Below are 47,386 nucleotides of genomic sequence, written 5' to 3'. Positions count from 1 at the left end.
TACCTCATAGTTTTTTTGATATTATTATATCTAAAATTTAAATCTTTTGCACTAATTAGTTTTCAGACACACCCTAAATAAAAAGATAATGCCGTTTTAAATTTTAATATATTATTAAAACAACATCATCTCCTAATTAATTTTTTATCCTAAAATCTTTTCAAGAATAAATCTAGTTTATTATGAGTAATTTAAACTTTCTACATGGGTATTTCTATAGACAGGAAGTGTTATAACGAACTCACTCCCCTCTCCAACTTTGCTAATTAGTTCTATATCACCCTCATGTAACAAAATTAATTGTCTTGTAACCGTAAGCCCCAGTCCACTTCCACCATATTCTTCTGTAGACTTTTTATAAGCTTGTGAAAATCTATTAAATATTACATCATGATATTTACAATCAATACCTATTCCCGTATCTTTTACCGATATTTTCACCTGCTGTCCTAAATCAAACAATTTAACCTCTATTTTTCCACCTTTATCTGTAAACTTAACTGCATTTCCTATTAAATTTATAATGCACCTTTCTATTTCTACTGGTGCACATTCTATCATTTTCTCCTCCATTTCAGGATCTATTATAAGTTCTATTCCTTTATTCTCTATTAAATCCTTCATTGAAAGAGCAACTTCTTCAACTAAATAAACAATATCCACATTTTCAAATTTTACTTCGTACGTTCCTGATTCAATTTTGGACGTATCTATTATATTATTTATAAGCTTTAATAATCTATTAGAATTTTTATTCATAACCTTTACATAATATACTATTTTTTCCTTTGGAATACAACTTTTTTCTTCATTCAATTTATCTATAAGTTGAAGACTACTTAGAATAACATTTAGTGGAGTTCTAAGTTCATGTGATAAATTAACAAAATAATTATTTTTATTTTTTTCTTGCTTAATAATTTTTTTATATAAATTTTCATTTTCATGTAACTCTTTATTTAATTCACTAGTCTTTTGTTTTACTAAGGACTCTAAAACTTTAAACTCATTCCACAAAAATAATATAATCATAGATACTATAATAATATAAATTAAATAGGCAAAAGGTGTTCTCCATGGTGGCGTTTGAATATTAATATTTACTTTCTTAGGACTACTCCACTGACCAATACAATTTTGTGAACATATTTCAAAAGTATAATCACCTGGCGGAATCTGGGTATAACTTATATTATTCAAGTTTAATCCAAAATTCCATTCCTTATCTAATCCTTTTAGTCTATATGAAAATGCTCTATTTCCTAAATTTCTATAATCAGGAAGAAAGAAATTTATACTAAAACTATTTTCATAATGTTTTAAACTTAAGTCCTCATAATCAACTATTTCTTTATCATTAATAGATATATCTTTTATAACTACGTCTGTACTAATATCTTCTTCTTTAAATTTACTAGGACTGAATACATTAAATCCATTATTACCACCAAAAAACATTTCTCCATTTTTATTTTTAAAATAAGATAATAAATTAAACTCTTTTCCTTGTAATCCATCAAAAATATCAAATATAATTATTGATTGATTATCAATCTCTAACTTACATATTCCTTGATTAGTACTTATCCAAGGATTATCTTTTTCATCTACTAATATTCCATATACATAATTGCTTGGTAATCCAGAACTTTCATCACCTTGAGTAAATTTTTCTGTTTTAGGATCTAACATATTAATTCCATAATCACTGCCAATTAATATAGTACCTTTACTATCACTATTAATACAGCTTATTCTATTACTTATTAACCCATCACAAGTATTTTCTTCATGATAATAATTTTTTATTTTATTAGTTTCTTTATTATATCTTACAATACCAATATTTCCACCAAACCACATTTCTCCATTTTTATCTTGATGTATTGTTAAAATAACTTTATCTAATTTTCCAATAGTACTTTCTAGAATGAATTTATAATCTATGACCTCACCATCTGGAGATATAGCTATTAATTCATTTCTACCACCAATCCAAAGATAACCTTCTTTATCAAAATATAATATTCTTGGAGAAAATATAGGTAAATCCAAAGTAGTACTCGTTCCATTACTTTTATCAAATTTTTTTATATAATGAGATGTATTCCAGTATATTTCATCATTCTCATTACCAACTACAGACCATACATACTCATTTTTATCTTCTTTATATATAACTTGATTTCTATTTTTTCTATCAATACAATTAATTCCATTATCTCTAGTTCCTACCCAAAGCAATTCATCATTATCTTCATAAATTCCACTTATTATATTGCTGCTTATAGAATTTTCATCTCCAGTCTTTTTATATTGTTTAAAAAAACTTTTTGAATTATATAAATTTATTCCATCTGCAGTTCCAATCCATATAAGTCCTGTTCTGTCTTGATATATATCTATAACTACATTACTTGATAAACTTTTTAAATCACATGTGCTATTTTTACATTCTATAATTTTTTCAGTTTTTAAATCATATATATTTAATCCATTATGAGTGCCAATAAACATTTTATTTTCTTCATTACAATTTACTATTTTTAATTTTGTAATAGTATTACTTAATATTTCCTTTTTTTCATTGTTATAAATAATATTTTCTTTTGTTTTTAAATTTAGTTTATTAATTCCACCTTTTAACGTTCCCACCCATAGATTGTCATTTTCCACGCACAAACTTGTAATGCTATTATCTGTTAAATTGTATGAATTTCCTCCCTGAAAATAAGTATCTATATTACTCAAATCTTTGTTAATACAATTTAATCCATCCTTTGTTCCCACCCATATATTCCCTTTATTATCTTCTTCTATAGCAGTAATTCTATTATCTGTTAACTTTATATCAGAATTGCTTTTACAAAGCCTTAAAAAATTATCTTCATCATAATTATATATATTTAATCCATATTCAGTTCCTACCCATAATCTATTTTTAGAATCTACCATTAATGCTCTTATACTATTATTAGATATACTATTTTCATCACAATCATTAGATTTATATATTTGAACCTTATTGGTTTTAGTATCGAATCTATTAAGTCCATTTTTTGTTCCTATCCAAATATTTTCTTTATTATCTTGTGTGATACACAAAATATTAGAAGATGATAAACCTTTATCTTTAAATTTATTATATTTAACAATTTCAAATTTATTGCCATCATATATGTTTAACCCTTCATTAGTCCCTATCCACATATATCCTTTTTTATCCTGTATAATTGATCTTATAGTATTTTGCGACAATCCATCTTCATTAGTAATTCTTTCAAAATTTAGCTGATTTCCTACAGCTAATGCATTAGATGTTAAATAAGTACAAAATAAAACAGAAATAATTAAAAATTTAATATAAAATTCATTTTTTTTCAAATAATAACTTATCATATAATATCCCCTCATATAATAACTTCAAACTTTATCTTTTTATACAATAATATAACAATTTTTATATTATTTCTATATTTTTTCATTTAATACATTATATTGTAAGTTGAAATATTTGGAATTTTATGATATTATTACTTAAATTCAAATTCCGTAAATTTTCAACTTTAAAATAAGGAGGATATTATGCATAATTCTACATTAAATTCAATATTTAACAGAACTTCTTTGCGAAAATATAAAAATGTCGAAATTGAAGAAAATCATTTAAACTTAATTTTGGAAAGCGCTATGCGAGCTCCTACTGCTGGGAATATGATGATGTATTCTATAATAGTAGTCAAAGATGCTAAAACAAAAGAATTGTTAAGTAAAACTTGTGATAATCAACCTTTTATAGCTACTGCACCAGTAATATTAATATTCTTAGCCGATATGCATAGACTTTATAAATACTTTGAAAATTGTAATATCAAAGATTATTGCAATAAAGCCAATGTAAAATTTAAAACTCCTAATTTATCAAGTTTATTTTTAGCTGCTGGTGATGCTTTTATAGCTGCTCAGAACACAGTTGTTGCTGCAGAATCCTTAAATATAGGCTCTTGCTATATAGGTGATATAATTGAAAATTATGAAATCCATAAAAAACATTTTAACTTGCCTGATTGGACATTTCCTATCTCAATGCTTTGTCTTGGCTACTATCCAGATGATTATCCTAAAAAAGTTACACCTCGATTTGATAAAAAATACATTATTCACTCTGAACATTATCAAGATTTAAATAAAGATGATTTTAAGACTATGTATGAACTTTATGAAAATAAAATTTCTAAACCTAATAAATACAATGCTGAAAATTTTGGTCAATTTTTATATGGTAGAAAGTTTGGTCAAGAATTTTCTAGTGAAATGGAGAGAAGTATAAATGTAATATTAAAGCACTGGCTAAAAAAATAATTTCATATAAAAAAACTGTATGAAAGTAGAATTTAAATTCTACTTTCATACAGTTTCTCCTAACTTTTTATCAAGTCCTCTGTTTTTGCATTTATAGTTTCTATTAAATTTTTAGGTGATATTTCTATCTGAACACCAATTTTACCACCACTAACTATAACATTTTCCAATGTTTCTACAGTAATATTTATAAATGTCTTATATAATTTTTTCATACCGATTGGAGAGCATCCCCCTCTTATGTATCCAGTATATTTATTAATATCTGTAACTTTTATCATCTCAATCTTTTTTTCACCACAAATTTTTGATGCTTTTTTCAAATCCAATTCTTCTTTTACTGGTATAACAAAAACATATAATTCCTTACTAACCCCTTGAGCTACTAATGTTTTATATACCATGTCTTCTGACTTTCCTATTTTAGCAGCAACTGACAATCCATCTATTTTTCCATCTTTATTTTCATAGGTTATAATATTATAATTTATATTTTTTTTATCTAAAATTCTCATCGCATTTGTCTTTACCTGTGCCATTTTTTCTCCTTTACTAATCTAATTATAAATTTATTTAATCTTTTATTTATTGTATCAAATTTTGATTTAAAGACCAAATTATAGTACATATAGGGTTTCAAATTTTAATTTATACTTTTATAAAGTGACAATTTTTTAGCTTGATAAAGATATGAATTTAAACTCTATGTTGACGCCTTATCTTAGGCAACAATTTGACCTTATAAAATACCTTCTGAATTTTTTTTATTATATTGGATATACTAATTAACGATGTTTTCATACATCTAAACTAAAATTCATTTATTATATTTATAAATTAAGGTATAAATTATACCTTATATTTCAAGAAAGTATTCCCTATAATACTCCCCAAATATTATAAATACTTTCTTCATTTTCCTCCATTTATAAAGGTTGTGGTTATACTTTTATAAATATAACTCATAAAAAGAAGGTGTATTAAATTGGATTGTCACCAATGTAATACACCTTTTTACTATTAGGATAATCAAATTTAATAATAAGTCAGTATTCTCGCATATTTGACCTCTTATTTCTTATCATATGCCTTACTCAACTTCTTCACTTTTATCTATGGAAAACAAATATAGATATTTTTTTATAACTTTTTTCCCCGTTCCTTGTTCTAAAGCCCTACTATAATAGTCTAATTGCATTTTATATTTTTCTTTTATAGACTGAACTACATTTTCATTATCCCTTGATATATAATCTGTTTTATAATCAAATAAAATAATTTGATTATTTTTTTCAATGTACCCGTCTATTATTCCTTGTATTTTTATAAATTCATTATCATATACATCTTCTTGTAATTCTTTATAAACTTCTTTAGCTCTTACTTCTATACTAAAAGGCACTTCCCTATTTAAAGTTCCGTCTTTATAAGCTTTTATTATCTCTTTTCCTAAATCATCATTAAAAAAGTTAATTATTTTACTTATTTTAATAACTTTTTCTTGTTCTTCAGTTATTAATTCTTTTTCAACCATATTTGCTATCTGCATTTTTATGCCATTCTCACTACAATCATGTGAAAAATCTAATCTTTGCATAACAGCATGAATAGCAGTACCCTTTTCTGCTGGTGTTAAAACTTTTTTTTCTTCTAAAAATTTAGGTCTTTTAACTATTGATGGAACATACTTTCCTGTATACTCCCTTTCCTGTTCTTCATTATTTTGCCTCTTTAATTCAGATACAGTAAAATTAGTTTCCATATTGGTAGCTTTCTCATATTTGTATCTATAATCTAATCTATTAAAAACTTCATTGTGTATTGTATCATCATGAATTTCATAAATTCTATTTAATATTTCTTCTATATCCTTATTACTAACTATTTTATCTTCATATTTTATAAGATCTTTATAACTCATAAGTTTAACATTCCACTTAGAATTATCGTTAATTATAGGAATTTTATTATCTTTTAATAACCCAACTCCATCCTCATGTCTAATTATACAAGGCATAATCCAATCTAAATAATTATTAGCTCTTATTAAATAACTTTGCAGAATTTTTCCCTCACTATTTTTAGCTATACTACGCCATTTGTCTATAGATTTTTCAAAAGATTTAATACTTCCTGAAATTATTAATTTTTCTTTAGCTCTTGTAAACGCAACATAAAGTATTCTCATTTCTTCTGATAAATTTTCTTTCTTTATTTTATTTTTAATTATATCCTTGATTATAGGACTATATGAAATTCTTCTTTTAAAATCTATAACCTCAGGACCAAAACCTAACTCATGATGAAATAATACTTTTTTCTTTATATCCATAGTATTAAATTGTTTTCCCATAGCACTTAAAAACACAACTGGGAATTCAAGCCCTTTGCTCTTATGAATACTCATTATTCTTACTACATTTTCATTTTCACCTATAGTTTTAGCTGATCCTAAATCACCACTAGTACTTTTAACTTTATCTATAAATTTTATAAAGTTAAATAAACCTTTATAACTTGTTTTATCATATTGTTTTGCCCTTTGAAATAGCATTCTTAAATTTGCCTGTCTTTTTTCCCCAGTAGGCATTGCCCCTACATAACCATAATAACCCGTTTCCATATATAAATTCCAAATTAATTCGTCAATAGGAACTATAAGTGATTTTTTTCTCCATATATCCAATTTCATTAAAAATCCAGATATTTTTTTTGTTAATTTTGTATGTTCTAATTCAATATAATTTTTTAGTGCATCATAAATATCTGTTTCTGGACTATTTAATCTAACATTTACTATATCTTCTGACGAAAAACCACCTATTGGCGAACGTAAAACAGCTAATAGGGGAATATCCTGTTTAGGATTATCTATAATTTCAAGCAAACTTATCATTGTTTTTATTTCTAAAGTATTAAAGTAACCATCATTTGCATCAGTATAAACAGGTATACCTATTTTTTTAAGTTCTTCTGAAAATATAGGTGCATAACTTGAGGTAGCTCTTAGTAAAACAACTATATCCTTATACTGTGGAATTCTATATTCTTTTAAATTTTTATCAAAAATTTTAAAGTCATTTTTACATTCTATAAATTCCTTTATTCTCTGTCCTACAGCTCTTGCTTCCAATTCTATAGTAGATATTGCTTCTTCTTCAACATCTTCATTATCTTCTATGATGCATTCATTTTCAAAAAGCATAACTTCTACCGGTCCACCACAAACACCATCTTCTAATTCTTTATAATCTGCACCTAAATTTAAGGACTCCTCTTCTGTGTAATCTAATTCACCTAAATGCTCACTCATTATATTTTTAAATATATAATTTACAGCATTTATTACTTCTTCTCTACTCCTAAAATTTTTATACAGTTTTACTAATCGTTCTTTTGATCCTTCTGACTCACTATAAGTGTTTTTCTTCTTAAGAAATAGTTCTGGTTTTGCCATTCTAAACCTATAAATACTTTGTTTTACATCACCAACCATGAATATATTATTTTCACCAATGTCTCCTTTAGAAATCATAGTAAGTATATACTCTTGCACATAATTTGAATCTTGATATTCATCAATTAAAATTTCGTCATACTTCTCTCTTAATTCCATAGCTATCTTAGATGGTTTTATATTATTTTCTTCATCTAGCTGTGTTAAAATTTCTAATGCAAAATGTTCAAAATCATTAAAGTCTATTATTCCCTTTTCTTTCTTTTTTTCTTGATATGTTTGAGATAAATTAATTACCAACTCACAAAGTTTTTTCATAAGTGGATATAAATATTTAATATCTTCCTTGCAATAATTAGAAGTTGCTTTATTTATAATAGATGTTAATTCTAAAATTTTCTTCTTATTTGTTTCCCTTATGTTTTTTACTTCTTCTTGAGAGACTTTATTCTCACAGTTTTTAATGGAAGGCATCCTTACAAATTTTATATTATTTATTATGTTTTTTAAGCTTTCTAAGGAATCCCTATTTTTATATAATTCTCTAAAGTATGAATACTCATCACTTATAACTTTATAATACTTTTCTAAAGAGTTATCTTCTTCTATTATCTTTTTTGCTATTTTCATAGATTTAGTTAAACTCTCTAATTCAATTGCTATATCATTAATTAACGCTTTACCTATAGATGAATCTTCTATTTTAAAAGCTTCTTCTATATTAAACATTTCACTTTTTTCCTTTAGCCACTGCTTTGGATATGGTGTACTCATAGAAAATCTATATAAATCCAAAACCATATTAAATAGACTTAAGTCATTTTTATTATTGCAATAACATTCTATAAGCTCTAAAAATTTTTCATCATTGTCTTCATACATTTTTTCAAAAACTTCTTCTAATGATTCTTGCTTTAAAAGTTCTGTTTCTGTCTCATCTGCAACTCTAAAACTTGGGTCTAAATCTATCATATGAAAATTTCTTTTAATTATTTCAAGACAAAAGGAGTGTATAGTCATAATACTAGCTTTATTTAAAAGTGTTAATTGTCTTTGAAGATGCTTTGATGTAGGTTTACTGGCAATTTCTTTTGAAATGGCGTCACCTATTCTTTCTCTCATCTCTGATGCTGCTGCATTAGTAAATGTAACTACTAATAGTTTATCTATATCAATTGAATTTTCCCTATCTGTTATCATATTTATTATTCGTTGAACTAAAACTGCTGTTTTTCCTGAGCCTGCAGCTGCTGCAACAAGTAAGTTAGCATTTCTTGTATCTATTGCCCATTGTTGCTCCTTTGTAAATTTAACTTTATTATCACTCATTTACTTCTTCACCACATTCCAATATTTTTAATATTTCCTTATCCTTTTTCCCCTTAATATTTCTATATTTATTTTCCTCAAAGGATAAATCAAATTGACATATAGCTGATAACTCACAATATTCACAAGGATCATCATCTTCAACTTTACATGGATTAATACTAATATCACCACTTAACATATCTTCACAAAAGTTTTTTAACTCTTTACGAACATGCTTTCTAAGTACGTTAAACCCATCATAAGATATTACACTAGAATCAGATGTAAATTCACCATCTTTTTTTAATCCAACAGGTATTATACTAGACTTATTTCCGTTTTCTAATCTTTCATCCATTTCTCTTAAAACTTCTACATCTCTAATTAAAAGTCCCTTCATCTTCAGCTCTTTTAATATACTACTTTCTATTTCCTCATCAGACATATTTTCATCTACACTTATTATTGGATCATCTATCTTAAAATATAAAACTCCTGCTGGGTTAGACTTTTCTCCTATGTTTAATTTCCTATTTAAAATTGCATCCAAATAAGTTAATAACTGAACCTGTAATCCATAATATACATCACTTAGTCTAAATTTTTTTGATCCTGATTTATAATCTATAATTCTATAATATACTTGATTACCAGATATTAATTTATCTATTCTATCTATTCTTCCTATTAGTTTTACAACTTCTCCATTTGAAAGCTCTATTTCTATTGGTGGATATTCACTATTCGCTGTGCCAAAACCAATTTCATATCCTTCTGGTTCAAATTCTCCTAAATTAATTTGATTCATGATAGTTATAACTGCTCTTACTAAGACTCTTTTTAGTCTTTCACTTATATATTTATATCTAAAAGAACTATTTAATATAAAACTTCTATCTTCACTCATTATAATATTTACTATTGACTCCACTTTACGTTCACAATATTCAATGTCAATATCTTGCCACTTCAGTCCTTCTTTTCTCATATCTTTAGAAAAACTATCTAAAACATTATGCATAAAACTTCCCAAATCCGGTGCTGAAAACCCATAAACTTTTCTTTCTTTTGCTTTTAAACCATATTGTATAAAATAAGCAAAAGGACATCTAGCATATTTTTCTATTTTAGATACAGTAAAATAATTTCCACCATCATAAAGTTCTTTTGCTTTTTCATTACTTATGGCATCTATAACATTTTTATATGAGAACCCCTTAAAAATAGTTTTGGCCTTTTCGCTATAATCCTCATTTTCTATAAAATATTTATATACCTCGCCCCATATTGGTGATATTTCTTCTGTTTCTATATAATGTCTTATTTGCATAATAAGATTATTAAAAGTTGGAATATGTGAATTAACATAATCTAATTCATCCATATTCATATCTTTTACTATGTCACTTTCTTCTTTCACTTCTTTAAGAATACCCTTTATTCTAGATATTATTATAGATTGTCTAAGAGCCTTTCCTTCAAAATCTGCAACGGGATAACTTAAAGTAAGTTTTTCACTTGGAAGTGTTAGCGCAGTATATATCAAAAATTGTTCCTCAAACATTAAGGTTTGCGTATCACTTGATAATTTCATACCATTAGTTTGAAAAACTTTTTTATCTAAATCATTAAATATTCCATCTTCTATTTTAGCTTTTGGAAAAACTCCATCATTAACACCAACAATGTAAAGTGCTTTAATATCTTGAGCTCTTATACGTTGTATATCTCCTATTGTAACTTGATCTAGTGCTGGTGGAATTATCCCTATCTCGTGATATGAAATAGCCATATTAAATAAAGATACAAATTGCTTTACTGTTATTTTTTCTTCTCCTAAAACCTTAACTAATTCATCTAAAATTTCCATAAGTAAATTCCATATAGAACTATACTCCCTTGCATCATTTAACTGTTCTTTTTCTTTTAACTCTTCGATTTTTGTGCTTATCTTATGTCCTAAATTCAATTCTTCTAAAAATACAAACAATGCTTTACACATACTTGCAATTTTATTTTCTTTTTTTAAACTTTTTTTCAAATTAAGAATTGGTCCTAAAAATTTATCTTTTATATTTTTAGGTTTTTCTTCTTTCCAATAATATTCATCTAAATATTTTTTTTCACCTTTTACACCATAAGCTATAACATAATTTTCCAAAACATCTACATCTTCCATATCAATATCAACAAACCCACTTTTTAAATATCTGAAAACACTTTCATACGAAAAGTTCTTTAATATAATTTCTAGTGCGGATTTAACCATAATTACTATAGGATTACTCTCTACATCTTTTTTCATATCTAAAAAATATGGAATTTTATACTCTGAGAAAATAGCTTTTATTATATCCTCATAACTATCTAAATTACGAGCAATAACTGCTATATCTTTAAATCTATAATTTTTCTCTCTACATAGTCTTAATATTTCTTTTGCTACATATTGTATTTCTGAATAAGTATTTAATCCTTTAAATATTTTTATATCATTTATTTCTTTTGCATATGGTTTAGTAGCAATATTAAAATAATTTTTTTCTATATAGCTTAATTCATCACTATTCATAAATCTATAATTATTTTCATTTTTAGGATTCCCTTTTAATATAATTGGTTTTTCATAAGATATGTTATTTTCTGCTGCTATTTTTAATATTTTATTTTCAGTATAAAAAACAGGATAAAATGCATCTGTTATATCAAATTCCTCTTCCTTTTTTAAAACATTGCTTCCCGTATATGGCAATGTTATATTTACTCTCTTACATATTTTAAAAAGTTTTTCTATAATATTATATTGTTGAGGCGTAAAACCATAAAACTCATCAATCCAAATCTCTGCACCACTTAAAAATTTACTCTTTAAAATTTTCTCATTTAAAAAATCTAAAGTATCTGCTGGATCAAAAGTATCTTTTCCTAAAGCTGAATTATACTTTTCATATATTAATGATGTATCAAATATTTTGTCTGATAAAAGTGAGCTTTCATCTATAACATTTTTCATTTCATTAATATTTTCAACAGTTACATTGTAAGTCTTAAATTCATTAATCATTGATATAATATTATCTACAAAACCACTCTGCTTTGCTGATAATGAAAATACTTTAAGCTCATCCTTTGACTCTTGAAGTATCTTATCAACTATTATTGCTTTTCCCGTATTACTTAAATTTTTATGTGTAATTCCTCCTACTTCATTAAAAATGGTATGAGCTAGCCTTTTAAAACTAAAACTATATACATTATTAACGCCTAAACAACCTAATCTTTCTAATAACATTTTCTCTGATTTAAAAGATAATTGCTCGGGAATTAACAGTATTAAAGGATTCATTTCACCTTTTTTCTTTTTATTTATAATTTCTTCTATACATCTATAACTTTTTCCACTACCTGAACCACCAAATATAAATCTTAATGTCATATCTATATATTATTGCATTTATATAATTTTAGATTTTAATAAAATAAATTATATATACAATAAAAAACTCACCACCTTTAAATTAAATAACTCTTAATTCTTTGTACTTATCATATTTAAATTATATACTATTTGCTCTAAAGTAGTCAGATGTTAGCGATTAAAGTTAATAATTAAACTTTTATTATATGTTTCTATTTTAGATTTAATATTATTAAAAAACATATAAAATCTCATCTCGTTAAAAATTAAAGTTTATACATAAGTAAAATTTTATTTAAATTTTATCCGCTATTTTCAATATAATTTTTATTTTTTAATAATTTTATGATTTTTTTTAAAATAAAAGAAGGATTTTCTATTTTTGTGTAGAATATTCTTTATAGTAAGGCAATTAAAAATATTTGGAGGTATATGTTATGAACAAAATTGTTACTATTGAAGAAGCTATCTCTCATATTAAAGATGGCATGACTGTTATGATCGGTGGTTTCTTAGCAGCTGGAACTCCAGAAAAATTAGTAGATAAATTAGTTGAAAAAGGGGTTAAAGATTTAACTATAATTGCTAATGATACTGGATACCCAGATAAAGGTATTGGAAAGTTAATAGTTAATAAACAGGCGAAAAAAACTATTGCCTCTCATATAGGTACTAATCCGGAAACTGGAAGACAAATGAATGAAAATGAAATGGACGTTCAACTTGTTCCTCAAGGAACACTTGCTGAAAGAATTAGATGTGGCGGCGCTGGTCTTGGAGGATTCCTAACTGAAACTGGAATTGGAACTATCATAGAAGAAGGCAAAGAAAAAATTACTGTTAATGGTAAAGAGTATTTACTTGAACTTCCTTTAAAAGCTGATGTAGCATTATTATTTGGATCAAAAGTAGATAAAAAAGGTAACATCTATTATCATGAAGCTACTAGAAACTTTAATCCATTAATAGCAATGGCAGCTGATATTGTAATCGTTGAAGCTGAAGAACTTGTAGAAGCTGGTGAATTAGATCCTAACATAGTTGTTACACCATCAGTTTTTGTTGATTACATTGTAAAGGGGGACAAGTAATTATGGATAGAAGTATGATGAGAGAAGTTATAGCAAAAAGAGTTGCACAAGAACTTAAAGACGGAGATGTTGTAAATCTTGGTATAGGACTACCAACACTTGTTGCTAATTACATTCCTGAAGGAATAGATATAACACTACAATCTGAAAACGGTTTTGTAGGAATAGGTTCTTCACCTAAAGAAGGAGAAGAAGATAAAGATTTAATAAATGCAGGTGGACAATACGTTACTGTGGTACCTGGTGCTGCATTTTTTGATAGCTCAATGTCATTCTCTATAATAAGAGGTGGACATGTTGATGCAACTATACTTGGTGCACTTGAAGTTGACCAAGAAGGAAATCTTGCTAACTGGATGATTCCTGGTAAAAAAGTACCTGGAATGGGCGGAGCTATGGATCTTGTAGTTGGAGCTAAGAAAGTTATAGTTTCAATGGAACATACTGCAAAAGGAAACCCTAAAATATTGAAAAAATGTACATTACCATTAACAGCTGCTCACCAAGTTAACTTAATAATAACTGAAATGGCTGTTATGGAAGTTACTAAAGAAGGTCTTGTTTTAAGAGAATTAGGACCAGAAGCTACAGTAGCTGATGTTAAAGCTTCAACTCTAGCTGATTTAATAATTCCTGACAATATAAAAAGAATGAATATATAACATAATTATTTACAATAAAAAATGAACTGAATTTTATCAGTTCATTTTTTTATTACTTCAACAACTGCTTATATAGCAATTCTATATATAGTAGTTGTTATAAAACATACTATAAATGCTACTACTGTAGGCATAACTAAAGAAAATAAAGCCCATTTCCTACTTCCTGTCTCTTTCTTTATTGTAAGTATTGTCGTTGCACATGGAAAATGCAACAAGGAAAATATCATCGTATTTAATAATGTTAAATAGGTCCAACCATTATTTATCAAAATATTTTTAAGCATGTCTAAACTAGTATAATCTACCATCGTACCATTTGCTAAATATCCCATTAAAAGTATTGGAAGAACTATTTCATTAGCTGGTAGCCCTAATAAAAATGCCATTAATATAAATCCATCTAATCCTATTAAACTTGCTATAGGATCTAAAAAATTAGCAATATGCCCAATTATACTCATATCTCCTATAATAATATTACTAAATATATATATAAGAACCCCTGCTGGAGCTGCTACCTTAATAGCTCTAACTAATACAAATATAGTCCTATCAATTATAGAAGTATATATAACCCTCATTATTTGTGGTCTTCTATATGGTGGTAATTCTAATGTGAAAGAAGAAGGCATACCTTTTAATATAGTTTTTGACATTATTAATGAGCTCAATAACGTTATTATAACACCTAAAATCACTAAGCCCACAACTATCAATGCAGCTAATATTGAATTTGCTGTATTAGATGCAAAAGTACCGCCTACAAAAATCATTGATAATGCTATTAATGTTGGAAATCTTCCATTGCAAGGTACAAAACAATTCGTAAGTATTGCAATTAATTTTTCTCTTGGCGAGTCAATTATTCTACAAGCTATAACCCCAGCTGCATTACATCCAAATCCCATACACATTGTTAAAACTTGTTTACCATGACAACATGCCTTTTTAAATGCTTTATCTAAATTAAAACAAATTCTTGGTAAATACCCACAATCCTCAAGTATAGTAAATATAGGAAAAAATATAGCCATAGGTGGTAACATTACTGCAACTACCCATGCAACAGTCTTATACATTCCTAAAACTAAAATATTTGTAAGCCAAATAGGACTATTTATACTTTTAAAAAAGTTTAATAAATGTGGTTCTAAATTGTTAAACATGTCAGCTAATAACTGTGATGGATAATTAGCACCCTGTATTGTTATCCATAAAATCACAGTCAGAAGTATAAGCATTACTGGTATTCCAAATTTTTTTGATGTTAGAATATCATCTACTTTTTGTTGTTTTAAAATTTGATTTTCATCTTTTTTTACTGTCTCTTCTGCAATATAGGAGCAGTTTTCATATATTTTTAAAGCAATTACATCTCTAATAGAAGTTGCTTCCTCTATAATTTCTTTAATTTTTTTAGTATCTTCATCATCATATAATAAAAAATTTTCATCCACATATTTGCGTATAGACTTTATAATAGTTTCATCTCCATCTAACAATCTTAATGAAACCCATCTATAGTTCATATCATTATATCTTTTATATAATAACTTAGATATAAAATTAACCTTCATTTCTATATCTTCACCGTAATCTATCTTAAATAGCTTTTCTCTTTTATATTCTTTAGTGTATACTTCTAAATTTTCCTTTAAATCCTTGATTCCTTCACCATTCCTCGCAGAAGTTACAACAACAGGAACTCCTAATAATTTTTTTAATTTTTCAATATTTATTTCTATATTTTTCTTTTTAGCCTCATCAATCAAATTCAAACAAACTAAAACCTTAGGATTAAGTTCTAAAATTTGAATTAATAAATTTAAATTTCTTTCTAAGCAAGTTGCATCTACAACTACAACATTTAAATCTGCCTGTCCAAAGCATATATAATCTCTAGCAACTTCTTCTTCTGATGATGTTGCTAACAATGAATACGTTCCTGGTAAATCTACCAAAATGTACTCATTATTTTTATAATTAAAAGTTCCTTGAGAATTTACTACTGTTTTTCCTGGCCAATTTCCTGTGTGTTGGTGTAATCCAGTTAGTTCATTAAAAACAGTACTTTTACCTGTATTAGGATTTCCCGCTAACGCTATTATATATTGATTGTTTTTATTTTTTTCAACAATCTTAATGTCTTTTAAATTTTCTTTTTTTGTTGAATTAAAAGTTAAACCCATCTTTCACCTCTAAAAAAATTGTTTAATAAAATAAATCTATTTTTATTACCTTTATATAAATAAACTAGAATTTCAAATTATATATTAGTATAAAATTTTTATAAAATACTTTTCTTCACCAAAATATTTTCACTTTCTTCTTGTCTAAGCGCTATGCATGTTTCTCTTACAAGATAAGCTACTGGCTCCCCAAAAGGTGATTCTCTTAATATATAAATTTTAGTACTAGGCACAAATCCTAAGTCTAATAATCTTTGTTTGCTTAATCCTGTAGATAAAACTGATTTAATCTCTACAGTCTCACCTACTTCACATTCACTAAGTTTAAATATTTTATCCTCCATAAACCATTCCCTACCTTTTGTTAATTGATTTTAACATTTGTAACCTCATTACATATTATGTAATTTAATATACATTGGTTCTTAATATATATATTTATATAAAATATGCTATTTAAATGAAATCCGGTATCATTTTTATTATTTTTTTTGGATTTTTACCCACATTTTGATACACATAATATTGCTTATATTGCTCACAATATTACTGTAATGATTAAAGATTATAAAATTTCTTTAATCAATAAATTTAGAGGAGGTAATTAATAATGAAACAAAATGAATCAATTGGATGCACTGTAGAACAATGCGAACACCATGCTAAAGACAATAACTATTGTACATTAAACAAAATAGAAGTAGGTACTCATGAAACTAATCCTACTATGCCTGAATGTACTGATTGTAATAGCTTTAAAAAATGTAATCACTAATTAAACTATTTTATAAAATTTTAAAATATAAAATAGCATTTTTAGTATACATTTTTTAATAATTAGTATTTATTACTAATATATTAGTAATATTGATGTTAATTATTAAAATTGTAAAATGAAAATAAAATCTAAAGATTACCTTTAAAGATATTTATATGAGCTCATATTATACAAATTATAAATTGTTAAAATTTAAAATAATTTTTTATTAAATATTTTTGTTTAATAACTAAATAAGATATTTAATAAATCTAATTTATAGCTGTATAATTCAGTTGTTAACAACTTTTTTTAGAAAAGTAGAAGATTTTCTTCTACTTTTCTATAAATAAAATTATTATTTAAAACAAATATTTGTCTCTAAAATATTTTTGTAACATTTTTGTAAAAACAAAAGTAAAATATAGGTTTATAATTTAATTTGTAGTGTTATGGAAAAATATTTATTTAAAAGGAGACATAAAGATGAATATTTCATATAAAAATACATCTAAATTAAAGAAAAAACAAAAACGCTCTATTTTAATTTTTACTTTAGTAATATTTGTATCTTTTATATCAATTTTTTATTGCAATCATAAATTAAATCAATATAAAGATGAAAATACAAATTTAAAATCTAAAATAAATTCTTTAGATACAGATATAAGTGATTTAAAAAGTAAAAATTCTAAGTTATTAGAACAAAAAAAGGATTTAGAGTCTAAAATTAATTCATTATCAAAGCAATAAAACAATGTATTTAATGGTTGTAGGGGGGTAATCTAATGAAAAACAGGACAAGCGCTTTATTTATAAAAATTCTACTTATTTTTACAATATTTATTCTTATTTTTACTTTATTTGTAAATTCAAAGGCTATATTGGCAAAATCTGATACTAGAACTTTATCAGAAACAATTGAAGATAAAGTTGCTGAAAAAGATAAGCTAGCTAAGGAAAATATTACCTTAGAGCAAAGTATAAAAGAAAAGAAATCTCAATATAGTGAAGTTTTATCAAATACTAAAATTGCATATTTAACTTTTGATGATGGTCCATCAAATCATACTTTGAAAATTTTAGATATTTTAGATAAATATAATGTAAAAGCTACTTTCTTTGTTAACTATAAACCGGGAATGGAAAGTATATACAAAGAAATATCTGATAGAGGACATACTTTAGCTAATCATACTGCTTCTCATAGCTATAATAAAATTTATGCTAATAATGAAAGTTTTTTAGGGGATATACAATCTTTAGATGAAAAACTAAAATCTATAACTGGTAAAGAACCATCTAAAATTTTTAGATTTCCTGGTGGTTCTAATAATAGAGTAAATGGTCATACTGATGCTAACTTTATGCCTGGATTATCACAATACATGACTGATCTTGGTTATACTTTTTTCGATTGGAATATAGATTCTATGGACGCCGCTACTTTTAAACAAGATAAAAATGTAATAATCCATAGTATCCTTGATAATACTCCATATGTTAAACAAGCAAATATATTAATGCATGATTTAAATCCTAAAACAACTACTGTAGATGCATTATCTAACGTTATTGAGGGATTAAGAGCTCAAGGTTTTATTATTGAACCTTTAACCCATGATTCAGCAAAAATACAATTTACTCCTGTTAATGAGTAATAATTATAAAAAGTTATAGCCACCAATAAAATTGGTGGCTATAACTTTTTGTAGTACTCTATTTAAATTATTAATGATTATTGCTATTTTTTATATTTTTCCTTTAAAAATTTATCTACTCTCTCATTATTTACAGATACTATTTTATTAAATATATAATCATATCCATTTTTTGAATGTGGTATCATACAATTAGTACAATCCTTTATTCCATTACTCATTACATTATTTCCACCACAATCTTCAAGAAAGTATAATGGACAGTAGCAAAATAAGCAATTGAAATCTTCCTCTTTATTTACCTTGTGACAAGGAAAAAATTCGCAATTTTTGTGTTGAAAAAACTTATAATTCTCACTCATGATATTATCTCCAATCCCATAATTAATATTTAAAATTTACTTTTATTTTAACATTTTATTTCAAATTTATCTAACATTCAAATAATTTTCCAAACGCTTACTGATTATATAGCAGACTTTAAAAAGCCTTTTCCCTGAACTTCCATCGCGTCTGAAACAGAAACTAATGCTCTTTTATCTATACTTTCTATCAATTTTTGTGCATTATTAAGTTCCTTTTCTGAAACCACAGAATAAATAATTTTTCTTTTAACACCAGTATAAGCGCCTTCTCCATAAAAAAACGTAGTACCTCTTCCTAAACTGTCCATAATTGCATTAGATACTTCATTTTCTTTTTCAGTTACTATTATTAATATTTTCTTTTGATTAAAAGCATTTATTATTTTATCTATAACTTTAGATTTTACATACATAAGCATCATTGTGTATAGTGTTAACTCTATATTTGTTATGAAAATTCCTAAAGCCACTATTATTCCATTTAATGCGAAATATAATGAAGATATTTTAATTCCTCTATTTCTTCTTATTATTATTGCTATAATATCTGTTCCACCTTGTGATGCTCCTTGTCTAAATATTATTCCCATACCAATTCCACTTAAAATAGCTCCAAAAAATGTAGCTATAACTACATCATTTACAACAAATCCTTTAAGTAATTTGTCTGTTATAACTAATGCTACTGACATAGATACCATTCCAATAATACTCAAAAAAATAAATTCCCTATCTTTTAAAAATTTATATCCTATAATAAATACCGGTAAATTTATTATAAATACCCAGTATCCTGAAGGAATGTCAAGAATATATTGAAGTATAAGAGAAATTCCAGCTATACCTCCACTTAAAAGTCTATTTGGTGAAATAAAAATATTTATTGCTATAGCATAAAGTATACTTCCAAAAATAATTTTAATTATCTTTAAATATATATTGTTATATTTTAAATTCATATTAACATCTCCTAATGAATAACTAAATTTTATATTATTTGTATAATTTTTAGCTACCCTTTTCATGTAATCAAATAACAATATACATATGTCATATTAATTTTAATCAATTTTTGACTTCTCCTTCCCTCCGAAAGATTATCATAAGATTGTAGGCAGGTTTCCTGACTTTGTAATCATCCTCATTTAGTCCTTCCCAGTTTTAACCAGTGGATATTCTAAACTTGTCCTACTTACAGTAGCGGGGGCTGTAGTGGATTTTAACCACTTTCCCTTTTACCCTTAAATTAAGGCACCTATAAACCCTATATTTTTTCTTTATTTTTTTCTTTTAAATTAAACATAGGAGAGAATAAAACATCTCTCCTATAGCTTAAGTGTGTAAATTTAATAAAAGTTAATTTTCTACATATAAGACTTCAGTTAGCTATGTGTCTAAACTAATTTTAAATATAAGCAAATTCTTCACAATTATTATTTTTTAGGTATCTAAAATTTAAACTCTAATGGCAATTAACTGAAACTTATCAAATAGAAATAATTTAAAGTTTATAAAAAATATCTTCGTAAAACAAAGATATAATATAGCATAATCTAAGTAATTGTAACTTATATACATTACTTTTTCCTTTGTAATTCCAAATTATTATTTTATTTTATAAGAACATGTTATCAATTTTTCAATAGTTTATCAAGTCTACTTAAATTTTTATTAAAACTTCAGTAGATAAAGAGTATTTTTTAATATTTAACCTCTATCTACTAAAGTCAGGTAAATAAAAGTAATTTAAGTTATTGGAAATATATAAAAAACCTTCGTAAACTTTACGAAGGTTTATATAACAAATATTAAATAATATATTTAAATTGAATTAAATATACGAATTCAAAGATTGTTACAAATTCTTCCCTCCGAAGTTTTATAAAACAAAGTTCTAGGCAGGTCTCCTGGCTCACGCATCATCCTACACCATCCTTCCCAAAATAATTCAGTGGATACTGGTTCGTCTGCGTTACAGTAGCGGGGGCTGCAGTGGATTTCAACCACTTTCCCTTTTAACTCTTTTTAGAGCACCTATTACACAATATTTACTTTATATTTATAATTATACCACGAAAAAATATTTTTTCAATAGTTAAAAATTTTTTTATTTACTTATTCTTTTACTTTTTTAAGAAAGTTTAAATCCAAATTTAACAGGGTCTGTATCATCAATAACAAAATGATTAAATCCAGTTATATATGCACTCGCAGTTATTTCTGGTATTATACCATTAAAATTATCAACCTTTGTTGTTCCTAATATTCTTCCTTTAAACATAGTTCCTAAAATACTTTCATAGATAAATTCTTCACCCTCTTTTAATAAACCTTTAGCATGAAGCGCTGCCATTTTTGCACTTGTCCCTGTTCCGCAAGGTGACCTGTCTATTTGTCCATCTCCAAATACAACAACATTCTGAAGTGTAGCATTTATGTTTTTTGCTGGTCCATATATTTCTACTAAATCTACAGTTTTTATATGTTTTAACGTAGGATGTTCTATTTTTATAGTTTTGTTTACTATATCTCTAATTTGCAAACCAATGTTTGTAATCTTGGCAGAATTTTTAGGATCTATCTCAATTCCTAAATCAGATGCTTTAACTAAAACAAAAAAACTTCCCCCAAAGGATATATCAACTAATATTTTTCCTATTTCCGGCAATTCTATTTTTATATTTTCTTTATATAAAAATGCTGGTACATTTTCAATAGATGTTTCTATAGCTTTTCCATCTTTAACTTTTACAGTTGCTTTTATTAATCCTGCTGGAGCTTCTAATGTTATATTTGTATATGGTTCCTTGACTTCTACCATACCGGTTTCAACTGCTACTGTGGCAGCACCAATAGAACCATGTCCACACATATTAAGATATCCACCACCATCCATAAATATAATGCCTAAATCAGCTTCTTCTTTAGTTGGCTGAGTTATTATTGATCCAAACATATCTTTATGACCTCTTGGTTCTAACATTATAGCTGTTCTTAAACTATCCATATGTTCTTCTAAATAAGATTTTTTTTCCGGCATAGTTTTTCCTGGTATTTGTGGTACTCCTCCTACTACTATTCTTGTTGGTTCCCCCATTGTATGTGAATCTATAGCTTGAATAGATTTTACTACTTTCATTTTTATTCCTCCATTTTTCTCATTTTCAATTTTAAAAATGCTAATGCTTTTTTAGCATCTAAAGTTGTAACTGTGTTCTCACCTACAACTTCTGTTTCTATACCCTGCTTATTTTTATTGAAATCAACTATTGTATCCATATATTTATTTTTAACCACAAATTGAGCTTGTGTCCCTACAAAACTTAACCCAACAACCGGAATTCCTCTTTTACCTATTTCTTCAACAGTATTGGCAAAGTCTACATGGCTATTTCCCCACCCATCTAAGGATAAAATAACACCATCTACCCTCATAGCTTCTGCCCAAGTTGCAGCCCTCTTTCCAACAAAAAATTTATCTTTGTTACTTTGAGGTGTTCCTACTATCATAATTCCTAACAAATCTATATCTTTATCATCCGAAACTAACTCCACCAAAGGATCCTTAAAATGATGCTTTGTTGTTTCCTTTGTAGACGGCCCTATTCCCATATTAAAATCACCTCCATAATATAGCTTGTATAAGTTTTAAATTTCACCTTAAACATAAATATATTTTTAGTGCATTGCTCTTAAAGCTCCATCCCTATATTCATTCGGTGTTAATATTATTGGAATGTTTCCCATATCAATTATAGATTTAGCTCCTATAGAACTACATGGTTCATTGCCTAATAAAGCTGTATCATACATGGCCCCTTGTCCTGCAACTTGCTTTATTATCACTATTTTTTTCCCCGCTTTATTTACTTTATCGTAATATTCATGTTTTTCATCACAATATCTACCATTAATATTTTTAAGTAATTCTCTTATATTTTGAATTACTTTATCACAACATTTATGTATTTCTAAAATTGTTTCTCTTTCACTAGCTCTCCCCTTATTTACTACCACATCAAATTGAATAATTATATCATCTATGTCTGGAGTGCCTGCCTTACCAAATACAACTTGTTCATTTAAAATTCCTTCTGAACTTCCAAACTCACCTATTTGAATTCCGTTGTCATCTACCCCATTTATCATAACAGTTACCCCTGTTATAACATGAGTTATTCCTTCTCCTAATTCTCCTAAAACCTTAGTTGCTATAGGATAAAAGTCCATTATAGAATTTACCAATATATTTCTTTCATTCTTATAAATAATATTTAAATCTATGGATTTTATAATTTCCCTATCAAATTCTATATCTTCCATAATATTTTTTCTTATGTATAAAGTTTTATTGTCTATAAATGTTTTGTCATAAAATTTAACTTCTTCAATATGAAAAGCCCTAATTACAAGTTTTCTTAAATTTTTAAATTTATACATAGACATACCTCATAATAATTTTGTTTTTGTTAAAAAATATACACATAAATGTTCAAAAAATTTCATTTTTATAATTTCTTGTAGTATTTTTATATGTGAGAATTCCGATTTTCTATTAATAGAAAATCGGAATTACTATTATAATTTTATTTATTAAACTTTTGCTATATATTCATATGGAAGTGATACTATTTTTCCTGGAGTATCTATTTCAATTAACTTTCTTAAAGTATCTTTTAATATATTTATCTGCATTTCTCTGTTATTTGGTTCACCAGCATTAGCTCCCATTGGAACAAGTGGTGCTACAGCCCTTGGTGTACCAGTTTGTCTTACAACTGGTGGTAATGCAGCTATACAAATCGTAGGAATCCCTGATTCCTCTATCGCTCTCTGTACTAATACAGCTGAACGATGACAAGTTCCTCATCCTGCTGTTAATACTACAGCATCTACCCCTTCTTCTTTTAAGATTTTAGCTATTGCTGGTCCTGTTTCATGAGTAAATTTTTCTTGGTTTCCACCACCACCCATAAAACCTATATGCGTTGGGGCTATTTCCTTTATAAATCCTTCTTCTTTTAACTCCCTTAATCTGTCTATTGGAAACATACAATTTATATCCTTATTTACATCTCCATTATCATATCCACCGTGAGACACCATTAAATCTTCTGTTTTAACATCTCCTGGTACTAATCTATAAGTAAAATCTCCTGCTAGATTGAATCTTTTATCACTTTTTAAATGAACTCCAGCAGCAGTTGCAAAAGCTATCTTCATATCTTTTAGTTCTTTTGTAACTGGTGTCCATACTGGTGTTGGTGTTATTGGCACAAATATTTCTGATTGTAAATTATTCACAACAGTACTAACCATTTTGTGTTCCATCCTTTCTTTCTCTCTTCATTAAATTGCTTACATATTTATCATTTGGTTCTTCTTTTAAAACTTCTGGAAAACTCATTTTAAATCCTACTTCTTGGCCTAATTTTAGAGGATAATCAGTTATAAGCATTCTCATTGGAATTTTCATATATCCGAGTCTACCTTTTAAATCCATTGCAACACATCCATCATGTATTTCAACTATTATGCCTTGCATTTCTATAATCTTATCATCATACTTCATTTGCACTCCTCTTTTCATAAGGCATATGAAAAGAAATAAGAAACCAAAGATTCAAAGCATATTTGGTCTATTATTTATTTGATTATGCCTAAATAGAATTTAATTACTTTGTTGAATATTTTTCTAATCTTTTTTGACTCATAGGAATAGCTGTTTCATTTTCTACTCTAACTATGCTTTTGCTATATATTTTTTCTATTTCTTCCAAATTATTTTCTTTTACATTTGAGTTCCATTTTCTTTCAGCTGCTTTTACATCTTTCCCCGCCATAGCTGATTTAACCATTTCTAATGCCCTTATTGCATCTTCTTTACATAAAGTATTGCATCCTAGAACTTCATTTTCAATTCCTGCTTCTGATTTATTATTATCTACCATATACTTCATGTATTTGTTTCCAACAACTAATGCTCCTTGAACTGCACAGAATGACATTCCCACACATGGAACATCTCTCATTCCAATTTGCTCAATATGAGAAGCAAAATCTATATGATTATTTCCAAATCCTTCTGTTGTAACTATAGCGCCATCAACATCCATAGCTTCAACCATCATCCCAAGTCTTTCTGAAACATAGAACTTTTCAGCATTTATTTGTGGTGAACCTACAAATATAACTCCTGCTAAATCTATATTCTCATCATTCATAGCTTCAATTACTAATGGCTCTCTCCAATAATGTCTTGAACATTCTTTAGATGCTGGTCCTATACAAGTTAAAGCATGTATACCACCGTCTAAAACTTCAAGTGGTGATAACATAACCGGTACATTACCAAGGTCAACGTTAGGTTTTCCCCCTAAAACACCTACTGGCTCTTGAGGTAATATTAAGTTATCATGCATAGCTCCTTGTCCCATTATTTCTTTAACTAAAATAACTTTTTTCTTTCCTGGTCTTCTATATTGAACTAACTCTTCTGTTGAAACAACTAAACTTTCATCTAATTCTTTAAGCGCAGTTCTTATTTCCTGTGTTATAAAATCCGTTGCTTTATGAGCAGCTAATGGTCCTGGTCTTTCCATGTTTGTTCCTCTAGCTATAACAACTTCTGATTTTATAAATATATCACCTTTATCTGGAGCACCTGGTCTATTCCACATAATATTTTCATCTAATATACCTTCTGATGAACCAAATTCTCCTATTTGAACTCCATCCTCATCAGTTCCAGTAACCATAACTATTACACCATCAAGTACTTTAGTTACACCTGTACCTACTTTAGACTCACCTTCTTTAGTAGCTATTGGCTGAACATCCATTATAGTTTCAGAGTAAGTATGATATTTATCCGGTGTTATTATGTCTATTTTTATAGATTTTACTAACTCACTTTCATTTTGAGCTTGATTACAAATATCTTCTCTTATGTATAATGTTGTTCCTTCTATTTTTGTTTCTGGTCCAAACTCAACTTTATCTATTTTAAAATGTTTTTTAGTTAAATTTCTAACTTTTTTAGGTTCTAAAAGAATTTCATTTTTCGCAGTCTCTTCTTTTTTTAATGATTTATTCTCAACAGCTCCAGAAACTTTTTTTATTAAATTTTCTTTTTTATCTTCAACTGTCATAGGAAATGAATTTAAAGGTACTTCTATATCTATTCCTTTTCCCTCTTCAATTTTAATTTTTAAAATTCCACCATTTATACAAGATGTTATTCCCTGATTTTCTTTTACAACTTCTTTATATCCTTCTAATAACTCTGCTGTTATAGGAGTTAATGCTACAGTATCTACAGATAACACTTTTCCTAAAACTTCTTTTACTGTTAAAACTCTCTCGCCTAAATTAACAAGTAGTGAATCCTCTAATTGTTCAAAATACATAGGATTTTCTAAATCGCTTTCATTTATAATTTCACCACATTTTTTATTTATCTTTAAAACAGCTTTTGCATCTTCATCTATTTTAAATTCTTCTTTTTTAGTCTTGTCATTATTACCTTCTAATTCTTTAACACCTTCTAATACATCTTTAGTTAATGGTGTTAATGAATCTATTGTTTTTAAAAGTTTTGCACCAATAACTTCTCCAACCTTTAAACAATCACTTGGAATGTTTAAAAGTCCTGAGTCAACCATATCTGGGAATATATCTGGATCTTCTAAATTATCTGCTGAAATTATAGTTCCAGCTTCTGTTCTACAACAAACTACAGCAACTTCATTTTTCAAAGCTTCTGCATGCTCTTTAGTCATTGACATAATAAATTCCTCCTAATCTATTTTCAATCTTCTAGTTAATTTATGATTAACTGTTCTAAATACATGGTCTGTATGATGATACACAGCTAATCCTAATTTAGGTGCAGAATTCATAACAGTATTAGAACAATCACTACAATTGGCTATTATTATTCTTTCTGCTCCATCTTTTTTAAATTTCATTACAACAGCTGCTTGGCCTGGGCAATCTCCTGGTGTTTTGCATTTGTTAGCACCTTTTATTTTGACTATATTTTTGCAATCCATTACAGAAACCACATTAGCCTTCATTTTACTTGCAATATCTCTAAGTCTTTCTTCATTGGCACCACAAGCACATACTAATAAACCTACATTACCTTTATACTCTGGAAACGTCATAGTAACTATTGCTCCACCTGAAGTTTTTGTTACAATTGAATTATTAAGCTCCCCTGCTTTTCCTGTATATGGTCCACCTATAACGATTTCTCCATATTCTCCATCAATGCCCCCACATTCATCTATTAAAGAACTTATTTTCGTTCCTATTGGCACTTGTAAAAATACTTTTTCTTCTAAATCTTTTAGTTTTCCTGCAACTGTAATATCTTTATCTATAACAGGTTTTCTATCTTCCACTGCTCTTTTTATATTTACAAGAGTTTCAGCATTTAAAACCACAACATCAGCCTCCACTGGAAGTTGTGTAGGTTCTAGCCAAACACCTAATACTTCGTGTATTAACGCTCTTTCTTCTCCTGCTGGATATATATCCTTAAGCTCTTTAACTTCTATATTTTCTTCATTTGCTATTGCTTTTTTTATTTTTTCAATAGCCTTTTCATTCTTACCTTTAATTCCTATATAAGCTTTTGGTGCTTTTGTGACTTCCATAGCATATTTAATACCTTTAATAACATCCATGGGGTTTTCTTCTAAAACTTTTATATTATGTTTTAATAATGGTTCACACTCAACACAGTTAGCTATTATACAGCCATCTGGAATTTCAACATTTAATTTCACATGAGTGGGAAAACCAGCTCCACCTGAACCAACAATTCCAGCTTCAAAAATATATTCTTTAACTGTAGTACACTCTTTTATCGGTACATAGTCATTAGTTTGACTATCATCTTTCAATATTTTTATTTCATTTTCAGTGATTTCTTTTACTTCACCTGAAATACTAGCATGTATCTTAGCACCTAGTCCCTTATTAGATTCTCCTATGCACTGACCTCTTTTTACTTTTTCTCCAACCTTAACTATTGGCTCACAATTAGCACCTATATGCATTTTTAATGGTATTTTAACTATATTGTCCATTTTTTTACCTCACACATTTCAATATTTTTTATGTAAACCTCGTCAATATATGTAGTCATAGTTATATTTAGCAATTTATATGCCAACTTTTGTATTATTTGTAAAACAAATAACAAATACCATTGAAATAGCCACTGTGAATAAAATAATATTCACAGTGGCTATCTTGTTCTTATTTTAAATATGTCATTTTTTTGACACTTAAATTTATAATTTTATTGTTTTTTTATGAGAACCTATTGATTTATCTTCCTTTATTGAATGTGACTTATTTTTGACATATCTGTCATTTTTCTGACATTGTTAGTATAATTAATTAACTTGAATATTTTTTGTAAATAACATTAACTTTTTTAATTTATTTGATTTAATTTATAATATAAAGTACTTCTTTTTATTTTAAGCATTTCTGCTGCTTTTACTTTATTTCCATTACATATATTCATAACTTCTTTTATTAAATTACTTTCTAACTGTTTTACTCTTTTTTCCAAATCATACTTATCAATAATGGCATTATTTAATCCCATTATTTGTGATTTATTATATTCTAAAATATAATGTGGTATATTTTTTATACTAATTTTTTTATCAGTTGATAATACTACCATCCTCTGAACTACATTTTTTAACTCTCTTATATTTCCTTCCCATTTATAACTAGATAAAATTTCATATATTTCTTCATCAACAGAAACAATATCTATTTTTTCTTTTTGAGATATTTTTTTAATAAATAAATCTATAACGTTCTTTATATCCCCTCTTCTTTCTCTTAACGGTGGAAGTTCTATTTGAACTATTGCTAATCTATAAAACAAATCACATCTAAAAGATTTTTCTTTTATAGCCTTATTTAAATCTTTATTAGTTGCTGCTATTATCCTAGTGTTCGTATTAATAAATTTTTCGCTTCCTAATCTATTCACAACACCATCTTGTAAAACTCTTAATAATTTACTTTGCATACCTATAGGCATGTCCCCTATTTCATCTAAAAATAATGTACCATTATTAGCAAATTCAAACATACCCATTTTTCCCTTTTTAGTTGCTCCTGTAAAAGCACCTTCTACATATCCAAAAAGCTCACTTTCTAATAAATTTTCTGGTATCGCACTACAGTTCACTGCTACAAATTCGCCTTTTCTCCCACTGGCTTCATGTATTGATCGTGCAAAAACTTCTTTTCCAGTACCACTTTCTCCTGTAATTAATACTGAAGTTGATGTTGGCGCTACTTTCTGAGCTAAAGAAATTGCCTCTATTATTTTTTTACTTTTCCCTACTATATTTAAAAATGTATAATTATTAGAAAATTCTTTGCTATACGCTTTACTTAAAGCCTCTACTTGTGCATTAGCATTTTCTAATTTTTCAGACAAACATACAACCTCTGTAATATCTCTATCTGTAGAAACTACCGCTATCATATCATTTTTTTGATTAAATATAGGTATTACGCTTAATATAACTGATTTTCCAGTCATTGGCTCATGATGAATATTTTCTAATGGCTTTCCTTCCTTCAAAACTTTCGGTATTATTGGATTGTTAAAATGTTTTTTCACATTTTCTCCAACAATATCACAAGCTTTTAACTTATATAATTTCTCCGCACTTTTATTCCAATATATTACCTTTCCATCCACATCACAAATACATATAGCTTCATGTATATTATTAAGTATATTATTTTGCAAACTAAACATTTCATCAATTTTTATGTAAAAACTATCTCTTAAATTATTACTAGTGAGAACCCCTATAACCTTCCCCTTTTTTACAACTGGAACTCTACCAATATTCTTTTTAATCATCATATCTCTGACATCTCTTGCAAAATCATGTGGAGAAACTGTAAAAACATTTTTAATCCCATGGTTTATAATTGAATCTTCGAAAATATTAATTTCAGGATATTTTGAATTAATATTTTCAACTTTAGCTAAATCATTTCTTGTAAAAATCCCCTCTAATCTATCTAATTCATTTATAATTATTACTTCATCTAAATTATTTTTAATCATTGCTTCTGTTGCATATTTTACAGTATCATGGCTAAAAACTTTTACAAAATTTTTATTCATAATGTCTTCTGCTTTGTATATTAATTCTTCTAAATTCATAAAATCTTCCTTCTCATACCATTTTTATATTATTAATTTTTGTATATCTCATAAATTTTTATAATAGCTATTTTATTTGTTATATATAATTATATATATTGTAGATAATGTTATCTACAGTTTCCTGATATATTAAAATAAACTATAGGATTCCAAATTAAATTTTAAGATTATTGAATAAATTTAAATTAGAGCTTGCTTCTCTATAAAATTTCAATTTAATAAAAAACACTAAGAATATATAAATACAATTGCATTCTATACTCTTAGCGTACTATTTATTTACATTTTTTATTTATACCTTCAAATAAGTATTCTAGATAATCTGTATCTACATTCTTCTCTTTTAAAATTTCAATTCTACATTTTGCTCCCTCTAATGCTTCTCTACCATTGAGATAATCCCTAGCTTTAACACAATTACTTGCATACTCTATTAAATAATCAATTTTTAAAACCATATTAGCAAAATCATCGTCTCCATTATTAACTAACTTTAATAATAAGTCATATACTTTTGGTGAAGTAGTATCTCTTACACTATTTAACAAATCATTGTTTTTACTTGTTTTCTTAGGCATTTTAATCTCCTTATTTAAATTATTTTTTTCAATTACATATTTCTCATTTTCTATTATAACAAAAATAAGGCCATGTATACTTTTCGTTCTATACATAACCTTATTTTTGCTAATTAAATATTAATAACTTTGAGATATTTAATGGTGACCCATAGGGGAATCGAACCCCTGTTACCACCGTGAGAGGGTGGTGTCTTAACCGCTTGACCAATGAGCCTCAATACAAGTCTAATTATATTCCTAATGTTTAAAATATTCAATATTTTTCTTTTAAATTCCTTATTTCTTATTTCTATAGTTACTTATCCTCTATTTAAATTATAAATACTATGTCTTTCTATTTTATTACTATATCAAAGTATTTTAATAGCATAGCTGCATCAGGAACTGTAAATATTGCTTTTTTTAATTTATTTGCCTGTGGATTAATATCATATTCTTTAGCATATGAAAAATCTGCTTTTGATAAATTACAATCTAAAAAAACAGATTTAGTTAAAGTTGTATATGTAAAATCACACTCTTGTAAATTTACCTCTATAAAATCGCATTCTTTAATTATACTTCCCTTAAAAGAAGTCTTTTTTAATGAAAGTCTAGAAAAATTACAACTATTTATTAAACTTTCAAAAAATTTTACATCTAATATGAAATTGTCACATTTAGTAAAGTTTATACCCACTATTTTACATCCCTCAAATGTTACATTTCTAAATTTTGTATCATCCACATTTATTAATGCTAAATTACATTCCTTAAATATACAATCTTCAAAAGTTGAACATGAAAAGTCTCCTTGTAAAAAATCACAATTTAGAAACTCACATTGTTCAAAGTTTTTTTCAATAAGAAATTTACTTTTTTTAATATTACTAAATTTTTTTCTATAATAATCATTGTCTAAAAATTCCATATTACACCTCTTGTTAAATACTTTTTTATTGAATTTTATAACTTTTTATCTACTGGTTTTATATTTTTCACTAATATATTAAATAGTAGACTACCTATAACTTTACCAATTACCCCTACCTTTTTAGGCCTATAATATATTTTATTTATCCAACATTTTTCTTTCCAATAATTTTTATCAACTTCAAAAATATTATTAGCTAACGCTCTTTGAACTTGATAAGTTGTTATTTGTTTCATAGTAACACTGTATGACATCCCATCAGTATTTAAATGTTTTATAAATGGTAAAATTTCTTTTTTTTCAATTTCTTTATCTAAATTCGATATGGTTCGCCCTACTTCACTAACTATATCAACACCCCATTGAACTAAACCTTCCTCTAATGATCTAAAGGTATTTTTTAGTCCTGAGCCTGCTGTTGTAGCTACTAAAATTACTGGTTTACCTTCAAGTACAGGTCTATGAAACCACCTACAAGTCCTATCTAAAAATGTTTTTAAATTTCCACTCATATTGTTGATATAAACTGGTGTTCCTATAACAATCCCATCACACTCTTCTAATTTTTTCATTAAAAATTCCATATCATCATCTATATTACATTTATTTTTGTAAATACAATATTCACATCCATAACATGGTGAAACTTTGTAATCTTTTAAATTTATAACTTCAATATCATACCCATGATTAAATAATATTTTTTTAATATTTTGTAGAACAGTAAAAGTATTCTTTTTTCTATAGCTAGAATTTATAATTAATATTTTTTTCAATAAAATCACCACCAACTATCAGCTAATATATTACTAATTATACAATATAGATAAAGAAATCACTATCAGCACTTATAACATATAACGCTTAATAGTGATTTACCTATGTATTTATTAAATTACTTCTTTGTTAATTGAATTTTCATGGCGCTTGATTGTGGTGGAATTGACTTAGTCATAGCTGGGCTTAACTCAACGTATACAGTATCACCTTTATCAAAGACAATTTTATTTAGTTCTTTTTCACATGGTTTTAATATTTTTGTATCTTCGCTTACTATAACTACTACTGTTTCTTTATAGACTTCACAGCCCTTCAGATATCCTTCAACTAATAATCTTGTATAACTTCCTTCTTGTTTAACTTCCTGTACTTCACCTATTAAAATAGTTTTAGGAACTTTTCCGCTTACTGGAACTGTTATTAATAACATCATCATAGTAAATAATAAAACTTTTTTTATTTTCATTTTTTTACCCTCCTATAAATTCTTTTATTAATAACTTTTGTTTTTTATAAGAAATTATACTAATATAATTATTTTTCATATATAACTACATTTTTTCCACTATTTTTCCCTTTATATAACAATTCATCAGCTAGTAATATTGTATCCGTGACACTTTTTTTTCCATCATATTTAGCAGCCCCTATTGTAACTGTTATCTCAACATTTTCTTTCCAGCTATATTCTTCTATTTCTTTTCTTATTTTTTCTAATGGACTTATATCCATTAAATTTTTCTTTTCTACTATTATTAAAAACTCTTCTCCACCATATCTCACTAAAATATCTTTTTTGTTTAATATTTTTTTTATAACCTTCACCAATTCAATTAAAATGTAATCTCCAAATAAATGTCCATAAGAATCATTTATTTTTTTATAATCATCTATATCTAAAATAGCTATAATACATTGTTTTTTATTTTCATCATAAGTACTTACTATATTATTAAAATATTCTCTATTATAAGCTCCCGTTAAAGGATCTTTATTTATTTTTTCTTTTAAAATTAAATTTACCTTTTCCCTTTTTTTATTTCTACTATATAGTACAGATATTAATAATGTGAGTATTAGTATTATTGTAGTTAATATAAAAAATATTAACCCTACCTGTAAATTATATATAAATTTTTTATTATTATTTATTTCTCTATATTTATCCTTATGAATTTTTTCTATAATTTCAATTACAATACCATTTTCATTATCATTACTATTTTCATCTAAAAGTTCACCATTACGACGCCAATAAAGCTCTTGTTCTTTTTCCCCTTTAATTTCATATATTTTTATAAGTCTATTTACTATATCTTTTGACATTTTTAAAACAGATTTTTCTTTCAAGTTATTATAAGCCTTATAATAATAATTTAATGCTTTGTCATAATCACTTTTATTATAATATAAATTTCCATAAGCGTTGTTTATTTTTCCTACCTCAATTAAATCTATAGAATCATTCAGACTATTTTCTATAATCTTTAAATTTTTTTCTGCTTCATCAAATTTTTTTAATTCTATTTGGGAATATACTAAATTTAATAATAGTTGATTTCTAAAATCAACATCATATTCATTTTTTAATTCTAGGTATTTATCATAAGCTTTAGCGAAGTACTTTTCAGCTTCTTGAAAATTTTTATTATAATAATTATAAAAGGCTAAACTTGTATATATGTCATACCTATCTATTTTGTTTTCCTTTTCTAATTCTTGTCCTACATTATAATATTCTTTAGCATGTTCTGGCGCGTTTAATTGTTGTATTAGCGTAGCCATAAGATAATTTACAGCTACCCTATCCTCTTTATATTTTTCCCTTTTATCTTTTAATTGTATTTTATTTAATACTTCTAAAGATTCATAAGCATAATAACTAGACATTTTAAATTCTTCTTTTGCTGAAGTCATATTAGAGGCCATACCATATAAATCTACTAATTCTTCATAATATTTTTCTTGTATTAAATAATATTTTGCAATATCAACATATTTTAATGCATCATCATAATTTAATTCTAATCTATTTAAATAAACAAGACTAAAATAAATCTTTGCTTGAAGCTTATCATTTTTTTTTGTAGATTTTTCATCTAACATTTTTTCACAATAATCAATCATTTTAGCAACATCATAATTATTTGTTTTTCCAATTTGATCAATAAAATTTTCTACATTTTCCATAGCTATTACATTAATTTTTTTTAAAAATATTACTAAAAGAAAACTTATAAAGAAAACTTTTAACCTTCGAAATTTCATACTATCTCCTCATATAGTTTCTTATCCATTGTATATATTCATCTTCTTTTAATGGTTTTGAAAAATAATATCCTTGTATTAAATTAAATCCTAAATCTTTAAACAATTTGTATTGATACTCAGTCTCTACCCCTTCAATTACTGTATCTGTTTTTAAAAGCTTTGCCATAAATATTACAGACTCTAATACTTTTAATTGACGGTCACTATATATTATATCTATAAAGTCTTTGGGAATTTTTAATTCATTAAATGGAACTTGTGCTATTCTATTTAATGATGAATATTCTGTTCCAAAATCATCTATTGAAATTTTGAACCCTAATTTTTTTAATTGATTAATATTATCTAATACCAATTTGTTATGATTTAAATCTATATTTTCTAATATTTCTATTATTATATTTTCTTTTTTTACACCGGTCTCTATTATGATATCATTTACTATATTAACTATGTCTTCTTCTTGTAATGTTTTTACTGAAAAATTTACAGAACAGGTATTATATATATTCAATCCTTCTAATTTTTTTTCAAATTCACAGGCTTTTTTCAAAATACATAAATCTACTTTGTGTATTTTACCGCTTTCTTCAGCTAATTTTATAAATATATTAGGAAATATTAATCCTTTATGTTTATGATTCCATCTAGCTAAAGCTTCAAATCCTTTAACATTTTCTGTTATAGCACAGATTTTGGGTTGAAATACAACTGCAATTTCACCATTTTCTATAGCATTATCTAAATCTTTTTCTAAATCTTTAATATTGGAGTATTTTTCCTTTAACTCTTGCGAATACTCTACAGGATTATTTAGTTTATTTTCTTTTCCATAATACATAGCTAGTTCGCTATTATTTATTATAGTCTCAAAATCTTCATCTTCATTTATTGCATATCCTACATTTAATTCAAAAATTAACTCAATTTTTTCATCATTACAACAAACACTTTTATTCAAACATAATTCATCTAATACATTTTTTATATAATTACTGTCTGTTGTATCAATAGCATATAAAAATTTATCACTATTATATCTACAATACGCTTTTTTTACATTTTCATATGTATTTAATTTTTTTAATGAATTAGCAACCTGTATTAAAATCTCATTTCCTACTCCATGTCCGTAAACATCATTTATATCTTTTAATTTTTTTACATTTATAAAAAATATAGTGTAAGGCTTATTCCATGAAAAAATTATTTTTTCAAAAACATTAAAATTATATATATTAGTTAAATTGTCTTTTTTATAAATTAAATCTAACTTCTTAGAAAGCAGTTTGTTTTTTTTTCTTATATGAAAGTTTCTTGAAATGATAAAAAAAATTATAATAGTACTAACGTATATATTTAGATTTAGATATTTTGTATAAAATTTACTTAAAATAAGATATATTATTGAAAATAACGCAAACCTTACAGTTGAAAGTATTATTAAAAGCTTATTATTTTTATATGTATTCTTTTTATTTATATTATTTTCATGACAACAATATAAATATATTATAAAAAGTAATATTACATAAGATATATATTGAATTGTTTTTATGTGAAAAGTTTTTAAAGTTGCATTAGAATCTCCACATATATTATATAAATTTAGATATGTTAAACACCTAGTTAAAAACATAATGAAAAGTAAAGCAATTATTTTAATATACTTCTTTTGATTTCTCACATCTACTTACTCCCTCATTTTTAAAACTTCTTAATATTTTATATTTCGCCATTTTTATTAGATTACTTTATATGATTCACACAATTTTAAAATTCTGCCATAATCAAAAAACCTAAGCTGCCATTTCATAAGGCAGCTTTTTTTATATATTGTTTATTATATTTTAAAATTTATTACAGCTATGACATCTTCACATTCTGACAATATAATTTTAGGTTCTATATTATTAACCCCTAAAGAAACTATAATATGAAAAATAGCTGTTCCTATATCCATTCTTTTTCCTCTTATAAGTTTTTTAGATTTCACAATATCTCTATCCCTTTTAATCTTTATACCATTTTCTAATATTTCGAATCTCCAAGGTTGTCTATTTAATAATGATGGCGCTAGTCTTGCTGCATTTATTGCATCAAGAACTTGTCTTGATTTTATTTCACTTAATTTTTTATTTATTATTAAAGTTTCTAGAGAATTTCTTTCTCTTTTACTTGTATTTTCTTTTTTATTCTCATATCCAAATAAAATTATTGAATATATATTTTCACTTTTTTTTATACTACAATTTTCAACTACACTAGTTCTTTTAAAATTACCGCTAATCCAGCAAGTTCCTATACCTTTTGAAGTGCAATTTAAGATTATATATTCACCTAAATACCCTATATAATCTTCTATGAAATTTTTATGTTTATCTCCTATTAATGTAAAATACCCGTTACAATTTTTAATTTTCCCATATGCTCCAATTATATCATTACAAATATCTCTATTTCTATTTTTCTCAAAAACCACTTCTACCTTTATTCCACAACTTAAACTATTTATATAATTCTCCAAATATAAAATAAATTTTTCATCCTCATAATCTAATTTTAAATCCTCATAAATTCTTATAGATTTTCTATTATAAATAGCATTGTTAAATTTTTCATAGTCAATATCTAAATCTAACATATCCCTCACCTCCCCCTGTACTCTTTAATATTTCTATTAACTCTAATAATGTATATATTTAAAATTCTTACAAAACAAGAAAAAATATCATCTATTCACTAATCAGATAGATTCAATATTTAAAATATTCCTTTTATTATATATTATTTACTATTTTGAAATTTGTTCTTAATACACAGTCTCCTGAATTTTTTATTTTTGCAATATATTTTTATTTTCAATTAAATTTTAAATTTTCATATTATAAAAAGCCACTGATTATTATTTAGCCAGTGACTTTAAATTAATATATTAAAATATTTTTATAGGTTATAAGAACTATAACTGCACTTAAAATTCCAATTATCATTCCAACAAAAACATCTGTTGGATAATGTACATATAGATATATTCTTGAAAACCCTATCATAAAAGCTAATAAAAGTGATGCTAGCTTTAAATATGGAAATGTTATAAAAAGTACAGTTGCTATAGCAAAAGATGATGATGTATGTCCTGATGGAAAAGAGTATGATTTAGGTATTGTAACTAAAGGATTTTCTCTTGGATATCTAATTATAGGTCTTACTCTCTCAACTATATTTTTTATTATACCTTCAGTTAATAAAACGCTTAATGCTAAAGACATTAAACATAACACACCTAAATTTCTATATTTGGGTTTAACTATTAATAGGGCTGATATTATAATCCAAATTAACCCTCCATCGCCCAGATGAGTAATAAAAGGCATAACTTTATCCAAAATAGGATTTTTTAGTTTATAATAAATAAAATCTATTATATTTTTATCTATGGAGTGTATTTTTTCTCTCATTTTTATCTCCTAACGTTTTTCAAATTTTTACTAATTAAGCCTATTGTTTTAATATGAATTATATCAAAATTTTTTTTATATTTCTATAAATCATATATTTTTATAAGCCATTTTATATAAAAATTTTCGATGCTATTAAGGCATTAATATAATTTTGTCCTGAAGTTGTATATGCTATACTCATCGGAGTTAATGTTACACCGTTAGCCTTAATATATTTTAAATCTCCAGTTTTTGTTTTACATATGGAAGATACATAAAATCCTATTGTGTCATGAATAACATAATATTCCTCATTATATTTTCCTAAATAAATCATCACATGTCCTTTCATATATAGTATACTCCCTGGGTGTAGCCAATCTAAAAATTTTTTCTTCTGATTCATTTGTAAATCATTCATTTTCTTTACAATGCCTAAGTTTTCCTCTGATTGCTTTGAAGTATTTCTTGGCATATATATTCCCATAGTTTTTAACACATCTAATACTAAACTTGAGCAATCCCTTGAAAAAAAATCTCCTCCCCAACCATATCTTTCACCTAAAAACTTGAAACTTTGTTTTATTATATTTTCTTCAGTATAATATAAAAATCCGATATTTACATCAGCACATCTAGGTATTAATGTTTTTACAAGTTCTAAATTTCCATCTTTTTCATTTCTTACAGGCAAATAAATTACATAGCTCGCTAAAACATCCATATCATCTACTTCATTTGGTATAGAATTCTTTTCTACAAGCCTTAATTTGACACCCATATCTATAGGAATTAACGCTGTTCTTTTATCTATTGGATTATAATTTGTATAAATTCTTCTACCTGTTACAATTAAAAAATCCTTAGATTTTGCGTATTCTTCTATATCCTTTTTGCTCCCAATTGCTAAATATTTTTTTCTAACCCACCCTTTGCAATTATAACTTTGAATAAAATACCACTCTTTATCATAACTTTCATGAAATACTAATACAGGTTCACATATATTTATTGCTGACTCCATTAACCTATCTATGATGTACTCTTCTTCATTATCAAATAATTTATCATCTGTAGGATAAGATTTTACAACAGTTCTATAAGTTATCATTCCATATTTAACTACTGAATTGTACAATATTTTATCAATATCCAAATTTGTTTCTAATTTTTTTATATCCTCTTCCTTTAATTTTAAACCATTTCTATACATTTCTTTTTTTATAGGAACACTTATAGATAAAATTATATCTTTCACTTCATTTTTAGTGTATTGAATCTTAAGGTCAAATACATCCTTTATATGATTGTCTGACATACTTTTATTGTTAAAACTTTCAATTTTGTCATAACACCCTATTATTCTAGATGATGTCTCACTATGCCTTATCCAAAAGTCAGGATTTAGCATTTCATAAGTTATTTCTGGAATAGTTGAATTAAAATATTTTTCCATGCAACCTTCCCCCCTTCTTTCTATTTTCTTACTTTACTATACACTTACAATATATTATATTTTTATACATTACTGGTTATACTTATAAAACAAATACTTATTAAATCTCTTTACTTAGTAACCTATTAGGATATATAATAATATATAAATAGTAATATACTATTTATATATTTCTAACATATTTTTTCTTTATTAATATTGACATAATATTTTTTAATGTTATAATATTAAAAAGTTTAATACTATGACGAGGACAGTAGACTATCGATACATTTTCAGAGAAAGAATACATTAGCTGAAAGTATTCTTAAATGGAATTTAGTTGAAAACCACCTCTGAGTGACTCTAATAAAGTCCGGTAGACTCCGTTACAAGTCTAGTAATAAAGTGGTCTATTTTTATAGGCAAATTGGGTGGAACCACGGGTTTATACTCGTCCCTTTCTTTTTTAAGAAAGGGACGAGTTTTTTTATTTAAAATCAATAAATTATAAATAAATTTATTTCTACATAATAATAAAATCGAAAATTATTTTATTACTTAACAAAATAAGTCATTATTTTGTATCATTAATTGAATTAGGAGGAATTTAGTATGATAAAAATTAGTTTAAAAGATGGATCTATAAAAGAATTTGAAAATGAATTATCTGTTTTAGATATAGCTAAAAATATTTCAGAAGGATTAGCAAGGGTTGCTTGTGCAGCAACTATTAACGGCGAAGTAGTTGATTTACGTCATATAGTTGATAAAGATTGTGAACTTAATATATTAACTTTCGATTCTCAAGAAGGTAAAGATGCATTTAGACACACTGCTTCTCACATATTAGCTCAAGCTGTAAAGAAATTAAATCCTTCTGCAAAACTTGCAATAGGGCCTTCTATAGATAATGGTTTTTATTATGATTTTGATGTTGAAAAACCATTTACCTTTGAAGATTTAGAAAAAATTGAAGCTGAAATGAAAAAAATCGTTAAAGAAAACTTACAAATTGAAAGATTTGAACTTCCAAGAGATGAAGCTATAAAATTAATGGAGGAATCTGGAGAAATTTATAAAGTAGAATTAATTAAAGACCTTCCTGAAAACGAGGTTATATCATTCTACAAACAAGGTGATTTTGTTGACTTATGTGCAGGACCACACCTTCTATCAACAAAACCAGTTAAAGCATTTAAACTTACTAAAATTGCAGGAGCTTACTGGAGAGGCGATGAAAAAAATAAAATGCTTTCTCGTATATACGGAACTGCATTTACTAAAAAATCAGACTTAGACGCTCACATTGAGGCACTTGAAGAGGCTAAAAAAAGAGATCACAATAAACTTGGTAGAGAATTAGAATTATTTACAACTTCCGAACCGGTTGGCCAAGGTCTTCCTATTTTATTACCAAAAGGATCTAGAGTTGTACAATTACTTCAAAGATTTGTTGAAGATGAAGAACAAAAAAGAGGTTATTTATTAACAAAAACTCCTTTAATGGCTAAAAGTGATTTATATAAAATTTCTGGACATTGGGATCATTACAAAGATGGTATGTTTGTTTTAGGCGATGAAGAAAAAGATGATGAAGTATTTGCTCTTCGTCCTATGACTTGCCCATTCCAATTCATGGCTTATAAAGCTAAAAAGAGAAGTTATAGAGACTTACCTTTAAGATACAACGAAACTTCTACTTTATTTAGAAATGAGTCATCTGGAGAAATGCATGGTCTTATCCGTGTAAGACAATTCACAATTTCTGAAGGACATTTAGCTGTAAGGCCTGACCAATTAGAAGATGAGTTCAGAGAAGTTGTCGATTTAATTAACTATATGTTAGATACTTTAGGAATTAGAGAAGATATAACTTATAGATTCTCTAAATGGGATCCAAACAACAAGGCTAAATATATAGATAAGCCAAAAGAATGGGAAGAAACTCAGGATAAGATGAGACAAATCCTTGATAATCTTCAATTAGATTATACTGAAGCTGAGGGTGAAGCAGCATTCTATGGTCCTAAGCTAGACCTTCAAATAAAAAATGTTCACGGAAAAGAAGATACTATAATAACTGTCCAAATTGATTTCTCATTAGCTGAAAGATTTGGAATGACTTATATAGATAAAGATGGTAAAGAAAAACATCCTTATATTATTCATAGAACTTCTATTGGATGTTACGAAAGAACATTAGCTATGCTTATAGAAAAATATGCTGGAGCATTCCCAACTTGGCTTGCACCAATTCAAGTTAAAGTTCTTCCAATCTCAGAAAAATATCATGATTATGCTGAAGAAGTTACTAAAGAACTTGAAAGAAATGGCTTAAGAGTTGAAACTGATTATAGAGCTGAAAAAATAGGATATAAAATTAGAGAAGCTCGTAATGAAAGAGTTCCATATATTCTAGTTGTAGGTGAAAAAGAAGCTGAAAATAAAGAAGTAGCCATCAGAAGTAGAAAAAATGGTGACGAAGGTGCTATAGCATTAAAGTCATTTATTGAAAGAATTACTGTAGAAGTAGAAAATAAAGAAAAGTAATTATTAAAGCAACACTTAGCAGTGTTGCTTTTTTCTGCATTAAATTACAATACAATGTTATAATTCAATTGAAATAGTTAATAAAATTTAAATTTAATTAACTATTTCTAAACTTTTTTAAATTTAGTTTAAATTTTTGTTTCATTTTAAAGTATACAGTAGATAAATCATCTTTTTAAGAGGTTCTTTTAAATATTCTATTGTAATAGCACTTTGCAGAATTGCCTGTTTATTGTAGTAAATTTAAAATAGTGATAAAATTTATCATATACAAATCTAGAAAAAATAAATATATTTTGGGAGGCACTTATGAATAATATTGAAATACAAAACATAAATAAATTTTTACAAGATAATAAAGAAAATATAATCAATGATATAAGAGACCTAGTTGCTATACCTAGTGTTTCTGAAAACTTACCCAAAGTTAAAGAATGTTTAAAAACAGTTATATGTAAAGCTGAAAAAATGGGTTTTAAAGCATATACAGTTTTAGATGACTCAATCGGTATTGTTGAAATGGGTGACGGAACTGAAACTATAGGAATATTAACTCATATAGATGTAGTTCCTGCTGATGATTTAGACAAATGGAATAGTAATCCATTTGAAATGGTTGAAAAAGACGGAGTTTTATTTGGTCGTGGAGTTTTAGATGATAAAGGTTGTATAGTTTCTTCATTATATGCTATGGATGCTATAAGAAAACTTAACTTACCTATCAACAAGAAAGTTCAACTTATAATAGGTACTCAAGAAGAAGTTGAGTGGGTTGATATGAATGAATATATAGAAAAGTATCCTTTACCAGATTACGGATTTACTCCTGATGGACAATTTCCTATTTGTAATAAAGAAAAAGGATATGCTGATGTAGCATTTAAATTTACTTCTTGCACTTGTTGCACTGGAGATTTTGAAATTACAAAACTTCAAAGTGGTAATGCTACTAACTCTGTTCCAGGGGTTGCTACTGCAATATTAAAAGGTGATCTAAATAAATTTAAAGATTCATTAAATAAATATTTAGCTTTAAATAAAGATGCTAAAATAACATTTTCTGAAGATGGATCGGTTATAAAAGTTGTTGCTGAAGGTGTTTCAGGTCACTCTGCATTCCCACATTTAAGCATAAATCCTATAGTTATGTTAGGTAAATTCCTTAATACATTAAGCATTGTTTCTAATTCTCGAGGAAATGCAATTAAATTTATAGCTGAAAATTGTTATGATTATTTTGGAAAAGGCTTAGGAGTTTATAGCGAAAGTGAATATTTAGACGGCGAATATATGCATAGAAATGTAATATCTCCAACAGTAGTTAACGAAGATGATTCTCATTGCACAGTTATTTTAAATATGAGACCTGTATATGGTACAACACTGGAAGGATTAAAAGAAGTATTTACTAAAATATCAAATGAGACTAAATCTACATTTGAAGTATTAGATTTCTTAGCTCCTATATTTGTTAGCAAAGAAAAGCCATTTCTTCAAATAATGGAAAATACTTATAATGAATTAAGTGGTTTAAAAAATGATTTTACACTTGGACATGGAACTTCTTATGCAAAAGCTATGCCTAACACTGTTGCATGGGGACCAGTTTTCTATGATGAAGATGAATGTTGTCATGTAGCTAATGAATTTATATCACTTGAAAAATTATTTAAAGCCACTGAAATATATTCTGTAGCATTAGGTAGAATGCTTGAAGAAACTAAACCATTAATATAAGGAAACAAACATAAATATTAACTTATTTATGAATCTTTTGATTTTTTAAAATTGATAATATACAATTCATTGTAACTCAATAAATCTTTTAGATTCATATATAATCTTTATAAATAAAAAAGGGCATTAAGCCCTTTTTATTATTTACAAATCATTATATCTAAAATTACGTTATCACAATTTGTCATTCCACTATTAGCTAATGTAGCTAAGTTTCTTATTGATTGATCTGCCTCTTTACTTACTATTCCATCTTTATCAGAAATCTCGATACCATGTGTAGCAAGTATAGCTGATTTTACTGAAGAACCAACTGCTGTTGATAATTTTAATGCACAACCTGGTTTTGCTCCATCACAAATCATTCCAGATACATCACCTATCATATTTTTAATTGTATAACATACGTTTTCTAATTTTCCACCCATCATATATGTCATAGCTGCACTAGCTCCAATTGAAGCTGCTACACCACATCCACAAAGTGCTGAAAGTCTTCCTAGATGGCTTTTTATGTAATAAGTTATTAAGTGACTTATAGCTAATCCTCTTGCTAAAGTTTCATCACTAGCATTTACTTTTTTACTAACAGCTACTACTGGTAATATTGCTGTTAATCCTTGATTTCCACTTCCTGCACTACTCATAACTGGTAATGGACATCCAGACATTCTAGCATCTGATCCTGCTGCTGTGAATGCCATTGTAAATGACATTATATCATCACTTAATATTCCTTCTTCAATTTGACCCATTAAAGTCTTTCCTATTTTAAGACCATATTCATGCTTTAGTCCTTCTTCTGCAACTTTACTATTCATAGCTGCTCCATCTAGTAAGAATTTTATATCTTCAAATGGAACTGTTGTAGCATACTCATAAATTTTAGCTACTGAAAAAGTTAATTTTTTCTTGTCTTCTTTTCCATCTTCTTTTGGAGCTTCTAGTGTTTCTTCATTTGAATAAACTATTTCTCCATTAACTTGTATTAAAGTTATATTTGTATGTTTATATTTTATAACAACCTTAGCTGTTTCTTCTCCACTTGTACAAATTGCTTCAATGTATAGTTTTTCTGTTCTATCTGCTTTTTTTACAGAAACTTTATTATCTTGAACCATTTGTTTTGCTTTTGCTACATCTTCTTGTGTACAATCTCTTAAAACTTCTAATTTTAAATCTGCATTACCAGCAACTGCCCCTAAAGCTGCTGCAATATCTATTCCATTTGCCCCCGTTCCTGGAATTCCAACTGACATTGCGTTTTTAATTATATTTGTACTTAAATATAATTCTATTTTCTCTACATCATTTTTTAAACAGCTTGCTGCTTTTGCTGTTGCAATAGCTATTGCTATTGGTTCTGTACATCCTAAAGCCGGTACAACTTCAATTTTTAATAATTCTGTTATTTCGTTATAATTCATATTCTTTCCCCCTACATTATGTAGATTTTATTTTTTGAAAATTCATTACATTTATAAATTTTTGATTTATTCTAATATAATAAATATAATAAATTTTCCATTAAAGATTTTGTTCGCTAATTTGATATTCTTTACAAACTTATTTAATCAAAAAAACAAAATAAATACAAGTGAAATTCAGGTATTTTATACAAGATATATTAGCATTAGAATTCATTTTTCGTCATTTTTCTCACTCAATCTTAGGTATATTTACTTTTTTCTAACTTTTTCAACTTGATTATATTTTAGTAATTAACACAAAATTATAATTTAAAATATTATATGCAATATTTCACTTATATTTTTTTAGCTGTACTAAACTATTTTTAATATTCTTTTATCTGTTAATATTACATTAGGTTTTACATCATGAACCTCATTTGGAATTTTGTTTAAAATCTGGAAATCATACGCAAGAGCTATTTTAAATTTGTTGTCACTTAAATCATTTAAAAATTTATCATAAAATCCTCCACCATATCCAATTCTCCCCCCATTTAAATCAAAAACTGCTCCAGGCATTACAACTAATTCTATATCATTCTTATCTATTTCTTCAGCAGTATCATCACATTCTAATATTCCTTTATATCCTATTTGCAACTGTGAAAATGAATTTATTTTGAAAGCTCCCATATCACCATTTGCATTTTTCACTTTGGGAATAAAAACTTTTTTATTATTATCAAAACAATATTTTATAATTTTATGGGTATCAACTTCACTTTTGTAACTTACAAATATAAATATATTTTTGCATTCTTTAAATTTTTTATGTGTTATAAATTTTTCAAATATTTGATTGTCATAAATCTTTTTAGTTTCTTCACTTATGCCATCTCTTAATTTCAAAATTTCTTTTCTTAATTCCTTTTTATTTAACATTTTAAATCCCCCTAAAAAATAAACTTATTATAATTTTTTACATTAAAATTGCAATCTTAACTTTTTTCAAAATAAAAATAACGCAATAATTATTGACGTTATTTTTATTTTGAAATTTTCTATTCACAAGTTATAGCCTTTCTACCTGTATTTGTCCAAATTTTCAAAAACTTACCCTTTTCTATTTTATCATTTACTTTTCCTGTAAGCGGATCATTATAATATAAATACTCAGAATCGTATCCTGTTAATAACACTGCATGTTGATTAAAATACGCTGTTACAGTTTCCCCATTATTTTTCCACGATGTATTAATCTGAGGACTTGTAAAATCACTTGTAACCCACACTACAACCGGTCTGTTTTCTGATAAGGATTTTTCAATATAGGAATAATCTAAATTTGTTAAGTTAATACCTTTAACATACTGATTTACTAAATCCAATAAAGGTATTGGATTTACAGAATATCCTGAAGAAACGCCTGTTATATCCCCTACAAAACCTATATCTGGATTTCCCCATTTGACTATATTCCCATTTTCATCATACTCTATTTTAGTATTATCTTTTTTCACCTTTTCTGCTAATGTCATTTTATCAACCTTTATGCCAGAATGATTTAACATCATAGCTACTGATGTTACCTCACAACCATTTTTTAATTCTGGAAGTTGTTTTATAATTCCTACATTCATAACATTACTTTTTAAATTAGAACTTTTTTCTTTCTTATTAGGACGTGTCTGAAAACAAAATATCTAAAACTTATTTAGATAAAACAAAAATAGCAGCAATATAAACAAATGCGAG

34 protein-coding genes, 1 tRNA gene, 1 pseudogene, 2 riboswitches and 1 other annotated feature are annotated in these 47,386 nt (G+C 26.4%); of the genes and pseudogenes, 8 read left to right on the top strand and 28 right to left on the bottom strand.

The features are described from left to right. Positions 1-180: 180 nt before the first annotated feature. Positions 181-3,399, bottom strand: coding sequence for a sensor histidine kinase (locus AZI32_RS11650; protein WP_061996005.1), 3,219 nt, complete (start codon positions 3,397-3,399; stop codon positions 181-183). Between the two features lie 186 nt (positions 3,400-3,585). Between AZI32_RS11650 and AZI32_RS11645 the strand changes: the two genes are divergently transcribed. After that, a complete protein-coding gene (locus AZI32_RS11645; RefSeq protein WP_061996004.1) occupies positions 3,586-4,362 on the top strand; it encodes a nitroreductase family protein in 777 nt (258 codons plus the stop codon). A gap of 59 nt (positions 4,363-4,421) precedes the next feature. Here AZI32_RS11645 and ybaK read toward each other — a convergent pair whose 3' ends face one another. The 3 genes from ybaK to addB form a co-directional block, all read right to left on the bottom strand. Further along, complete coding sequence (ybaK, locus tag AZI32_RS11640; RefSeq protein ID WP_199869631.1) at positions 4,422-4,919, bottom strand: Cys-tRNA(Pro) deacylase; 498 nt, start codon at positions 4,917-4,919, stop codon at positions 4,422-4,424. A 533-nt stretch (positions 4,920-5,452) separates the two neighbouring features. Beyond that, a complete protein-coding gene (addA, locus tag AZI32_RS11635) occupies positions 5,453-9,148 on the bottom strand; it encodes a helicase-exonuclease AddAB subunit AddA (protein WP_061996002.1) in 3,696 nt (1,231 codons plus the stop codon). Next, positions 9,141-12,566 carry a helicase-exonuclease AddAB subunit AddB gene (gene addB / locus AZI32_RS11630; RefSeq protein WP_061996001.1) on the bottom strand — a complete coding sequence of 1,142 codons (3,426 nt, stop codon included), beginning with the start codon at positions 12,564-12,566 and terminating at the stop codon, positions 9,141-9,143. Before addB ends, addA begins: the two co-directional genes overlap by 8 nt. Before the next feature lie 419 nt (positions 12,567-12,985). On the opposite strand from addB, the gene atoD reads away from it, so the two are divergent. Together atoD and AZI32_RS11620 are read left to right on the top strand one after the other, a co-directional pair. Then, positions 12,986-13,639 carry an acetate CoA-transferase subunit alpha gene (gene atoD / locus AZI32_RS11625; RefSeq protein ID WP_061996000.1) on the top strand — a complete coding sequence of 218 codons (654 nt, stop codon included), beginning with the start codon at positions 12,986-12,988 and terminating at the stop codon, positions 13,637-13,639. A gap of 2 nt (positions 13,640-13,641) precedes the next feature. Continuing rightward, complete coding sequence (locus AZI32_RS11620) at positions 13,642-14,301, top strand: CoA transferase subunit B (protein WP_061995999.1); 660 nt, start codon at positions 13,642-13,644, stop codon at positions 14,299-14,301. 68 nt (positions 14,302-14,369) lie between these two features. On the opposite strand, the gene feoB is transcribed toward AZI32_RS11620, so the two are convergent. Together feoB and AZI32_RS11610 are read right to left on the bottom strand one after the other, a co-directional pair. Then, positions 14,370-16,493 carry a ferrous iron transport protein B gene (gene feoB, locus AZI32_RS11615; protein ID WP_061995998.1) on the bottom strand — a complete coding sequence of 708 codons (2,124 nt, stop codon included), beginning with the start codon at positions 16,491-16,493 and terminating at the stop codon, positions 14,370-14,372. A gap of 98 nt (positions 16,494-16,591) precedes the next feature. After that, positions 16,592-16,837, bottom strand: a complete 246-nt coding sequence (locus AZI32_RS11610) for a FeoA family protein (RefSeq protein WP_061995997.1) — start codon at positions 16,835-16,837, stop codon at positions 16,592-16,594. Between the two features lie 266 nt (positions 16,838-17,103). Here AZI32_RS11610 and AZI32_RS18025 point away from each other — a divergent pair, with 266 nt between their 5' ends. The 3 genes from AZI32_RS18025 to AZI32_RS11600 all read left to right on the top strand — a co-directional run bounded on the left by AZI32_RS18025 (position 17,104) and on the right by AZI32_RS11600 (position 18,911). Beyond that, on the top strand, positions 17,104-17,268 hold the full coding sequence (locus AZI32_RS18025) for a DUF1540 domain-containing protein (RefSeq protein ID WP_082761228.1): 165 nt from the start codon (positions 17,104-17,106) through the stop codon (positions 17,266-17,268). 468 nt (positions 17,269-17,736) lie between these two features. Continuing rightward, on the top strand, positions 17,737-18,003 hold the full coding sequence (locus AZI32_RS11605; RefSeq protein WP_061995996.1) for a hypothetical protein: 267 nt from the start codon (positions 17,737-17,739) through the stop codon (positions 18,001-18,003). A 35-nt stretch (positions 18,004-18,038) separates the two neighbouring features. Continuing rightward, entirely contained in the window at positions 18,039-18,911 is an 873-nt protein-coding gene (locus AZI32_RS11600) for a polysaccharide deacetylase family protein (RefSeq protein WP_061995995.1), read from the top strand. Positions 18,912-18,994: 83 nt separating this feature from the next. Here AZI32_RS11600 and AZI32_RS11595 read toward each other — a convergent pair whose 3' ends face one another. The 19 genes and pseudogenes from AZI32_RS11595 to AZI32_RS11495 form a co-directional block, all read right to left on the bottom strand. Next, positions 18,995-19,273: a cysteine-rich small domain-containing protein gene (locus tag AZI32_RS11595; protein WP_061995994.1), complete on the bottom strand. Its 279-nt coding sequence runs from the start codon at positions 19,271-19,273 to the stop codon at positions 18,995-18,997. A gap of 104 nt (positions 19,274-19,377) precedes the next feature. Further along, positions 19,378-20,235 (bottom strand): YitT family protein, encoded by an 858-nt coding sequence (locus tag AZI32_RS11590; protein WP_061995993.1) that lies wholly within the window; start codon positions 20,233-20,235, stop codon positions 19,378-19,380. A 136-nt stretch (positions 20,236-20,371) separates the two neighbouring features. Further along, a riboswitch (cobalamin riboswitch) is annotated at positions 20,372-20,550 on the bottom strand. Positions 20,551-21,155: 605 nt separating this feature from the next. Then, positions 21,156-21,329, bottom strand: a riboswitch (cobalamin riboswitch). A gap of 78 nt (positions 21,330-21,407) precedes the next feature. Then, complete coding sequence (locus tag AZI32_RS11585; protein ID WP_061995992.1) at positions 21,408-22,415, bottom strand: proline racemase; 1,008 nt, start codon at positions 22,413-22,415, stop codon at positions 21,408-21,410. Positions 22,416-22,417: 2 nt separating this feature from the next. Continuing rightward, a pseudogene (gene prdD / locus AZI32_RS18960) lies at positions 22,418-23,716 on the bottom strand (proline reductase cluster protein PrdD). A gap of 153 nt (positions 23,717-23,869) precedes the next feature. Beyond that, entirely contained in the window at positions 23,870-24,595 is a 726-nt protein-coding gene (prdB, locus tag AZI32_RS18020; protein ID WP_081496300.1) for a D-proline reductase (dithiol) protein PrdB, read from the bottom strand. Then, entirely contained in the window at positions 24,588-24,854 is a 267-nt protein-coding gene (locus AZI32_RS11560; protein WP_341473510.1) for a CBO2463/CBO2479 domain-containing protein, read from the bottom strand. The genes prdB and AZI32_RS11560 overlap by 8 nt, the downstream gene beginning before the upstream one ends. 97 nt (positions 24,855-24,951) lie before the next feature. Further along, entirely contained in the window at positions 24,952-27,063 is a 2,112-nt protein-coding gene (gene prdA, locus AZI32_RS11555; RefSeq protein WP_061995989.1) for a D-proline reductase (dithiol) proprotein PrdA, read from the bottom strand. A 12-nt stretch (positions 27,064-27,075) separates the two neighbouring features. Then, entirely contained in the window at positions 27,076-28,374 is a 1,299-nt protein-coding gene (prdC, locus tag AZI32_RS11550) for a proline reductase-associated electron transfer protein PrdC (protein ID WP_061995988.1), read from the bottom strand. 353 nt (positions 28,375-28,727) lie between these two features. After that, positions 28,728-30,503, bottom strand: coding sequence for a sigma-54-dependent Fis family transcriptional regulator (locus tag AZI32_RS11545; RefSeq protein WP_061995987.1), 1,776 nt, complete (start codon positions 30,501-30,503; stop codon positions 28,728-28,730). Between the two features lie 278 nt (positions 30,504-30,781). Next, entirely contained in the window at positions 30,782-31,084 is a 303-nt protein-coding gene (locus AZI32_RS11540; RefSeq protein WP_061995986.1) for a hypothetical protein, read from the bottom strand. Between the two features lie 142 nt (positions 31,085-31,226). Continuing rightward, a tRNA-Glu gene (locus AZI32_RS11535) sits at positions 31,227-31,301 on the bottom strand. Positions 31,302-31,421: 120 nt separating this feature from the next. After that, the gene (locus AZI32_RS11530; RefSeq protein WP_061995985.1) at positions 31,422-31,997 is read right to left on the bottom strand and encodes a pentapeptide repeat-containing protein; all 576 of its coding nucleotides are present in this window, start codon (positions 31,995-31,997) and stop codon (positions 31,422-31,424) included. A gap of 35 nt (positions 31,998-32,032) precedes the next feature. Continuing rightward, on the bottom strand, positions 32,033-32,776 hold the full coding sequence (locus tag AZI32_RS11525) for a flavodoxin family protein (protein ID WP_061995984.1): 744 nt from the start codon (positions 32,774-32,776) through the stop codon (positions 32,033-32,035). 119 nt (positions 32,777-32,895) lie between these two features. Continuing rightward, the gene (locus AZI32_RS11520; RefSeq protein WP_061995983.1) at positions 32,896-33,246 is read right to left on the bottom strand and encodes a hypothetical protein; all 351 of its coding nucleotides are present in this window, start codon (positions 33,244-33,246) and stop codon (positions 32,896-32,898) included. A gap of 68 nt (positions 33,247-33,314) precedes the next feature. Further along, entirely contained in the window at positions 33,315-35,048 is a 1,734-nt protein-coding gene (locus AZI32_RS11515; RefSeq protein WP_061995982.1) for a GGDEF domain-containing protein, read from the bottom strand. Position 35,049: 1 nt separating this feature from the next. Continuing rightward, the gene (locus tag AZI32_RS11510) at positions 35,050-36,738 is read right to left on the bottom strand and encodes a GGDEF domain-containing phosphodiesterase (RefSeq protein WP_061995981.1); all 1,689 of its coding nucleotides are present in this window, start codon (positions 36,736-36,738) and stop codon (positions 35,050-35,052) included. 156 nt (positions 36,739-36,894) lie between these two features. Further along, complete coding sequence (locus tag AZI32_RS11505; protein WP_061995980.1) at positions 36,895-37,695, bottom strand: nitroreductase family protein; 801 nt, start codon at positions 37,693-37,695, stop codon at positions 36,895-36,897. Positions 37,696-37,978: 283 nt separating this feature from the next. Next, a complete protein-coding gene (locus AZI32_RS11500; protein WP_061995979.1) occupies positions 37,979-38,512 on the bottom strand; it encodes a phosphatase PAP2 family protein in 534 nt (177 codons plus the stop codon). A gap of 112 nt (positions 38,513-38,624) precedes the next feature. Then, positions 38,625-39,950 (bottom strand): SH3 domain-containing protein, encoded by a 1,326-nt coding sequence (locus tag AZI32_RS11495; RefSeq protein ID WP_061995978.1) that lies wholly within the window; start codon positions 39,948-39,950, stop codon positions 38,625-38,627. A 235-nt stretch (positions 39,951-40,185) separates the two neighbouring features. After that, positions 40,186-40,394, top strand: a binding site (T-box leader). A 150-nt stretch (positions 40,395-40,544) separates the two neighbouring features. On the opposite strand from AZI32_RS11495, the gene thrS reads away from it, so the two are divergent. Then, on the top strand, positions 40,545-42,482 hold the full coding sequence (gene thrS / locus AZI32_RS11490; RefSeq protein WP_061995977.1) for a threonine--tRNA ligase: 1,938 nt from the start codon (positions 40,545-40,547) through the stop codon (positions 42,480-42,482). Positions 42,483-42,791: 309 nt separating this feature from the next. Continuing rightward, positions 42,792-44,219: a Sapep family Mn(2+)-dependent dipeptidase gene (locus AZI32_RS11485; protein ID WP_061995976.1), complete on the top strand. Its 1,428-nt coding sequence runs from the start codon at positions 42,792-42,794 to the stop codon at positions 44,217-44,219. Positions 44,220-44,359: 140 nt separating this feature from the next. On the opposite strand, the gene AZI32_RS11480 is transcribed toward AZI32_RS11485, so the two are convergent. The 3 genes from AZI32_RS11480 to AZI32_RS11470 all read right to left on the bottom strand — a co-directional run bounded on the left by AZI32_RS11480 (position 44,360) and on the right by AZI32_RS11470 (position 47,271). Continuing rightward, a complete protein-coding gene (locus AZI32_RS11480; protein ID WP_061995975.1) occupies positions 44,360-45,646 on the bottom strand; it encodes an L-serine ammonia-lyase, iron-sulfur-dependent, subunit alpha in 1,287 nt (428 codons plus the stop codon). 357 nt (positions 45,647-46,003) lie between these two features. After that, entirely contained in the window at positions 46,004-46,573 is a 570-nt protein-coding gene (locus tag AZI32_RS11475; RefSeq protein ID WP_061995974.1) for a 5-formyltetrahydrofolate cyclo-ligase, read from the bottom strand. Positions 46,574-46,692: 119 nt separating this feature from the next. After that, complete coding sequence (locus AZI32_RS11470) at positions 46,693-47,271, bottom strand: C39 family peptidase (protein ID WP_061995973.1); 579 nt, start codon at positions 47,269-47,271, stop codon at positions 46,693-46,695. Between the last annotated feature and the right edge of the window lie 115 nt (positions 47,272-47,386).

Source organism: Clostridium sp. ATCC 25772 (assembly GCF_001573875.1).
GTDB lineage: Bacteria > Bacillota > Clostridia > Clostridiales > Clostridiaceae > Clostridium_J > Clostridium_J senegalense.
The sequence above is the reverse complement of the archived record's forward strand: the minus strand, read 5'-3'. Positions and strand labels throughout refer to the sequence as shown.

Bases quoted from the DNA above. Each gene is read 5' to 3' on its own strand.
- AZI32_RS11650 (WP_061996005.1), bottom strand. From the start codon at position 3,399: ATGATAAGTTATTATTTGAAAAAAAATGAATTTTATATTAAATTTTTA.
- AZI32_RS11645 (WP_061996004.1), top strand. From the start codon at position 3,586: ATGCATAATTCTACATTAAATTCAATATTTAACAGAACTTCTTTGCGA.
- addA (WP_061996002.1), bottom strand. From the start codon at position 9,148: ATGAGTGATAATAAAGTTAAATTTACAAAGGAGCAACAATGGGCAATA.
- addB (WP_061996001.1), bottom strand. From the start codon at position 12,566: ATGACATTAAGATTTATATTTGGTGGTTCAGGTAGTGGAAAAAGTTAT.
- atoD (WP_061996000.1), top strand. From the start codon at position 12,986: ATGAACAAAATTGTTACTATTGAAGAAGCTATCTCTCATATTAAAGAT.
- AZI32_RS11620 (WP_061995999.1), top strand. From the start codon at position 13,642: ATGGATAGAAGTATGATGAGAGAAGTTATAGCAAAAAGAGTTGCACAA.
- feoB (WP_061995998.1), bottom strand. From the start codon at position 16,493: ATGGGTTTAACTTTTAATTCAACAAAAAAAGAAAATTTAAAAGACATT.
- AZI32_RS11610 (WP_061995997.1), bottom strand. From the start codon at position 16,837: ATGGAGGATAAAATATTTAAACTTAGTGAATGTGAAGTAGGTGAGACT.
- AZI32_RS18025 (WP_082761228.1), top strand. From the start codon at position 17,104: ATGAAACAAAATGAATCAATTGGATGCACTGTAGAACAATGCGAACAC.
- AZI32_RS11605 (WP_061995996.1), top strand. From the start codon at position 17,737: ATGAATATTTCATATAAAAATACATCTAAATTAAAGAAAAAACAAAAA.
- AZI32_RS11600 (WP_061995995.1), top strand. From the start codon at position 18,039: ATGAAAAACAGGACAAGCGCTTTATTTATAAAAATTCTACTTATTTTT.
- AZI32_RS11595 (WP_061995994.1), bottom strand. From the start codon at position 19,273: ATGAGTGAGAATTATAAGTTTTTTCAACACAAAAATTGCGAATTTTTT.
- AZI32_RS11590 (WP_061995993.1), bottom strand. From the start codon at position 20,235: ATGAATTTAAAATATAACAATATATATTTAAAGATAATTAAAATTATT.
- AZI32_RS11585 (WP_061995992.1), bottom strand. From the start codon at position 22,415: ATGAAAGTAGTAAAATCTATTCAAGCTATAGATTCACATACAATGGGG.
- prdA (WP_061995989.1), bottom strand. From the start codon at position 27,063: ATGTCAATGACTAAAGAGCATGCAGAAGCTTTGAAAAATGAAGTTGCT.
- prdC (WP_061995988.1), bottom strand. From the start codon at position 28,374: ATGGACAATATAGTTAAAATACCATTAAAAATGCATATAGGTGCTAAT.
- AZI32_RS11545 (WP_061995987.1), bottom strand. From the start codon at position 30,503: ATGAATTTAGAAGAATTAATATACAAAGCAGAAGACATTATGAATAAA.
- AZI32_RS11540 (WP_061995986.1), bottom strand. From the start codon at position 31,084: ATGCCTAAGAAAACAAGTAAAAACAATGATTTGTTAAATAGTGTAAGA.
- AZI32_RS11530 (WP_061995985.1), bottom strand. From the start codon at position 31,997: ATGGAATTTTTAGACAATGATTATTATAGAAAAAAATTTAGTAATATT.
- AZI32_RS11520 (WP_061995983.1), bottom strand. From the start codon at position 33,246: ATGAAAATAAAAAAAGTTTTATTATTTACTATGATGATGTTATTAATA.
- AZI32_RS11515 (WP_061995982.1), bottom strand. From the start codon at position 35,048: ATGAAATTTCGAAGGTTAAAAGTTTTCTTTATAAGTTTTCTTTTAGTA.
- AZI32_RS11505 (WP_061995980.1), bottom strand. From the start codon at position 37,695: ATGTTAGATTTAGATATTGACTATGAAAAATTTAACAATGCTATTTAT.
- AZI32_RS11500 (WP_061995979.1), bottom strand. From the start codon at position 38,512: ATGAGAGAAAAAATACACTCCATAGATAAAAATATAATAGATTTTATT.
- AZI32_RS11495 (WP_061995978.1), bottom strand. From the start codon at position 39,950: ATGGAAAAATATTTTAATTCAACTATTCCAGAAATAACTTATGAAATG.
- thrS (WP_061995977.1), top strand. From the start codon at position 40,545: ATGATAAAAATTAGTTTAAAAGATGGATCTATAAAAGAATTTGAAAAT.
- AZI32_RS11485 (WP_061995976.1), top strand. From the start codon at position 42,792: ATGAATAATATTGAAATACAAAACATAAATAAATTTTTACAAGATAAT.
- AZI32_RS11480 (WP_061995975.1), bottom strand. From the start codon at position 45,646: ATGAATTATAACGAAATAACAGAATTATTAAAAATTGAAGTTGTACCG.
- AZI32_RS11475 (WP_061995974.1), bottom strand. From the start codon at position 46,573: ATGTTAAATAAAAAGGAATTAAGAAAAGAAATTTTGAAATTAAGAGAT.
- AZI32_RS11470 (WP_061995973.1), bottom strand. From the start codon at position 47,271: ATGAATGTAGGAATTATAAAACAACTTCCAGAATTAAAAAATGGTTGT.